The sequence below is a fragment of the Lacticaseibacillus boliensis genome, from assembly GCF_054784775.1.
On record NZ_BAAIHN010000022.1, the window covers coordinates 1 to 49828 of the forward strand.

Genomic DNA, 49828 nt, shown 5'->3' on the forward strand with positions numbered 1-49828 from the left:
CGTGATGGTTTTCGTCGACTCAACCTTAGCATATAGGCGCACCCAATGGGTGAAACACCAAAGCAGCGCAGTCCCGTGTGAATCATGGGATTGCGCTGCTTTTTTGAAATTCTATGAATAATCCAGGATCTATGTGGCCAACTTGATCCGGTTGTTTACCGTGGTCAGCATCGTGCATTTTGGTGGCGGTGAGCTCTATTATCTTGCGCATGCGATCATCGGCCGGATGGTGTTTTACGTCTTGGTGATCGCGCTGTACTACAATGTATTCACATATTCACAATTGGCCCGCGGTATCTATCGCGAGTTGATCGGTGATTGGAGGCAAAAGCCTTGAGTTATTGGTTACATCTAACCGTTTTTCAGATGGGGTTTTGGATTACCTGGACGCTGGTGCCGATCGTCGTGGAGATTTTGCCGGCCTTGTGGTCAGCAGTAGTTCTGATGTGGCGGCACTGGCATGCACCCCAACTAGTGGCACCGGCAAAGTGGCCGATGGTGTCGGTGATCGTGCCAGTGTATAACTCGGAAGACACGTTGTTTGCATGTATCCAATCGCTGGTCGATCAGACTTATCCTAAAGCCGCCATGCAGATCATCTTGGCTAATAATCAAAGCACCGATGATTCTTTTGCGGCATTTGCCCATGCGCAGAATGCTTTTCCAGATCTAATCATGCGCTATGTTAATACCGACAAAGGTAAGGCCAAGGCGTTGAATACGGCGATCTATGAAAGTATTGGGACTTATGTGATTAATATCGATTCCGACGGGACCTTAGGTAAGCACGCTGTGACCAACATGGTGTTGCGCTTTGAAAATGATCCGCAGATCGCGGCGATGACCGGTGCGATCTTGCCACGGCACGATCTGGTCGCCGCCATCAAGCGGCCATGGCATCGCTTGGTGGCGAATAACGAGTATTATGAATACGCTCAAGCCTTCATTTCTGGGCGGACGATCGAATCCAGCCACGACCAATTGTTTACAATGTCTGGGGCGTTTTCTGCGTTTCGTCGGGAGGTTTTAATGGAGACGTTTTTGTACAATACCGACACGATCGGCGAAGATACAGATATGACGTTTCAGATCCGCACCCGGCTAGGTAAGAAGGTCGTGATCTGTACGAATGCGATTTTTTATATCGAACCGATCGCCGGGTTGGGCGAATTGTATACCCAGCGGCAGCGCTGGCAACGCGGTGAGCTTGAAGTCGCCACGCACTACATGCAACACAGTGCTGGGTTACGGCGTTTCTTCAAGGACTTTTTGATCCGTCGGCTGATGATCGATCACACCTTCTTGTTTCCCCGCATGATTTGGATGTTTGCCAGTGTGGTATTGGTGCAGTTTGGCTATCCGCCCGTCGTGATGTTGTTGTCTTACGTGGTGATTTACGGGCTGTATGTGTTTGTCTCGCTGGTCAACTACGCGTCTGTCGTTTTGTTGCTACGCCACGAGCCGGAAGAATGGCACTTTTATCTCAAAAAATGGTGGGTCGCGTTCACGCTGCCGGCCTATAATTTTATCTGTAGCGCGATCCGGTTGATCGGGATCATCAACGGCATGACGACCCACGCGTCGTGGCAGTTACGTGCGTTCAGTCAAGAAGTAAAACAGGTGCAAGCCGTGATCAAGCACGATGTCAAAAGTGTGCAGAACCATCATCGGGAGGAACATGATGACTAGAACTTATACCTATAAAATGAAATCGTATCTCAACGCCAGTCACGCGATCCGCTGGGAAGCCGGGGAAGGCCAAAAGCATAACCATACTTGGGAAATTACCTCGGAGCTTGAGACGACTGACAAGATGGTGGCATTTTACGACTTGGAAAAAGAACTCAGCGGTGTGTTGAAAGGTTTGTCTGGCAAGTTTCTCAACGAGCTGCCGGCGTTTGAAAAGGTTAACCCGACCGTCGAAAATGTCACGACCTACCTGTTCGATGCGCTCGATGGCGTTATGCGGTCCCGCGGGGCACGACTGGTGCGGATCGAAGTCAGCGACTCACCGACGCGTGCTGTGTGCATCGATATCCGTGAGCGGCCGGCGACAGAATAGACAGGACCATATTTGTACAAAGAGGTGTCTAAATGGGTAAGCGATTATTTGACTGGGGGCAGCGCGGCATTAATGGGATCTTCATGGTGCTGTTTGGCGCGACCACGTTGTTTGCCATCATCCATCCCAATTTGATTGTCGGTGACAACTGGAAAACTGGCGCCGGTACGACCATCGTGACGGCTATCGGGTTGATCATTGCCTTGGCTGTGGCGATCGCGCTATATGCTTATCCTCGTTTTCGTCGAGGCTGTTACTGGCTGTTTGTTGACCACGGCCGGGTGAGCGCTTGTGTTTTGTTGGCGGCGGTCGTCGTGTGGCAGTTGGTGTTTGTCACGACGCTACATCCGCCGATTGGCTGGGATGCTGGGGCCTTGCATCAGACGTTGACGGATACGACCAGCAACAACTTGCGCTCGTATTACAGTCAAAATTTCAACAACTTGCCGATTTTGCTCGTCATGCATACGTTGGCGCAATGGTTGCATTCGACCAGCTGGTTGACGTTTGATTACTTAACGCTGGTGATGGTCGACCTCAGTGCCGTAGCCAACCTCGTGGCGATTTGGTTGCTGGCGCCGCGCCAGTTGACGACCGGCTTGTATGTGCACGCGCTGTGGCTGAGTTTGTTTGCGACGATCATCGTGCCTTACACCGACGCATGGGTCTTGCCTTTGGTGAGCTTGATGTTTGTCGGTTATGCGTTGATGCGTCGCGAGTCGTGGTGGTTCAGCCTGTTTGGGGCGGCACTTTTGGCGGCCAGCACGGTGGCAGCGTATTTCATCAAGCCATCGGCGATCGTGCCGTTTTTGGCGATCGTGGTCATCTCGATCTTGTATGCCTTGCGCGGCCGCCGCGGAAGTTGGCGGGTGGCGATCTGTTTATTGGTAATGGCTGGCGTTGGCGGCGGCAGTTACGTGGTTGCCAATCGCGCCATCAAGCAACAGACCTATATCCAAGTCAATCCCGGTCGAGCGATCCCGGCAGTCCATTTTGTGAGCATGGGGATGTCCGGGCAAGGCGGCTATAACGCTAGGGACGCGTTGATGATGGCGGTGTTGCCGACCAAAAAGGCGCGTAGTGCGTATTCGGTTCGCAAGATCAAACAGCGCCTTGGCAACATGGGCGTGTTGGGCTACCTGCAGTTTTTGGTGCACAAGCACTACAACAACACGGCAGATGGCTCCTTTGCTTGGGATAAGGAAGGCTCGTTCATCAACAGCAATCCCAAACCCAAGCCAGGTCCGGGGTTGAAAAATCATCTGCAACAATATGTGTATCTCTACGGCACGAACCTTGGTGATTTTCGCTGGTGGAGTCAGGCGCTGTGGGTGATCGCGCTGGGATTGATCTTTCTGGCTTATAGTGACCAACATCGGGTCATGCAGTTGCTACGCGTGACGATCATCGGGGCGTTTTTGTACTTGTTGGCATTTGAAGGCGGGCGTTCGCGGTATTTGATCCAGTACCTGCCGGCGTTTTTGATTATGGCGACACTCGCTGCGCCGACGTCGTTGCGGCGCCTGCAGCGTTTGTTTGCCTGGGGACGCAAGCCGATCGCAGACGAAGACCCGATCGATTGATATTTACAGATGCAAGTTTTTGAAATTGTTCGGGGTTTTCTGCTATAATGTTTGCAGAAAACGGAGGTAGCTATGTATCAATCGATGGGTTTATCCGCGGCGCTGACGCTCGTGTCGCATCTGGTGTTCATCATGATCAGTTTCCGCTTATTGTCAGCGGTACGTTTTGACCGGTTCTTGCGTCCGAACCATGTGCGCGAAAGCCGATTGTTGATGCTTTTTTTGGCGATTGGTCTAGGCTATCTGGTGTCGAGTTTCTTCTTGGACGTGATCCAGGCCTCCAAGAACCTACCATACCTTTTGCGCTAGGAGCGGTTAAGCCGCATCAGAGCGCCTTTTATAAGGAAATCTTAGTTGTTGTGGGTGCTGGCGTATGGTAAACTCGATTAGTTGAATAAAATTGGCCTGTACGGGCGAAAAAAGCCGGATCAAGGAGAGAAATAATGGCAAAAGACATCGGCATCGATTTGGGAACAGCGAACGTTCTCATCAATGTGAAGGGCAAAGGGATCGTGTTAAACGAACCATCTGTCGTCGCGATCGACACCAAAACAGGCAAGGTGCTCGCTGTGGGTACAGAGGCTTACAAGATGGTGGGACGCACGCCAGGCAATATCAAGTCGATCCGGCCATTGAAAGACGGTGTGATTGCGGACTTTGACATCACCGAGGCGATGTTGGAATACTTCATCAACAAGCTGAGCGTCAAGGGCTTCATGTCCAAGCCAAACATCTTGATCTGCGCGCCGACCAACGTCACCAGCATCGAGCAAAAGGCAATCATTCAAGCGGCCGAAAAATCTGGTGGGCGGCATGTTTACCTCGAATTCGAGCCCAAAGTCGCGGCTGTCGGTGCCGGTTTAGACATCTTCCAACCGCAAGGCAACATGGTTATCGATATTGGTGGTGGTACCAGTGACGTCGCGGTTTTGTCAATGGGCGAGATCGTCACCAGCCGGTCACTGCGCTTGGCTGGCGACAAGATGGATGCCGCCATCGCCGCTTACGTGAAGAATAAACACAAGCTGTTGATCGGGGAACACACCGCTGAACAGATCAAGATCCAGATTGGGGCCGTGTACGAAGCTGACCCAGAAGAGAAGATCGAAGTACGCGGCCGCGATATCGCCACGGGCTTGCCGCGTGAGGTCGAGGTGACTTCAGAAGAAGTCTCTGATGCCTTGCATGAAACGATGATGCAGATCGTGCAAGCGGCCAAAGGGGTGCTCGAACAGACCCCGCCTGAGTTGTCCGCTGATATTATCGATCGTGGCGTGATGTTGACAGGCGGGGGCGCCTTGCTCAAGGGTATTTCCAAGCTGTTTGCCCAAGAGCTGAAGGTACCGGTATTGCTCGCCGACGATCCACTGGATGCCGTTGCGCTTGGTACAGGCGTGTTGTTAGACAACATTGCCCATCATAAGCAGTATTAAACCCATACTGTAGGAGGGAGACCGCATGAGTTCCAGTTATGCACATCGTGTGTTGAAAAAAATCGGCTGGGGCGTCGTGATCGCTTTAGTGGCGCTGATCGTCGGTTCGATGGTCGGCTTTGGCATGGGTGGTGGCAGTCCGTGGAAGGTCTTTTTGCCTTCGACGTGGTTGCACATCACTGATTTTCTAAAATAATGCGTTACGTATTGATGGCGCTGGTGCGCTTTTACAAAGCAGCAATCTCGCCGCTGTTGCCGCCGAGTTGCCGCTATTATCCGACCTGTTCGACCTACGCCTACCAGGCCTTGGTCAAACACGGTGCGTTGCTAGGGAGTTTGATGGCAATCGCGCGGATTTTGCGGTGCAACCCGTTTGTTCATGGTGGCGTCGATCCGGTGCCGGATCATTTTACATTGCGGCGCAATCCGGATCCTGACGCGAATATTGATGAAGCAATGAATTGGGACCAATATCATAAAAAAGGGTAACCGCCCTAACTAGGAGGAAGCATGGCTAAGGAACAAAAGATTCAGGTCGTTCAAGAAGACGTGACGCGTAATGGGCACACGGTGTCGGTTTTGACGGTGAACAAGCAAGAAATCGGCTTTGTTGAAACAGTCGGCGAGCGTTTCAACGCTTATCTGGCAGGGAACACAAGCGCCAACCACTTCAAGTCGATGGACGACGCGGTTAACTTTTTGATTGCCGAATACCATCTTCATCACAGTTAAGACTCCCTTATGATTGCCACGCTAGATTGAATTCCGGCGTGGTTTTTGTTGTAATGAGGGTACATTGTGGATAGATAGGAGAATTGGTCTTGGCACAAGAAGTGACGGAAAATAGAAACGAAAATCGGATCGACTACGGCATTATTTTGTCCGTAATGTTGCTGGCTTTGGTCGGCATGGCCGCAATCTACATGGCGGTCGATAACGACACCAGCGCGAGTTCGACACCGATGCATGCGTTGATCATGCAAGGCGTTTGGTACGCGATCGGTGGCGTCGGAATCTTTTTCGTGATGCAATTTGACTCCGAGCAACTGTGGCGGATCGCACCGATCTTGTATGGCCTCGGCCTGTTTTTGCTGGTGGCGGTGCTGTTCTTATACGACCGGAGCGTTGCGGCAAGTACCGGGGCCCGCAGCTGGTTCTCGTTTGGGCCGATCACCTTCCAGCCTTCCGAAGTGATGAAGCCCGCGTATATTTTGATGCTCGGGCGCGTGGTTACCAACCACAATTCAGAATACAGCCATTCGACGGCCAATGACTGGCGTTTGATCGGGACGATGTTCTTGTGGACGCTGCCAGTGTTGGCATTAATGACGTTACAAAACGACTTCGGGACGACGCTGGTATTCGTGGCTATCTTTGCCGGCGTGGTGCTGGTATCTGGCACGACCTGGAAGATCATCGTGCCAATCGCCGCAGCAGGCGTCGTCCTCGGTGGCGGGGCGTTGTTGTTGGTGGCTAAGTCATGGGGCCGGCAGATCTTGGAGCACTTCGGTTTCCAAGCTTATCAGTTTGCACGGATCGACTCTTGGCTGTCCCCAAGCGGTGCCACGCAAGGCGACTCTTATCAGCTATGGCAATCGATGAAGGCCATCGGTAGCGGTCAACTGACCGGACGCGGCTGGAACAATATCAAGGTGTCGGTGCCGGTGCGGGAATCTGATATGATTTTCTCGACGATTGGCGAGACCTTTGGCTTCATCGGCTGCGCGGTCGTGATCTTGTTGTACATGTTGTTGATCTATCAAATGATCCGTGTGACGTTTGATACCAAAAACGAGTTCTACGCGTACATTTCGACCGGGGTCATCATGATGATCTTGTTCCACGTTTTCGAAAACATTGGCATGAACATCGGTCTCCTGCCGCTGACGGGGATCCCGTTGCCGTTCATTTCCCAAGGGGGATCGTTCCTTTTGGCGAACATGTTGTCAGTGGGGATGGTGTTGTCGATGAGATTCCACCATCAAAGTTACATGTTCAGCCGCGACACAGAAGGCTTCGATTAGCACTCAGCTTAACAGGCATACCGATTCTGGTGTGCCTTTTTTTGTTTGCTTGGCTGATGTTGCCCGGCAGCGTCAGTCTTCTTTAGGAAGTGTTGGGGATAGTGGTATAGGTCGGGTTTGGTGTGTTCCGGCCCTTGAGATGGCTGGAACGGTGCGAGGCGCTCGGAAGCTAACTCGGCTCCGCCGAGTGGATCTTCCTCGACGCCTTTGTTGTAAGCGGCAAGCCGCTAACAACAATGCCGCGCCTGAGCCATACCGGGCCTCCACACACCAAACCCTTACGGTAGCGTCCATCATCACCAGAAGTGGCTATTTCCGCAAGAGTAGAGATGGACTAGCGGCTGACGGAACATCTAATTAAGAACGGATTAGTTGCAATCAACGAATTACCCGTTTGTCCATGCCATCAAATTATCCTGATACGCAGAATCTAGGGTGTGGGCGAAAGTGACGGAAGCAGGTCAATCTGACGTGGTGAGATTGCTGTTAGCGACTTGTCGCTTACAGCAAGGCACAGGTGGAGATCCACTTGGCCGGCACGGCCAAGTTAGCTCCGCCGAGCAGCCTCTCCACGACAGATTGAAGCCTGCTGGAGTCACTTTCGCCCGCTCCCGACAGTTTACTGGTCGTCTACCCAACGCTAAATGCTTACGTTGCCGGACAGCGATAGGATTTTGCTGGTGGTATACTTGAGGCAGATCGAGACGCGGAGGGCAACGGGATGCGAGATGAGTTGGAGACTGAAGCAAAGCCTGGACGCAATTGGTATCGGTGGTTTCGCGTGACGGTGGCGGTCGTGTTGGGAGGCTTTTTGCTAGTCGATAACTTTTCGGTGGCAACCTACACAGGCGTGGTGGTTGGGGTCGCCCAAGAGCGCGATTGGTTGGCCAAGGCGCCGGAAAAGGTAATCAAGGTCAAAACAGCTACCAAAACGCTGACGTTGAAGAATGATACTGAAGAATTCTATGGCAAACGGCACAAGCTGGCCGTTCCAGAACCAAGCAACACGCGTTATCGCTTCAAGGTGGCAGGGCGCGGGTGGCTCATGTTGCCCAACGTCTTGGCAATCACGCGAGTTAACTGATCGGTGTGGTACAATTAAGTTAATCACATTCGAGGAGGAACAGCATGACACAGCATTTTTGGCAAGAAACTAAAGACGGTAAAGTGCGCATCGGTTTGACGCAGGCTGCGCAAGAAACATTCGGGAAGATCAAGTTCGCAGACCTGCCCAAAGTCGGCGCTGAAATCACGGTCGGCAAGGCCTTCCTCGCCGTTGAAGCGGAAAAGGCCGTGTTGGATCTAGACGCGCCGCTGTCAGGTCAAGTGGTTGCGGTCAACGATCGTGCCGCTGACGATCCGTCGCTGTTAGATTCGGCCGATCGCGCCGACAATTGGGTCGCCGAGATCAAGGCCTGAACGATAGCCTTTTTCAGAAAGTCTAATTTTTTCCTCAGAAACTGTTGACAAATCTGAGAGAATTGCGTAACATCGTAGACAATTCAAAGCGATAAACGAACGATGTGAGAGAGATAGCACACAAGACTGTACAGAAAACCCGGGTGGCTGAGAGCGGGGTAGCGCGTGTACTTGAGAATGGCTCACGGATCGGTGCACCGAAGGCTTTGCCTCAGGCTGCAATGGGTGGCGACCATTATCTCGCACTTGGGTTGATTGACCCAATACGAGGGTAGCTTCGGCTACTGAATTAGAATGGTACCGCGGGATGACCGCTTCTAACTAACGTTAGGGGCGGTCATTTTTTTATTGCTTTAACCAACATAGGAGGATTCATTATGAAATTGTGGAAAAAAGTCATCACCGCTGTTGCGATCGCCTTGCCGGTCTTCGCGTTGGCGGCTTGTGGGAACAGTTCTAGCTCCGCTTCCAAGACCGTTAAAGTCGGCATCATGAGCAACGATAAAGAGATCTGGACAGATATCCAGTCTCGTTTGAAGAAACAAAACGTCAACATCAAGCTGGTTGAATTCACCGACTACAACACGCCAAACAAGGCACTCGACGATAACGACATTCAGCTCAACTCCTTCCAAACCGTGCAGTTTATGCAGGCCTGGAACAAGAAACATCATGACACAATCACCAGTGTCGGCAACACTTACCTCGGCCCAATGCGTGCCTATTCCAACAAGATTTCCAGCTTGAAGAAGTTGACCAAAAACGCCAAGGTTTCGGTACCAAACGATGCCGCCAACGAAGGCCGCGCTTTACAGCTTTTGGAAGCTAACGGCTTGATCAAGATCAAGGCTGGGGTCACCAACCCGACGATCCGTGACATCACTGAAAACAAGCTCAACTTGAAGATCACCGAACTCGATGCCGCGCAAACCGCCCGTTCCATGAACGACGTGGACGCGGCGATCGTCAACAACGATATTGCCGCAGCCGCAAAACTCAACCCCAAGGATGCCATCACGGTTGAAAAGATCGGCAAGAACTCCAAGCCGTTCATCAATGTCATCGCCGCGGCAAGCAAGAAAGACAAGAAGAACGCGACCTACAAGAAGATCGTTAAGGCTTATCAAACCAAGCAAACTGAAAAGCTGATGAAGAAGTATTACAAAGGTTCAACCGTTCCGGCTTGGAAGTAACTACCTGAGGAGGTATTGCATATGAAGTTGTGGAAAAAAATCGTTGCGGCCGTTGCGGTCGCCTTACCAGTTTTTGCTTTAGCCGCATGTGGTAACAGTTCAAATAGCGCCGCCAACAAAACCGTTAAGGTCGGCATCATGAGCAACGACCGTGAGATCTGGACCGATATCCAAAAGCGGTTGAAGAAGCAAAACGTCAACATCAAGCTGGTGGAATTCACCGACTACAACACGCCAAACAAGGCTTTGGAAGATGGCGATGTTGACCTCAACGCGTTCCAAAACTACACATTTTTGAACGATTGGAACAAAAAACATGGTACTCATATCGTTTCAATCGGCGATACCTACCTCGGCCCAATCCGCGCTTACTCGACCAAGATCAAGTCACTCAATGATTTGAAGTCTGGCGACAAAGTTTCGGTTCCTAACGATGCTTCCAACGAAGGCCGGGCGCTGAACCTTTTGGCCCAAGAAAAGGTCATTAAACTCAAAGCCGGCGTGGCTTCACCGTCGACGGCTGACATCACTGAAAACAAGCTCAACTTAAAGATCGTGCCGCTGGATTCTGCCCAAACCGCCCGCTCCATGAACGATGTGGCCGCCGCGGTCGTTAACAACGATATCGCTGCTGCGGCCAAGCTCAAGGTCAAGGATTCCATCGCGGTTGAAAAGATCACTGACAAGTCCAGTCCATACATCAACTTCATCTCTGCCAAGTCGGCTAAAGATAAGAAGAACAAGACTTATCAGAAGATCGTCAAAGCTTATCAAACTAAGCAAACGGCCAAGTTGATGAAGAAGGTCTACAAAGGCACCACCGTCCCGGCTTGGAAGTAACCAGAGCGTAGCAAAGCGGGCCTAGCGGTGTGTATGAGTTATCCGAGGCGCGTGCGCCAAAGCCGTGCGTGACTGGGATAGCTTATACGCGACCGTGTTGTCCTGTGTGGCTCGCCGATAAGGCCAAATCGCATCGCCACAAAGCGCAACACCGGCTTTTCTAGAGCCAAATCCTGCTTTGTGGTAAACTATATAGGCGCTGGCGGCACTCACCGGGTGCCGCCTTCGTTTGTGAGATGACTTTTGGGAAGAAACGAGGAAGAACATGGCTAAAGAAGCAGTCATCACATTGACCGACGTCGATGTTCAATTTCATGAGAAAAACCGCAGCGTGCATGCGGTCGATCACGTTGATCTGATGGTGGAACGCGGCGATATTTATGGGGTCGTGGGCTATTCTGGTGCCGGCAAGTCCACGCTGGTGCGCACGATCAACTTGTTGCAACGACCGACCAGCGGCAAGGTCACGGTGCTCGGCGAAGATATGCTGGCGCTGAGTCCTAAGCAGTTGCGGTCTGAACGCAAGCGGATCGGGATGATTTTCCAGCACTTCAATTTGATGAACGCCCTGACTATTGCCGAGAATGTGGCTTTCCCGTTAAAAGGGCTCAAAAGCAAAGCTGAGATCAACGCGAAGGTCACCGAACTGTTGCAGTTGGTCGGGCTTGAAGACCGTGCTTCTGCGTTCCCGACTGAATTGTCTGGCGGACAAAAGCAGCGTGTCGGGATTGCCCGGGCGCTGGCGTCAGATCCTGAGATCTTGATCTCCGATGAAGCCACCAGTGCGCTGGATCCTAAGACCACCAGTTCGATCCTCGACTTGCTCAAGCAACTCAACGAAACGCTGGGATTGACGATCGTGTTGATCACGCATGAGATGGAAGCCGTCAAGCAGATCTGCAACAAGGTCGCCGTGATGGATGAAGGGGCAATCATCGAACGCGGCAGTTTGCTGGAGATTTTTGCCAAACCGCAACAGCAGCTGACCAAAGATTTCATCGACACGACCTTGCAACTGGACGCGGCGATCGCCTCTGTGCGCAAGCAGCCGGCGGTGTTGAATCTGTCTGGTGCCGATCAGCTGGTGCGGTTGACGTACCTTGGCGCGTCCACCGACCAGCCGTTGGTGGCGACGCTGTACAAAGACTTCAACGTCACCGCCAATATCTTGTTTGGTGACATTCAGATCCTGCAAGGGACGCCGTTTGGTAATTTGATCGTCGTGTTGTCAGGGTCGCAAGCAGACATCGACCGGACGTTTACTTATCTGGCCGACAATGACGTGCAAGTTCAACACATTACGACGGAGGCAGAATAATGCAATTGTTACAACACTTATTCCCGAATGTCGTGCCGATCTGGACTGGCGACGGCGGCGTCGTTCAGGCGATTTGGCAGACGTTGTACATGACGATCGTGACCACTATTGTCAGCGTGATCTTAGGCCTGATTCTCGGGGTGTTTTTGGTTTTGTGGGATGAACACGGCTTATTGGAGAATCGCGCGGCGTATTTTGTCTTGGACAAAATCGTCAACATCTTCCGGGCAATCCCGTTCATTATTTTACTGGCGGTCATGTATCCTGTGACGCATGCAATCGTCGGCACCGGGATTGGCCCAACCGCGGCTTTGGTGCCGCTGATCGCAGGCACGGCGCCGTTTTATGCGCGCCAGGTGCAAAACGCCTTGGTCACCGTTGACCCCGGCGTGATTGAGGCCGCAGAAGCGATGGGCATCTCACCTTCAGGCATCGTCTTCCGCGTGTATTTGCGCGAAGGCTTGTCTGAGCTTGTGCGGGTCACCGTGTTGACCATCATCTCCGTCATCGGCTTGACCGCGATGGCTGGGGCTGTTGGTGGCGGTGGTCTAGGGAACCTGGCGATCTCGATGGGTTACCAGCGTTACCAAAACGATGTCACCTGGGTCGCCACGATCTTCATCTTGATCATGGTTTTCGTCTTCCAATTCGTCGGCGATATCATCACTCGCAAGGTGCATCATTGATCGTGATTTGAAAAAGTGCCACCATCTCAGCTCCCGATTGGGCGCGAGGTGGTGGCACTTTTTTTGCATTCAGTCGAGTGTCAGCTGATAAAAACGGCTGTCGCGATCTGGGAATGCGTAAGAGACGCCGAGGTCTTCGCGGCGACAGCGGGTGAAGCCTTGGCGCTCATAGAAGCGGTGTGAGCGGTGCTCGCCTTCCGGGGTGTCTAGTACTAGGTGGGTCAGCCCGCGCGCGTGAGCTGCCTGGATCAATGTCTGATAAAGCTGCCAGCCCAGGCTTTGCGGGCGGCCGCGGAACCGTGGGTAGACGAAGAATTTCTTGAGGACGGCGGTGGTCGGGGTCAGCTTCAACAAGCCGATGCAACCCGCCACGTGGCCGGCGTCGTCTTGGGCGATCCAAAAGTCGCCGCCGGTGGCTTGATAATGGGCTTCGATTTCAAACACGTCGGGCTGGTCGGCCATGGCGATGCCGAGGTGGGCCTCGGAATTTTGGCAGAATAAGATCAGATCGACCAATTCGGCCATGATAACAGGATTAGATTTAAATGTGGAAATTTGCATGAAAGGCCTCCCAATTTTTGCTCATATCTGGTAGTCTATAGGCGTGCGCCAGTTCAGTCTAGTCGAAACATTCGAACCGACGCTTCAACGATCTTGAATGATTGTGCCAATTAGCATCAAAAATTGGCGTTACCTAAGAAGGGGGCCTTCTGAGTGGATCTGAAGTATTTAAAAACTGTCCAAACCATTCATGCCGCTGGTAGTTTTCAAAAAGCTGCCGCGTTGCTCAATTATGCGCCTTCGACGGTGACGTTTCAGGTGCAACAAGTCGAAGCCCAGCTCGGGGTCCGATTGTTCACTAAGGTCGGGCGACAGATGGTGTTGACCGGTGCCGGGACCGCGGCGTTGCCGTTGATCGATCAGCTCTTGGCTGATGCCGCTGCGTTGGATCGCTTCGCAGAGCACGCCGACGGGCCGGTCGGACGGCTGGTGGTCGCGGTGCCGGAGTCGCTGTTGACGTATCAGATGCAAGACGTGTTGAAAAAGTTCAAGCATCAGGCGCCCGGTGTCGAGCTGGTGATCCGCGTCTTGAATTGCTACGACATTTACGCGCAGATGGCTGACCGCCAAGTCGACATCGCCATCCACTACGACGTGCGGTCTTATCCGCCCACAGTCCACACCGGGTCGATCAAGGAATTTCCGCTGTCGCTGGTCGCCGCGCCGGAATTTGCTGACGAAGACTTCATCACGCCGGGCCAAGACAAGGCGGTGTGTGCGCTAATGAATGACCCGCACGCACGGTATCTGGAGCTGTTCAACGCCTATCTGGCGGAAAAACGCATCCGGTTGCGGCCGAATATGGAGCTGTGGAGCATCGAAGCCATCCGTAAGTCGGCAATCAGTGGCTTGGGCGTTGCGTTTTTGCCAACGTTTTGCGTTCAAGACGCCTTGGCAAGCGGGCAACTGGTGGAGTTGCCAACAACGATGAGCGAGCGCAAATTAACGGCATTGTACGCGTATCGCCAGCTCAGCGTCGCCGGGGCGTTGTTCATGCGACTCGTGACTGAAATCGGCAAATAAGTTGTGCATAGGTGTCTAATTATTTGTGACAGCTAGCATCACAAATTTTTTTCTAATTATTTTCAAATTTTACCTTCATTGGTGTAAGCGCAATGAAAGGGATAGCCGTGCGTTTTTCCACAAATTTAATGACAATTTGGGTTGAAACCCGATTTGCGGTACACAATCTAATATTTTACAATGACACTAATCAAATATAGGGGGCGACGTCCGTGACCACATTACAGATCACCGATCTTCACGTCAAAGTTAAAGCAGAACCAGAACATCCAGAAATCCTTCGAGGGGTTAACCTCACCGTCAAAACCGGTGAGATCCACGCCTTGATGGGTCCTAACGGGAACGGGAAGTCTACCCTTGCAGAAACGATCATGGGTAACCCGCGGTATGAAGTCGTTGAAGGTGACATCACTATCGACGGCGAAAGTATTCTCGACAAGGCGGTGGACGAACGCGCACAAGCCGGCTTGTTCTTAGGAATGCAGTATCCTGCAGAAATCGCCGGGGTCACCAACGCCGAATTCATCCGCGCCGCGATCAACGCCCGGCGTCCAGATGACGACCAGATTCCAGTGATGAAGTTCTTGAAGGAACTCGATTCAACCATGGACTTCCTCAAGATGCCAGAAGACATGGCAGATCGCTACTTAAATCAAGGTTTCTCCGGTGGTGAAAAAAAGCGCAACGAGATCTTGCAGATGATGATGATCAAGCCGAAGTTCGGCATCCTCGATGAAATCGACTCAGGGCTTGATATCGATGCCTTGCGTATCGTTGCCAACGGCGTGAACAAAATGCGCAACCCAGATTTTGGGACCTTGATGATCACTCACTACCAGCGTTTGCTGGATTACATCGTCCCAGATTACGTCCACGTCATGAAAGACGGCGAGATCATTGAAACTGGTGGGGCCGACTTAGCTAAAGAATTGGAGAAGACCGGCTACGAACATCTCAAAGCGGGTGATGCCAATGCCTGAAACCAAATTTCCTACCTTACCTAACGCGCCTAAGATCCCGTTGGCTCGCTACATGCGCGTTGCCAAAGACAACACAGCGGTGGCTCCGGCCACGGTTGTCGCGCCTGAGGCGATCAAGGTCGCCCATCCTGAAACGGTGGCACTCGATCATGACACCGACCTCGATGACTGGTTGCAAGCAGATCCTCAGGCGGTCACGACCGTCGAGATTCCGGCCGATTACAACGACACGACGCCGATCCGGATCGATGGGTCTAAGCTCGGCGGCGGGTTGTTGAAAATCACCGTCGGCGCCAACGCCCATGTGGCATTGCAAGAGCGCTGGGTCAGCGCCGGGGCCAACGTCGGCATCGCGGTGCAACTAGACGCCGAAGAAGGCGCCCAAGTCGACTGGTTGTCTTATGACGCGTTTAGCGCCGATGTCGTGTTGTTGCAACGGACGGCAAATCTCGCCAAAGACGCGAAGCTCAACTGGACAGTTGCAGGCTTCACCCACAACTCGGGGGCGTCGATCTTGACCACCAACCTGAACGGCAACGGCTCCGAGGCCACTGTCAACGTTGGGGTCTTAGCCTCTGGCAAGCAACATATCGGCTACGCAACGGCGATTACCAACTATGCCGAAAAGACAGTTGGCCACATCAATCAGCGTGGCGTGATTGTCGACAAGGCTCACCTGGTCTTCAACGGGGTGGGGCATATCGTCCAAGGCGCTCGTGGTAGCGATTCTCAGCAGGAAAACCGGGTGTTGATGCTTTCAGAAGCTGCACGCGGTGACGCTAACCCAATCTTGTTGATCGATGAAAACGACGTGACTGCTGGCCACGCGGCATCTGTGTCGCGGGTCGATGCCAATCAAATGTATTACCTCATGAGCCGCGGCGTGCCGGAACACGTTGCCAAGCGGCTTGTGATCCGCGGCTTCTTGGAAGCCGGATTGTCCGAAATTGAAGATCCTGACTTACGGGATGAACTCTTCGCAACTATCGATGAAACGCTGGTGAATGCAGATGCGTGAACAATTTCCTTTTTTTAAAGCGAACCCTGATTTAGACTATCTCGACTCTGCGGCAACGAGTCAAAAGCCGCAAAGCGTTCTTGATGCCATTACAAACTATTATGTCAACGACAACGCCAACGTGCATCGCGGCCTGTATAAGTTGGCTTATAACACGACAGAGGCCTTTGAAGGCGTCCGTGCACAAGTGGCCAAGTATCTCAATGCCAAGCGCCCTGAAGAAATCACCTTCACGCGCTCGACGTCAGACGGGTTGAACCTGGTCGCCTCAAGTTTCGGCCCGACGGTGGTCAAAGCAGGCGATGAAATTCTGGTATCTGGTGCAGAACATCATTCTAACTTCATTCCTTGGCAACAACTCGCCAAGGCGACCGGGGCCAAGTTTGTGGTCGCACCAGTCAAAGATGATGGGGACACCGACGAAGCCCAGCTGGCCAAGCTGATCTCCAAGAAGACCAAGATCCTCGCGGTCGCCCAAGTTACCAACGTCTCCGGTGGGCATGTCAATGTGCGCAAGCTGGCCGATCTGGTCCATCAAAACGGCGGCTATATCGTTGTCGATGGCGCGCAATCAGTGCCGCACATGCCAGTCGATGTGCAGGCGATCGACGCAGACTTTTTCGCCTTTTCTGGCCACAAAGTCTACGGCCCGACCGGCTCTGGTGCACTGTACGGACGCTATGAGTTCTTCGAATCCATGCAGCCGATCCAGTTTGGCGGCGAGATGATCGATGAAGTCCAAGATCAACAAAGCACATGGGCGGAAGTGCCGTTAAAGTTTGAAGCCGGCACGCCTAACATGGGCGGGGTCTTTGGCCTCGGCGCCGCGTTAGACTTCATGAGCCAACAAGACATGACCCAGGTCATGCACGACGAAAATCAATTGGTTCGTGCGACCCGTAGCGCGTTGAGTGAGATCCCAGGCATCATTTTGTATGGGAGTGATGAGTCGTTGGCGACGGTGTCGTTCAACCTGAAAGGCGTTCATCCACACGATCTGGCCACCTTCCTTGATGAGCAAAACATTGCCGTGCGTGCAGGCCATCATTGTGCACAACCGCTGATGGCGCGATTAGGAATTCCGGCGACGGCCCGGGCAAGCTTCGGTATCTACAACACCCAAGCTGATGTGGATAAGCTCGTCCAAGCCGTTCGTCAGGCTGGGGGGTATTTCCATGGCACTGACTAAACTCGATCAGATGTATCGGCAGGTGATCTTGGATGAGGCCTATCATCCAAGACACCACGGCAAGCTCGAGCATCCCGATCGTGAGATCACGTTGCGCAACCCGTCTTGCGGGGATGTGTTGACGTTGCAACTGAAGCTGGCTGACAACAAGGTGCAAGACGCTGTGTTCTCAGGCTCCGGTTGCACGATTTCGCAGGCGAGTGGGTCGCTGATGACCGAACAGATCATCGGCCACACGCCTGACGAGATCCAAGACATGGTCGCCACGTTCTCTGATCTGGTGATCGATGGGGAAAACCCGAAGGAAGACATTCTAGGCGATGCCGCGATCTTAAAGGGCGTCCACCAATTCCCAGCGCGGGTGAAGTGTGCGATGCTGGCCTGGAAAGCCGCGAGTCAAGTATTAACGGAAGGTGATGCGAATGCCTGAGACAAAAAACACTAAAAACAACGAAAGCGTCGCCGATGCGGTCGACTTTTTGCCGACAGAAAATCCTGGCGACTTTCATGATGAAGAACATCCCGTCTTCGATGCCGGCCATGGGCTGACAGAAGAAGTCGTGCGGGCAATCTCTGCCGAGAAGAAAGAACCCAAGTGGATGCTTGATTTTCGCCTGAAGTCTTACAAGACTTACCAGAAGATGAAAGACCCAGACTTCGGCCCTGACCTGTCAGAGCTGGATCTGGATCGGATGCGCTATTACATCAAGGCGACCGACAAAAGTTACAAAGACTGGGATGACGTGCCAGACGACATCAAGAAGACCTTTGATCGTCTCGGGGTGCCGCAGGCTGAACGCAAGTATCTTGCCGGGGCTTCTGCGCAGTACGAATCCGAAGTGGTGTATCACAATATGCAAGACGAATTCGAGAAGCTGGGGATCATTTTTGAAGACATGGACTCAGCAATCAAAGACTATCCAGAGCTCGTCAAGCAATATTTCGGCACCCTGGTGCATCCCAGCGACAACAAGTTTGCCGCGCTGAACTCCGCGGTTTGGTCTGGTGGTTCGTTCATTTACGTGCCTAAAGGCGTGCAAACAGACGTCCCGATCCAGGCATACTTCCGGATCAACGCAGAAAATTCTGGCCAGTTCGAACGGACGCTGATCATTATCGAACCAGGCGCCCATATCAACTATGTTGAAGGCTGTACTGCCCCGAGTTACTCTAGCGATTCTCTGCATGCCGCTGTGGTCGAAGTGTTCGTCAAAGACGATGCCTATTGCCGCTATACGACCATCCAAAACTGGTCGAAGAACGTCTTCAGTCTGGAAACCAAGCGTGCCCAGGCGATGAAGAACGCGACGATGGAATGGGTCGATGGTAACCTCGGTTCCAAGACGACGATGAAATATCCGTCCGTCTACCTCGACGGCGAAGGCGCCCGCGGCACGATGCTGTCTGTGGCGGTTGCCGGCGAAGGGGTCGACCAGGATAACGGCGCGCGAATGATTCATAACGCGCCCAACACAAGCTCCAACATCATCTCCAAGTCGATCGCGCGCAACGGCGGCCGGGTGGATTACCGCGGCACCGTGCGCTTCACCAAGAAGGCGACCAACGCCTTTTGCCATGTGGAGTGTGACACGATCTTGATGGATGAAAAATCGAAGTCGGACACGATCCCGTATAACGAGATCCACAACGCGACGGCATCGATGGAACACGAAGCCAAGGTTTCTAAGGTTTCTGAAGAGCAATTGTATTACCTGATGAGTCGCGGGGTGTCTGAAGCTAAAGCCACCGAAATGATCATCATGGGCTTTGTTGAACCGTTCACCAAGGAATTACCGATGGAATATGCGGTCGAACTCAACCGCTTGATCGGGATGGAAATGGATGGCGGCATCGGCTAAGCTATTGCTAAAAGGGATGGGCAAGCGCTCATCCCTTTTCTTGTGGCCTGCTTTGACATTTGGGCTGATTTCCATTAGGCTAATGCCATCAGTTGGGAGGCAATTTTATTGCAAGCACTCGTTGTTCCAAACCAAAATGCAAAAACCCTCGCTGCCTTGCAGTGGCAAGACGTGCCGACCCCGGCTCCCGGTGCCGATGAGGTATTGATCGAGGTCAAAGCGGTGGGGTTAAACCCTGTCGATGCCAAAGTCGTCGCCCGCAGCAATGCCGCCTGGCAGTATCCGCATGTTTTGGGCTTAGACGTCGCCGGGGTCGTGGTGGCAGTTGGCGCCAACGTTTCGGCGTTTGCCGCAGGCGATCATGTTTGCGGACACGGCGACCTGGCGCAGCCAGGATGTTTTGCCGAGCTGGTGGTGGGCAAGGCTGACGCCTTGGCGCTGATCCCGTTAGGCGTGGATTTTGCCACCGCGGCTGCTAGCCTGTGTGCCGGTCTGACCGCTTATCAGAGCCTGCATCGCAAGGCGAATCTGGCGGCTGCCAGGACCATCTTGATCCATGCCGGTGCCGGTGGTGTTGGAAGCATGGCGATCCAGCTGGCAAAGCTGGCCGGCCTCAAGGTGGTGACTACCGTCTCGGCCGCCAAGCGGGATTTTGTGGCAAAACTAGGTCCGGAACGTATCATCGATTACCACCAAGAAGACGTCACGGCGGTGGTTGACGCGCTCACCGGCGGTTTGGGGGTCGATATCGTGTTGAACACGATCGGCCATCCAGAAGCCGATCTGCCTCGTCTGGCCTTCAATGGTCAACTGCTGTGCGTCCTTGACACGCCCGAGATGGTACCCGCTGAGTTGGCGTTAACGGTGGCTAAGATCAACCTCGGCGGCGCCCACCGTTGCCACGATTCTCGGCAGGTGCAGGCGCTCGGGGAAATGACCCAGGAGTTGTTGGCGCTGGTCGCGTCTCGGCAGGTGGATCCGTTGGTTACTAAGACCTTACCGTTTGCCGAGATTCCAAGCGGGTTGGCAGCATTGCAGGCGGCACAGGTGATGGGAAAGTGGGTCGCCGTGGTATAATTGCCCAATGGAGGGATGCGACATGAGCGATGATTTGAACCAATTCATCAAGGCGAAGGCCTTGGGGATTCCGACGATTAAACCCGATGAGAAGCGGGCCTTTTTAGGTAATTTTCGTGAACGTGTCGCCATGGCAGTGACTGTGCGTCAACTTCACGATCCACGGATCTTTGCGATGCTCGATACGGTGTTATCCAAGTACCCGCAGTATCGGATCTACCTCAACGGCCGGATGAGCCAAGAGCTGATCACGCAATACATGCAGCAGGCAATCGCACATCATTATCAATTCACGGTGATGGCGCAGACCGGCATGCGTGTTGACCGGCGAATCACTGCGGATGATTTTGGTTGGGTGCTCGCGCATCCCACCGAAAAAATCGAGCGCCCGATTTTGCTTTAATGGAGGACAGTATGGACGAATTCACCAAGATCTATCAAGCCATTCAAACGCTACACGCAGGGTTAGTTTCCGGTAAGCGATTTGCGTCGTTGCCACAGGCCTTTGCGAGTTTGATGATCAACCGGCCGGTGGCGCCGGCAAAGCCTGTGATCGTGCCAAGTGACGATGCGGCTGCGCTCGAGCAGATCAAGCTGATCGTGACGCGGGTCAAGCAGGCAGACGCGCCAACAGTCACCGATGACGAGCTCAGTTTCTTGGTCGATCATCTGGCGAGTCTCAATCCGCTGGTGCGTGACAAAGGGGTCTTTTTCTGTTTGAGCGATCTGTTGCAGGCGAGCGTTTTGACCAATCAACAGCTGAGCTGGTTGTTCAAGCGACTCCAGGCGCCAGATGTATTGTATGCCCATATTCTGGAGCCAACCAACGATGCCGTGTTCCTGCGAAGCTTTGCGGTGATGATCCTTAGCACCATCGTGTATGTGGATCGAAGCCATTACCATGTGCTGACGGCCAAAGATTACGCTGATCTGGTCGTACCGTTGGCGACCTATATCGCCTTGGAACAAGACGGCCGTGGCTATGTTGACGGCAAAGGCTGGGCCCATGCCTATACCCACATCGGTAACTTGTTGGATGAGTTGTCACAGATCAACACGCTGAAGCGCGCAGAAAAAGTTTTCTTGCTGATTGCGGTGCTGAACGGCTGGCAACAGATGAATGTGGCGCTAGTTTTTGGTGAAGATCAGCGCATTGCCTTGTATTTAACCAATCTCGCCAGCAAACATCAGTTTTACGCGCAATCGTTGGTGATGTGCTTCACGCAGTGGCAAAAGGCGCTCCAAGAATTGCGGCCTGTGGAGTCAGAGGCGTTTTGGAATCGTTGGTATAACCGCAGTCGCTTGCTAGAGGCATGCATCATGCGGGCCGACATGCCCCAAACCGTGGTGGATTATTTGCAAAAGATCATCGATATGTATTGAGCCAAAGTGGTTGGGTTCACCAAAAAGGTGGACGTAACCACTTTTTTATTGCCACGATTTTGCAACGATATAACAACAAAGTCTATACTTTAACTGATATATTGGGGATTAAATGACAAAACAGCAAGACATCCCACTAGCGTGCTCACGACATTTTCATGTTAATTAGAGAACTTTCACAAAACAAAATAATAAAAAAGACTATATTTATGCAATTTGGTGTGACATGACAATGGTGCTAGCCAAACACAATGTTTTTTTGTATAATAATCTTAGCGAAATGATATTTCAAATTCGCGATGCTGATTGTGAAAAGAGACAATATGGGAGTGAACACGATGCAAAAGGAACAACCGGCGTTGCGCATCCTGGGGGAACGCGTCCGCCATTACCGTAAGCTGAGAGGCATGTCTCAGGCAGAACTCGCCAAAGGCATCTGCACCCAAGCGACGATCAGCTTGATTGAAAAGCGCAACAAGGTGCCAAGCATGAATATTTTGGTACGCTTGGTTGAGCGTCTCGGGGTGTCGATGAACGATGTGGTGGTCGAACACCGCGACAAGACGCAACAAATTCTAGGGGAAGTGGAGAAACATGTTCGCCATAACGATTACGCAATGGCGGCCACGATCCTCAACACGCTTAACCCCGAAAAACTCCGCACCGAAGACGACAAGAAGCGCTACTATTACTTTCATGGGATGATTGAGCTATTCGCCCAACAAGCGCCTGACGAGGCAATCTATTATTTTGGTCGGGTGTTGAACCCGCTGACCAATCGTGATCGTGACTTGCTGGCGATCATGGCAACGTTGGGATTAGGGTTGGCGTATGCTGAAAAAGGTGCCCAAGAGCGGGCACGCGTGTATATCGATCAAGCCTTAAATTTGCTGAAGGATATGCCGCTCAAAGAAGCCAAGTACTTGGATATCGAGCTGACGATCTATTGGCACACCGCCCGGATCTATTACGAGTTAGGTGAGTATCAGCAGGTGTTGAAACATGTCACCGCCGGAATCGACGTGGCTGTCGACCATGATTCCCTGTTTTTGCTCGACGAACTGTATACACTGCGGGCGCGGGCGCTTCAAGCACTTGGCGACAAGCAGGCCGATGCCACCTATATGATTGCTAAAGCGTTGGCAAAAGTGAACCGGTCTTCCGGCTTGGAGGCATTCATCGAATCCGCCACGGCTTCGGCATAACTCAGATTTTGTTAGTTTCTGCGAGAAGATGCGCACGATGCGCGTCTTTTTTTTGGAATCCTTAGCATTTGCAACTTTTTGCGGTAAGATAACTACAAAGTGTATTATAATGAATGAATTAAATTTTGAGGTAGAGGGTGCCAAGATGGTAACGATTAGAGATGTGGCGAAACTGGCAGGCGTGTCGATGACAACCGTATCACGGGCTTTTAATGACAAAGCTGTAATCAAAGACGAGACTCGACAGCAGATCCTGCGCATCGCCAAAGAGATCGGCTATGTGCCGAATTACAATGCGCGGGGGTTAGTTACCAACCGCAAGTTTGTCATTGGCATATTCTTTTCGAGCTTGAAAGACGGGACCTCTCAAAGTTTCTTGTCGACCATTATCAGTGCCGCTTACGAAATGTTGCCTAGCAACTTCTTGCTGTCAGTCAACGATATCCGTAAGGTTTCCGATGTCGAAGGCTTAGTACGCAACCGGATGGATGGCGTTTTGGTGGTGAGCCAGTCGGATCTTGACAATGAATTTATTTATAAAATCAAGGACTTGGCGCTACCGATGGTCGTGATCAACCGGCCGCTGAATGATCCAGATATCTGGAACATTTCTGGTGATGGCTTCACCGGGGTCAAACAGGCGATGGATTATGTGGCGTCGATGGGGCATCACCGCGTGGGGATGATCGAGGGGATGCCGGGATTTGCCAGCGCCGTCAACCGGCGACAGGGATTCGACGAAGGCGCCGCTGCGAATAAGCTGACGATTGTGCCGGAGGCGATCCAAGCCGGTGATTATTCTTCGGCTAGCGGCCAAACCGCGATGGCAAAAATCTTGGCGCTGCCACGGTCTCAATGGCCGACATTGGTGTTTTGCGCCAACGACGACACCGCGATCGGGGCCTTGCATGCCTGCTATGCCGCAGGCGTGTCGGTTCCAGAAGATATTTCGGTGATCGGGTTTGATGACAGTTACTATGCACAGATGAGTGTGCCGGCGTTGACGACCGTCAAAAAGCCGATCGTTGAAATGACCAAACAGGGCTTAGACGATCTCTTGAAGCTTGTGGAAGGTGAAACCCCAGCCGGTGAGGTTCATCAAAAGATCGAACCAAGTTTGGTGATCAGAGATTCAGTTCGTGCATTGGCATAAACAGGTTAGCTTGCGACGAGACAGTTAGTCTTGGCGCAAGCTTTTTTCATCCCTGAAATAGGCGAGGAAGCCGCCCAAGCGGCAGTTTTGCGCTACTAGGTTTGAGGATCGACAAGTTCGTGGTCGTGGATCGTGATGGTGACGACTGTAACCGGAACCATCAGTTTGAGAAAAAATGTTCATGGTTTCGTGATGCTGATCGTCATCGGCTAATGCTGACATTGTACTAGAGGCCATATCGAAGAACGATTAAACTTTATTGCTTATCAATAAGAGACTCGAGTACAGCGAACGTGCTGTTACCGTTTTCGGGGTGTGTAGACAGAATGGTATCGTCAACATCTTTAAATTCAAGTTTGAAATTCGGGTTGTGAACTAAAACGCATAAATGAAACCAAAATCGCCAGATAAGCGAATATATAAGCGAAGGTACCGTTAACATTTTATGTGAAAAAATCCGCATTCACTCTTGAACCAACCTGTGTTTTGTGCTAATGTAACCTTGTTGGATATGTTAACGCTAACATCTGGATAGCAACTTACAACCTGAGTTGTGATCAGTGAGGGATGGGAGATGAAATGTAAGAATACGTCAATGTTCAAAGGCGTATCCGCCAAATTAGCAGGTTAGGTTTTAGCGTTATGCAATTATTTAGTACCATCGTTTTGTTTTATAAATCGTACATACAAAAGGGAGTGTCACAATGGCTGATAACGAGCAGCACCATCGCGAACCATCTTTCCCTCAGAAGATGGTTGATTCTAACTACAGCAAACAAATTCCCGTTAGCCAGAAGATCGCTTATGGCTTCGGTGATTTCGGGAATGGCTTTATGTTTGATCTGGGGCAAGCTTACCTGACAAAGTTCTGGACTGACGCGGCTGGTATCGGTGCCGGCGTCGTCGCTGGGATTTTCGCCTTCACCAAGATTTTTGATGCGTTCATGGATCCAATTGCTGGGTCGATCATTGATAACCGTAAGAACATCGGGCCTGCCGGCAAGTTCCGCCCGGTCATGATGTTCTCCGCTGTGATCTTAGGGATCATGACGGTCCTGACCTTCACGATGCCATCGAGCTTCTCGATGACAGGCAAGATCGTCTTCGCTTACGCGATGTACATGATTTGGGGCTTGGTTTATTCCTTCACTAACGATCCTTATGGGTCACTTGCTTCTGTCATGTCGCGTAATCCGCAAGATAGAAGTTTCATGGCAACCAGCCGTCAGATCGGTTCTGTCGGCGCGCAATTCATCGCCGGCGTTGCCTTCATTCCTTTGATGGAACTCCTCGGTGGCGGCATGGGCTCGACCAACGAAAAGCACGGCTACTTCTGGGCCGCAGCAATCTTCGCTGTTGTCGGTGTCTTGATGTTCGTTGTCTGCTTCTTAGGGACTAAGGAAAATGTTCCGGTTCATCGTGCAGCAACAAAGGAAAAGAACGGCTTCAAAGATTACTTCAAAGTTGTCTTCACCAACGGTCCTCTGTTCACCATCATTTTGATGACGATCTTCACGATTTCTGCGATGAACACCAACAACACCATGATGGTTTACTTCGCCCAATACAACTTGGGGAACATCAACTATCAGCCACTGGTTAACAGTATCATGATGGGTGTTTCGATCATCGCGATCTTCTCCATCCCGTTCTTAACCAAGTGGTTTGGCAAGAAGCGGGTCACGGTTGTTTCCCTGATCGTTTCCGGGGTTGCCAACCTGTTAAACTTCATCTTACCAACCAGTCCTGCAACCTTTATCATCTTCGTTACCATCGGTTATGCGGCACTTTGCATTCCTAATGGGATTACCTGGGCCTTTGTTTCCGACGTTATCGATTATGGGGAATGGCACACTGGCATGCGTAAAGAAGCGATCACCTATGCGGCGTTCAACTTCTCTCGTAAGTTAGCTCAGTCTCTGGCTGCGATTGTTTCCGCTGGTATCTTAGCCATCACTGGTTATGTTGCTAACGGTCATCAAAGTGGTAGCACCTTGTTAGGGATCAAAGGTGCGATGACGCTTTATCCTGGTGCTTGCATGATCATCGCTGCGATCGTTATCGCACTGTTATACAAGCTTGATGACAACAAGTTCAAGAAAGTTGCCACCGATCTTGATCATGGCAAGTGGGAACACGGTACGATTGGCGATCAAGACGACAAGTAGGATTTACACAAGTCGACTTGTTGAAACCAGTGAACTTGGTTATTTGAAACAGCGCTTGCAAGATTTTGCCGTTTGACTATTGAGCAAGCGTGATAAATGTGATAATGTTGACGCATCAACCGATGTTAACGTTAACAGTGCACACAATCTTGTGTCTGTCAATGGTTGCATCTCTTGATTGCACCTGTGCTAAGGAGGCACTTTACAATGGCTTTACTTGATGATGATTTTCTGTTGAGCAATGATATGGCCAAGAAGTTGTTCAATGATCACGCAAAGAAAATGCCGATCATTGACTTCCACTGCCATTTGAACCCGGAAGAAATCTACGAGAACAAGAACTATCCTAACATCACCCGGATCTGGTTGAACGAAGGTACTTACGGTGACCATTACAAGTGGCGCTTGGAACGTGCTAACGGCGTGCCAGAAGAATTGATCACCGGCGACGGCGATGAATACCAGAAGTTCTTGGCATGGGCAGGCACCATCGAAAAGGCTGCTGGTAACCCGTTGTACGAATGGACGCATCTTGAACTTCGTCGTTTCTTCGGCATCAACGAAACCTTCAACCGTAAGACGGCGCCAGCCATCTGGAAGAAAGCCAACGCTGAGTTGCAAACAGACGCCTTCAAGCCTCGCAACTTGATCAAGAACTCTCATGTTCAAGCTGTCTGCACGACCGATGATCCAGCCAGCGACTTGCATTACCACAAGTTGTTGAAGGCTGAAGAGAAGGAAAACGGCTTCCGGACCTTACCTGCTATGCGTCCTGACAACCTGATCCAACTTAACCGGCCAAACACTGGCGCTTACTTGGAAGAACTTTCCAAGCAATCCGGGGTGAAGGTTACTGACTTCCGTAGCTTGATCAAGGCTTTGCACCAACGCTTCGAATTCTTTAACGAAATGGGCGGTCGCCTGTCAGACCACAGTCTGCTGAGCTACCACTTCGTCGAAGGTACCGAAGACGAAGTCAACGCCGTTTTGGCTAAGGCTGCACGTGACGAGCACGTTACTGAACATGAAAACGACTTGTTCTTGACTGCTTTGTTGGAAGAATTGATGCGCTTGAACTACGAGTTCGACTGGACCATGCAGTTCCATATCAACTCTGTGCGTGATATCAACCGGCCAATGTTCAAGAAGCTCGGCCAAGATACTGGGTATGATGCGATGGGTACTCAACCTGACATCGTGCTTCAGATCCAAAAGCTCTACACCAAGTTGCAAGACGAAAACAAGATCCCTAAGACCATCTTCTACTCATTGAACCCGAATGACTGGATGGAACTCGCAACGATGATGCCTTGCTTCATCGCCGGTGGGGTTCAACGGATCCAATTAGGTGCTGGCTGGTGGTTCAACGATACTGCCGAAGGGATGACAAACCAACTGCGGACATTTGCCCAACAGAGCTTGTTGCCTAACTTCGTCGGTATGCTGACCGATTCTCGTTCGTTCCTGTCATACCCACGTCATGAATACTTCCGTCGTGTCCTTTGCTCCTTCTTCGGCGACTTGGCTGAACAAGGCCGTGTCCCTGATGATGAAGACTATCTTGGCAAGATTGTTGAAGACATCAGCTATAACAATGCTTATAACTTCTTCGGCTTCTTCAATGACAAGACCCCAGCAGAATTATTCAACTAAAGCACAAGTCTTGAGCTAACCAAGGGCGTCACCTCGCGCGTCATCGATGCGTGAAGTGGACGCCCATTGGTTCTCATAATTACATTTACTTATTTAATGGAGGAAAATATGTCATTACCAACTTTGAATGATTCGTTCCGCAAGCTTCCTAAATACCCGACCAAGGTTATCCAGTTTGGCGAAGGTAACTTCTTACGTGCCTTTGTTGACTGGCAGATCCAACAGATGAACAAGAAAGACTTGTTCAAGGGCGGCGTTGCCATCGTGCAGCCAATCGAAAACGGCCGGACCAAAGAACTCGAAAAGCAAGACCGTTTGTACACCAGCCTGTTGGAAGGTAAGCTCGACGGCAAGAAGGTCCAAGATGCTGAAATCATCGAAGACATCAACCAAACCGTACGTCCTTATGAAGACTGGCAAAGCTACTTGGATCTTGCAAAGATCCCAACGGCTCAATTCATCTTCTCTAACACGACCGAAGCCGGGATCGCTTTTGACGAAAACGACAAGCTTGAAAATCTGCCAAACGGCACCTACCCAGCAAAGCTGACCGCCTTGTTGTGCGAACGCTTCAAGTTGGGCCTGCCTGGCTTCCAGATCATCCCTTGCGAACTGATCAACCACAACGGCAACACGTTGAAGGAATACGTTCTCAAGTATGCTAAGCTCTGGAACCTTGGTGCAGACTTCGAAGCCTGGATCGAATCCGACAACGACTTTTATGCCACCTTGGTTGACCGTATCGTGCCTGGTTATCCACGCGACCGTGCCGCTGAACTCGAACAAGAATGGGGCTACCATGACAACAACATGGTTAAGGCTGAACCTTTCTTCATCTTCGTTGTTGAAGGTAACAAGAAGCTTTCTGACTTGTTCCCAGCTAAGCAAGCCGGCTTGAACTTGGTTGTCACCGACGACATGCAGCCATACCGTAACCGTAAAGTTTCCCTGCTTAACGGCCCTCACACCACGATGAGCCCGATCGCTCGTTTGGCTGGCATCGAAACCGTCGGCGAAGTGATGGCGGACAAAGACTTCTACAAGTTCGTTAACGATGAAATGTATCAAGAAATCATCCCAACGGTTGCCTTGCCAGAACAAGAACTCAAAGATTATGCTGAAGGTGTTAAGGAACGGTTCGAAAACCCATTCGTTAAGCATGAATTATCAAGCATTGCTCTGAACTCGATTTCTAAGTTCCGCGCACGTTTGCTCCCAACCTTCAAGCGCTATGTCGCGAAGGAAGGCAAGTTACCAGAACGCATCACCTTGGCTTTGGCTGCTTACCTGAAGATCTATGCTGGTAAAGCTGACTTTGAGCCTAGTGATACCCCTGAGATCATGGCTGAATTCAAGAAGCTTGTCGGTGAATCCGACTATGTTGGTGCCGCTTTGGCAGACTCGACCCTTTGGGGTGAAGACCTGACCAAGGTTGCCGGTTTGAAGGAAGCTGTTCTCAAAGATCTGGATACCTTCGATAAGGATGGGGCACGCGCAGCGGTCCAAGCTATCAACGCGGAGGCGTAATATGAACGCTTTTATCATTTTGAACCATGCCGATAAAGTCGGCGTGGCCTTGCAAGACATCGACAAGGGGACGACCCTGTCGACTGAAAAAGGGCAAGTGACCTTGCTGGAAGATATCCATCGCGGTCATAAGTTTGCCTTGCAAGACATTGCCCAAGACGAGGATGTCATCAAATATGGCTTCCCAATTGGTCATGCCACCCAGCCTATCGCCAAAGGTGCTTGGGTGCACACCCACAACATCAAGACGAACCTGTCTGGTGAACTCGAATACACTTACAAGCCAAACGATATCACCCGCAAGGTGGCCAAAGACGAGCGGACCTTCATGGGTTACAAGCGCGCCAATGGTAAGGTTGGTATCCGTAATGACTTGTATATCATCCCGACTGTCGGCTGTATCAACCCACTGCTGGACATTGTGGTTCAGCAGTTCAAGGCTTTGCATCCGGACAATGGCAATTTCGACAACATCTTGGTCTTGAAGCACCCTTATGGCTGCTCTCAACTCGGTGATGACTTCGAAACGACCCGTAAGATCCTCTGCGACGCGGCTTTGCAGCCTAACGCCGGTGGGGTCTTGGTCTACGGCCTTGGCTGTGAAAACAACCAGATGGACGGCATGGTCGAGGAAATCGAAAAACTCGGCGGCCCGATCGACCATGATCGCATGAAGTTCATGATCGCTCAGGAAGTCGACGATGATATTGGTACCGCGACAGAGTTGTTGGAAGACCTCAACGATGCCGCTGCCAACGATGTTCGGACACCACAACCGCTGTCTGAACTCAAGATCGGCTTGAAGTGTGGCGGTTCTGATGGTTTATCCGGTGTTACCGCCAATCCTTTGTTGGGTCGTGTGGCTGACTGGGTAACCGCACAAGGCGGCACCGCAGTGTTGTCTGAAGTGCCAGAAATGTTTGGTGCCGAGACGATTCTGATGTCCCGTGCGCAAGACGAACCGACCTTCCACAAGATTGTTGATTTGATCAACAACTTCAAGGGCTACTTCGAGTCCTTCCATCAGCCAATTTACGAAAACCCATCTCCTGGTAACAAAGAAGGCGGGATCACCACGCTTGAAGACAAGTCTCTGGGTTGCACCCAAAAGTCAGGTACCAGTCTGGTGCGCGACGTCTTGCAATACGGCGACAAGATCCAAAAGAAGGGTCTCAACTTGTTGCAATCCCCAGGTAATGACTTGGTCTCCAGCTCTGCAGAAGCTTCTGCAGACTGCCAGATGGTCTTGTTCACGACTGGTCGCGGCACTCCGTTTGCCACATACGTGCCAACGGTCAAGGTGGCCTCAAACTCATACATCGCCAACAAGAAGCCTCGTTGGATCGATTTCGATGCCGGTCAGTTAGTCGATCATGATATCGACAACCTGGCAGACCAATTCGCTGATTACTTGATCAAGGTCGCTTCTGGCGAAACCAAGACCAACAACGAAAAGTATGACGTTCACGGGATCGCTATCTTCAAAAACGGCGTTACCGAATAGTCACAAAAGCCTCAGTCCAAAATTACTTGGACTGAGGCTTTTTGGGTACCGCCATAGAAGCGCATGAGAGCGCCTAGAAGCAAAAAAACCGCCTTACCAGTAAACTGGTAGGGCGGTTGGTCGTCACGGCCGTAGACGACGAATGAATTACTTCTTAACTTCGGTAAAGGTAACGCGCTTGCGCAACTTTGGAGAATACTTCTTCAAAGAAAGACGGTCTGGCGTGTTACGCTTGTTTTTAGAAGTCAGGTAGATCCGTTCGCCGGTTTCAGCACATGCAAGTAAAATGTTATCACGCATGTTCTTCACCTCGCTTATAAGATTTAAACTAACTTATTAATCATACCGAATTCTCGCCGATTGTCAAGCTGAACTTTGCCGCGACGCCAGGCACGCCGTATGCTACGATGGTCTGGGAGGTGAAGGCGATGCACCTGATCGGCAAGCGGATCGTGATCCGCGACTTTACGTTAAACGACGCTTCTGACTACCTCGCTTATGCCAGTGATCCGCGGGTCACAGAATCCGCCGGCATGCGGCCAGCGGCAAGCCAGGCGAAGACCAAGCAGATCCTGCAGCAGTTCATCATGAGTGCCAGTGATTTTGCAATTGAATACCAAGGCCACGTGATCGGCAATATCGGAGCATATCCGCGTACAGGGGATCCTGATAGTCCAGACGCCTGGACAAGAGAAATCGGTTACGCATTGGCCCGGCCGTTTTGGGGACAGGGATTTATGACAGAGGCATTGACATTATTCTGTGACTTTTTATTTGAAAATGGGATGACCGCGATCTGGGCTGCGGCGTTTCCGGACAATCAGCGGTCGTTGCAGCTGTTGCGGCGCCAGGGCTTTGAATATCGATTCACAATTGCTTTGCCGGCGGGCCTGAGCGGCAACGGTCCGCGTCAGGAAGTGTACTATCGGCGGTTGCGACATTCATGAAAAGTCACTTTTTTATCGTTTGCTGAGCGCAAAATTATTTTTTCATTTCATTTTGAAAAGAACTGTCGTGGCGTGTGATAGATAATGCTATAATGAAACTAACATCAAAGGTGGAGGTTTCAACATGAGTTCCCAAACAGAGTATGATCAGGTGTATGCCAAACGCATGGCTGCGATCGAAAAAGATCCGCAATTCACGATTCTTTCTAGCATGAATCAGCCGCAACCCAACGCTGAGTCTAAGGCGACCCAATACATTGTTTATACCGATTTCAAACCTGACCAACAACAGAAGAGCTTCACGGTTTCTGTTTACACCCCGTTTGAAAACGTTGATAAATATGGGCATTCCAAGGCAGAATATCAGTCACAGTTGCTGTTTGATGTCGATCATTGGGCGAACAAGATGCATATCACGGTGCTCGAAACCTTGGGTAGCGAAAGCCGCCTTGCCTTTTATGATTTTCAGAACATGGGCTTAGCCCAGTTAGCCCTCAAGGCCTTCGTTAACCTGGCTCGCAAAACCGGGATCACGTTGATCGATGGCAATATCAGTTCCTTTGATAAAGAGAATTATGCGAAACTGCAACACATTTTCGAAAAATATCAATTCGAATTTCATGTGACCGATGCTACACAAGGTATCGGGAAAATCAAACTTAACCTTAACGCGTAATGCGATGCGGATGACCGAGATGGTCGTCCGCTTTTTTGTTGGCGTTGGTTTGACGGCGTTCAGCGTGTAGGCCCGGCAACTGACCGGGGTAAAAATCCGCGGAAAGGCCCTTGTGTAACACAGAACAATATTCGTGTTATTGCCTGAAAAACGCAATAATACGGGATTGATAATAAAGATTCACTATTGAAATGAAACAGATTGGAGCGTATCTTAGTTACAGATGAGTGAAAACGGAGGAAATTTCATGACAGAAGAGAAGCGTTACGGCGCAGATTTGGTTGTTGATAGCTTGGTCAATCACGGGGTCGATTACGTCTTCGGGATCCCGGGTGCCAAGATCGATCGGGTTTTTGAGACACTAGAACATCCCACCAATCCCAAGACCCCACAACTGGTCGTCGTCCGCCACGAACAAAACGCAGCGTTCATGGCAGCCGGTATCGGTCGCATCACCGGCAAGCCCGGTGTGGTCTTGACGACTTCTGGCCCAGGCGCGTCGAACCTGGCGACCGGGCTGGTCACTGCTAATGCAGAAGGCGACCCGGTGCTGGCAATCTCTGGCCAGGTGAAGCGTGCAGACTTGTTGCGTTCAGCACACCAAAGCATGCGCAACGCGGACCTTTTTGCGCCAATCACCAAGTTCTCTGCTGAAGTGCAAGATCCTGATAATGTTTCTGAGATCATTGCCAATGCCTATCAGGCTGCTGAATCTGGCAAGCAAGGCGCCAGCTTCGTGTCCGTGCCGCAAGACGTCACTGATGCCGAAGTCACGTCCGAACCGATCCGGACGATGAAGGCGCCAAAACTCGGCCCGGCTAGCCCAGAAGACATGACCTACTTGGCACGCCAGATCAAAGACGCTGAATTGCCAGTGTTGTTGTTGGGGATGCGGGCCAGCTCGCCTGAAATCACCCAAAGCATTCGCGACCTGCTGGCCGTCACAGAATTGCCAGTCGTTGAAACCTTCCAAGGCGCCGGGATCATTTCCCACGCTCAAGAAGATAATTTCTTCGGACGGGTGGGCTTATTCCGCAACCAACCAGGGGACCAACTGTTGCACGATGCTGATCTTGTCATCACGATCGGCTACGATCCCGTCGAATACGAACCGCGTAACTGGAACGAAGATGGCAAAGCTCGGATCGTGGTGATCGATTCTGCACCTGCTGAGATCGACCATAACTTCCAGCCAGAAACCGAGCTGGTTGGGGATATCCACCAGACCCTCGATATTTTGACGCCATTAGTCCGTGGCTATCAGGTCGCGCCAAGCACCAAGCCAAAGCTCGACGCCTTGCAAGCCAAGCTGCACGAACGCGATGTTCCACCGGCAATCGAAACCCAACAATACAGCCATCCGCTGTCGATCATTTCAGAGCTGCAAAAGCGCGTTGATGACCACATGACCGTGGCGGTCGATGTCGGTAGCTTCTATATTTGGATGGCGCGTCATTTCCGGTCATACGAACCTCGCCGTCTGCTCTTTTCCAACGGGATGCAGACGCTTGGGGTCGCCTTGCCTTGGGCGATCGCAGCGACCTTGGTCCGTCCAGGGGAGAAGGCTGTATCCGTTTCTGGTGATGGTGGCTTCTTATTTTCAAGCCAAGAACTTGAAACAGCTGTGCGCCTGCACGCCAACATCGTGCACATCATCTGGAACGATGGCCACTACGACATGGTTAAATTCCAAGAAGAGATGAAATACGGTCAGTCCGCCGGTGTCGACTTTGGCCCTGTCGATTTTGTGAAATATGCGGAAAGCTTCGGCGCCAAAGGCTTGCGTGTCGAAAAGCCGACAGATCTGGGCAAGGTTTTGGACGAAGCATTTGCCACCGAGGGCCCCGTTGTCGTCGACATTCCAGTCGATTATTCCGACAACTTGAAGCTCAGCCAGACCATGTTGGAAGACCAGTTCTAACAGGTAGATACAGCCGGAGAGCATGTGTTTTTCTTAACAAGATACCGATATCTTGCGGGTTTTAACCGATTTTTATGTACTATAAACAGCCTGTATACATCAACAGTGCAACAGTTTTTAAAAATTGTTGCACTTTTGCTTGGGTTGGGCGTATAATGAAGCCATTCAATTCTTAGGAGGGACAATCATGAGTTCATTGTTATTCCAACATGGTACTTTAGCCAATCTCGTGCCAGGTTTATTCGCAGGGACACTCACTATTGGGGAGTTAATGCGTCATGGTGATACTGGTATTGGCACCTTAGCTGGACTCGACGGCGAGCTTGTGATCCTCGACGGCGTCGTCTACCAAGTGGCTTCCAGTGGTAAGATCCGGGTCGTTGATCCTGATGAAAAGGTGCCGTTTGCTAATGTGCATTACGCACATTTTGAAGACGCCCAACAAATTACGAACGTCAGTGACGCTGACATCCGCCCAACGATTGTCAACGCGTTGCGGACCAAGAACACCTTCGCTGGCGTCAAGATGCACGGCCACTTCAGTTATGTGCAGACGCGGGTCGTTTGTGCCCAAACCGCACCATATCCAACGTTGCGCCAGACTGCTGAAGCTCAGGCGATGTTTGATACCACTGATGTTACTGGGACAGTTGTGGGTTATTATTCCCCACAACTGTATGCCGGGGTTTCCGCACCAGGATTCCACCTGCATTTCTTGAGTGACGACCACAAATTTGGCGGCCATCTGTTGAAGATGGATGTCGAATCGGCGGATCTCGCGTTGCAAACCTTCTCGGATTTGCGATTGCATCTGCCTGTAGAAGATCAAGATTTCCAACGGGAAGACCTCGAAGGCAACAAAATCGTCGAGGATATCCGGATGGCTGAGAAATAAGTGAGAACCAAATGAGAGCCGCTGGCGTAAGCCGGCGGCTTTTTGGTATACTGCTTGCAGTGTGCCATAACGGCACGAAAACGTGATATTAGAGGTCGCACGGGCCATCAGTCGAGTGTCGGGACTAGCTGTCGCTAGGAGGAACGCATTCAAAAGGGGATCGTGCCGAAAGTCTTTTGCAGCGACAGTACAAAAGGCTTGGGTCAAGTTGGAATACGACTTGAACTGTCGCCAATCGGCGGGGTGCTAATCAGTCTGTGTCTTTCAGCGCGCATTGGCCTTAGCAATGCGCGTTTTTGTGCTTTCTGGCACGGTAGGACCTGAAGTGAAAGGAAGCGCAATAGTGGCAAAACAGGAACATACTCAGGTGAGTCGGTCATTAAAGACCCGGCACCTGTCGATGATCGCTCTTGGTGGTTCGATCGGGACTGGCTTATTCGTTGCCAGCGGCAGTGCCATCGCGACTGCCGGACCTGGTGGGGCGATCCTCGCTTATATCGGCATCGGGATCATGGTCTTCTTCTTGATGACCAGTCTGGGTGAAATGGCAACTTATATCCCGGTTTCCGGGAGCTTTTCAGAATACGCGAGTCGCTTTGTCGACCCAGCGGTGGGCTTTGCCTTAGGGTGGAACTATTGGTTCAACTGGGCGATCACGGTGGCGGTTGATGTTGCCACGACCGCTATCGTCATGCATTTTTGGTTGCCGGCGGTACCGGGTTGGATCTTTTCGCTCGGATTTTTGGCGTTGATTTTCTTGATCAACATCATCTCGGTGCGATCGTTTGGCGAAACCGAGTATTGGCTGTCGCTGATCAAAGTCATCACCGTCATCGTTTTCTTGGCTGTCGGGATCATGACGATCGTCGGGATCCTCGGAGGCAAGCCGATCGGGCTGCATAATTACACCTTCAAGGCCGCGCCGTTTGTCGGCGGCTGGCCGGCGACGCTGTCAGTGTTTGTGGTTGCTGGGTTCTCGTTTCAAGGGACAGAGCTGATCGGGATTACCGCCGGCGAGTCCGAGACGCCTGAAACCAGTATTCCCAAGGCGATTAAGCAGGTGTTTTGGCGGATCTTGCTGTTTTATATCCTCGCTATCGCCGTCATTGCGGCCATTATTCCGTACACCAGCCCGAATCTTTTAGGCGCCAGCGCCCAAGACGTGGCCATCTCACCGTTCACACTGGTATTCAAACGTATCGGCTTGGCAGGTGCGGCGAGTGTCATGAACGCCGTGATCTTGACGTCGGTGATCTCCAGCGCCAACTCGGGGATGTACGCGTCGACGCGGATGCTGTGGGCGATGGGCAACTCTGGTTTTGCCCCGCGGATCTTTGGCAAAACGAACCGCCGCGGCGTGCCGCTACCGGCATTGCTGGCAACCACCGCAGTTGGGGCGTTGACGTTTTTGTCCAGCATCATGGGGCCAAGCGTCTACCAACTGCTGGTCGCCGCAAGCGGCCTCACAGGCTTTCTCGCGTGGCTTGGCATCGCTGTATCCCATTACCGCTTCAGGCGTGCTTTCGTCGCTCAGGGGCACTCTCTGGACGAATTAGTGTACCATGCGAAGTGGTTCCCGATCGGACCCCTGTTGGCGATCGTCATGAGCCTGGTCATGATCTTAGGTCAAGATATCTCCAGTGTGACCCATTTTGCCTGGGGCCGACTATTAGTTTCGTATATGTCGATCCCGTTATTCATCGTATTGTTGGTCTGGTATAAGGTCAAACACAAGACACATCTGATCCCGTTGGCTGAAGTCGATCTGACGCCGCATCGAGATCACCGTAATTAACCAGTGATTGTCGAAGTTTAAACACCAGTGATGCTTGATCTTACAGATCGGGCGTGACTGGTGTTTTTGATGTGGCGCCACGCTCAAAATTGACAACGCTTTCCCCAGCGGATACAATATTCATCAGAGTGAAGCTTGGAGGCGATAGCATGCGAATGACACCGACAGTGAAGGTCTTCTTATACTTGGTGACAATGGAAGATGCTCAGGCGGTATGTGATGAGTTGCTATGGCAAGAACGGTATCGGATCGAACCGACGCGATTGTTGACGAAGCTTCAACAGCGTCAGTATCTGGTGCCTGTCCTTGCCGGCTTTGAGTTGACCGATAAAGGGCGCGAGGCACTAGAAGATATCAGCGATTGGCTGTGGATCCACCAGTATTATCTACCAGGGGTGATCGATTTTACGCAGGCGAAGCGGCAGATGAGTCGCGGTGGCCAAACCGGCTATCAGCTGGTGACGGCGTTATTGGATCGTGCGCAACAAAACGCAGCAGATGATCCAGATACTTTGACGCTGTTGTTACGGCAGCGGCTGAAGCTCGAATTTGGTACACGTCACGATCAAGAGGCCCTACATACCTTGATGGCGCTGATCTATCGGGAGCTGGATCTGACGACAGAGATTTCAGAGGTTTCTTTGGAAAACTTTAACTATCACACATCTTGGGTCAAAATCACACCATTTGAAAAACAGCTTCTGACGCAATTGTTGGCGCGAATGAACCAAACGGTCAATGATTTTGAGATGACTTTTTCTCAGTGGCTACAGGAAGCATCACCGGCTCGGCGCTTCTTTACCAACTTTGAGGTAATGACGATTGTCATGTATGAGCTTGGTAACGACCGCAAGCATCTCGATCAGGTCTACCGCAACGCGGCGCAACGTCAGCGCCAGTTACTGGCCCAACAGCAAACATCAGCTAATTCCGCGCAAGGAATCGGTTAAGAGCAAATCCTTCGACAAACGTCGAAGGATTTTTTTTGACATTAAATGTGAATAGTCACATAATGTTCTAAGACGTAAGTGGCAATCAGATGCGAAGATGAGATTTGGATGAGGCTTGATTAGCTAAAAAAAGCCCCGGAAAGAATGCCTGTCTGACGCGGATTTCCACCGTCATCAGAAAAAACTTAAAAAACTTTTCCGTAAGCTGTTGACTTTTCCTGAAATTATAGTAAATTAATAGACATGATTTCTAATCAAACATTAATTTGATTTTAATCATGGAGAGGAGGTGAATCAATGCAAATGAAACAGTCAAGTAAGCCACAGCAAAGTGTAGCAGATAAGCAAAGCGGCGCTGAGTTGTTGATTTCAGCATTAGTCGATCAAGGCGTAAATGTTGTCTTCGGATATCCAGGTGGCGCAATCTTACCGGAATATGATGTGATGTATCAAAAACATTTCAACAATATTCTGGTTCGTCACGAACAGGGTGCCGCACACGCGGCCGAAGGCTTCGCCAAATCGACAGGCAAGACTGGTGTCGTATTCGTCACCAGTGGTCCCGGGGCAACCAATGCCATCACCGGGATTGCTGATGGGATGCGCGATTCCGTTCCGATGGTGGTCTTCACAGGCCAGGTCGGAACTAAGATGATCGGCACTGACGCGTTTCAAGAGGTGAACATTTTAAGCCTCACGAAGTCAGTGACAAAAGCGGGTTTTCAAACTCGCCGCATTGAAGAAGTGCCACAGATCGTTGCCAAGGCGTTTGCCCTAGCAGAATCTGGACGCAAAGGACCGGTGGTTGTCGACTTGCCGAAGGACATCATGTCAGGCAAAGTGTTCCCAGCAGATGTTGTCGAACCTGAACCGCTTGATGTCCGTAATCAACAGCTCGATCGCAAAGCCAAGGATGGCATCGATGCAATCTTGAAGGCCTTAGCCAAGGCTGAGAAGCCTTTGATGATCGCCGGTGGTGGGGTTGTCAGTGCCAAAGCTGGTGACGAGTTCAACGAATTCGCCCACAAACATCACATTCCGGTGATTGCCACGTTGTTAGGTCTAGGCGTGATGCCAAACACCGATCCTCTATTCATGGGGATGGCGGGGATGCATGGCTCTTATGCCGCCAACATGGCGTTGCACAACTGCGATCTTTTGATCAACATCGGTTGTCGCTTCGAAGATCGGTTCGCACCGAATACGCGTCGCTTCGCTCCTAATGCGGAAGTTGCCCATATCGATATCGACCCGGCAGAAATCGGGAAGATCATCAAGACAACGTATGGCGTCGTTGCCGACGCCAAACAAGCATTACAAGCGATGGTGCCTTTTGACTCAACCGCCGCCCGTCACGGCGAGTGGGTCGAAGAATGTCGCGATCGCAGGAAAGCCCATCCGTATCACTATATCCACCAAGACGGTGTGATCAAGCCTCAACAGCTGATCGAAGAAGTGGGTGCGTTGACTGAAGGCAAGGCGTATGTTGTCACCGATGTTGGCCAACACCAGATGTGGGCGGCACAGTTTTACCCGTACACATTCCCCGGTCAGCTCGTGACCAGCGGCGGCCTTGGCACAATGGGCTTTGGCATTCCCGCTGCGATCGGCACCCAGTTCGCGCATCCGGATCAAACCATTATCCTGTTCACAGGTGATGGTAGCCTGCAGATGACAAGCGAAGAGCTCGACGTTTTGGCGGCTTATGGCTTGAACATCAAGGTGATCTTGCTGAACAACGGGACGCTGGGCATGGTTCGACAATGGCAAGACTTGTTCTATGATGAACGGCGGTCACAAACCGTTTTCCATGAACAACCCGATTTCCAGAAGCTGGCGCAAGCATACGGAATTGAGCCATACAAGCTCGATCCTCATGGAGATTGGAAGTCAATGCTACAAACGGCCCTTGCCTCGAAACACTCGGCCTTGATCGAGGTCCCGATTCCTAAACTCGAAGCGGTCCACCCAATGATCGCGCCTGGTCAATCCAATGACCACATGATGGGGATCTGAGTGTGATTTCATTGCTAGCACCATGGAAACAACAGAAGATTCATCGCATTTGTTAACCGACTCTCAAGAACATAATTACTGGAGGTAATTACATATGGCAGTAGCAAACATGTTATACGAAAAGGACGTCACCACCAATTATCTGCAAGGCAAAAAATTTGCCTTTATCGGCTACGGCTCTCAGGGCCACGCCCAAGCTAACAACTTGCGCGATTCCGGCTTCGATGTCATCATCGGTGCCCGTCCTGGTAAGTCATGGGACGCCGCTAAGCGCGACGGCTTCGATGTTTTCACCGTTGCTGAAGCTGCAAAGCAAGCTGACGTTATCCAAATGCTGACCACTGATGAAGCAATGTCAGAAGTTTACGCAGAATCCGTTAAGGACAACTTGGAACCAGGCAACATCTTGGGCTTCTCCCATGGCTTCAACGTTTACTACAAGGAAATCGTCCCACCTGCAGACGTTGACGTAATCATCATGGCACCTAAAGGTCCAGGTAACCTTTGCCGTCGTACTTACAAAGAAGGCTTCGGTGTTCCTGCATTGTACGGTGTTTGGCAAGATGCTTCTGGCCATGCCGAAGACGAAGCTAAGGAATTTGCTAAGGGTAACGGCGCTGCCCGTGCCGGCCTTTTGAAGACGACCTTCAAGGAAGAAACTGATGAAGATCTCTTCGGTGAACAAAACGTCCTGATGGGCGGCTTGACTTCCCTGATCGAAACTGGCTACGAAGTGCTGACCGAAGCCGGCTACAGCCCACAGCTTGCTTACTTCGAAGTTCAACATGAAATGAAGTTGATTGCTGACCTGATCTACGAAGGCGGCTTCAACAAGATGTATGCTGACTGCTCCAACACTTCTGAATACGGTGCTTACATCGTTGGCCCTAAGGTCATCGGCCCAGAATCCAAGAAGGCTATGGAAAATGCCCTTAAGGATATCCAAGACGGCACCTTTGCTAAGCGCTTCATGGCTGACTACCGTGCTGGCTTCCCAGAACTCAAGAAGTTGCGCGAACGCTCTGCTAACTCGCTGCTTTCTCGCGTCGGTGCAGAATTACGTTCAGCAATGCCATTCGTTACCGAAGCTGACAAGTACTCCACACCTCAAGACTAATCTTTTGATTAGTGCCTGATTTGTAAAAGAGCTGCAGTCACTCTCGTGATTGCGGCTCTTTTACACGGCGGGCAGAGGCCTTTGGGCTTCTGCCTTCGCCCAAAGCCTGCGACCATTCGCGGGTTTTGGGCGGAGCGATCCGCAAAAAAATTATTTTGGAATCATGAAAGGATGGTGGCGAATATGGCTGTCGAGAAACAAGAATTAACGCAGGCAGATGTTGAAAAAGCAAGCGGGGTGTTGGCGCCAATTATTCGCCACACGCCGCTCCAATACGACTCGTATTTATCTCAAAAATATCAGGCCAAGGTTTACCTCAAACGCGAAGATCTCCAAGAAGTTCGTTCCTTCAAGATCCGCGGCGCCTATTTTGCGGTCAGCCAAACGACTGAAGAAGAACGTGCCCGCGGCGTTGTGTGCGCCAGTGCTGGCAACCACGCACAAGGGATCGCTTGGACCAGTCGGAAGATGGGCATTCACGCGACCATCTTTATGCCGGTGCCTACGCCAAAACAAAAGCACGACCAAGTCGAATTCTTCGGTGGCGATAACATCACCATCAAGATGGTCGGGGACACGTTCGACCAATGTGCTGCAGCTGCCATGAAGTTCTGTGAAGAAGAGAATCAGACCTTCATCGCACCGTTCGAAGATTTTAACACGATGGCCGGCCAAGGCACGATCGCAACCGAAATCTTCCAAGACGCCAAAGAACAAAACTTCGATGTTGATTATCTATGTGTTGCCATCGGTGGTGGCGGCCTGGTCTCTGGGGTATCGACCTATACCAAAGGGGTCAGCCCGCAGACGACAGTTGTCGGCGTGGAACCAGCGAGCGCCGCTTCGATGGCCGCAGCGTTCAAGGCCGGCCATCCGGTCACCTTGGATTCGATGGACACGTTCGTCGATGGTTGTGCGGTGGGCAGAGTAGGGGATTTGACCTACAAAACTGCGCGCAAGCACGTTGACGTGTTGACCCAAGTGCCAGAAGGTGCGGTCAGCCAAACGCTTCTTGACATGTACACCAAAGAAGCAATTGTCGCTGAACCTGCTGGGGCATTGAGCGTCAGTGCGTTGGATAATTTGAAAGACGAGATCGTTGGCAAAACCGTTGTCTGCATCGTTTCGGGTGGGAACAACGATATCAACCGGATGCAAGAGATCGAAGAGCGCGCACTGGTTTATGCCGGCTTGCAACACTACTTCATCTTCAACTTCCCGCAACGGCCAGGGGCACTGCGCGAGTTCGTCAGCAAGGTGCTTGGACCTGACGATGATATCACCAAGTTTGAATATACTAAGCGCGCCAGTCACGGTGAAGGCCCGGTATTAGTCGGGATCTTGTTGGGTGACAAGAGTACATATTCTGAGCTTGTATCGCGCATGGAGAAATTCGATCCGCGCTACATCAACTTGATCGATAACCCGATGCTGTACAACATGTTAGTTTAATTTTTTGTTTGATTGATAAGGCGAACCGTACCGGGACCCGAACTCGTGGGCTTTGGTTACGGGTCGCCTTATCTGGTTGACGACCAACTAAGGAGGAAATCCGATGACACAACCAATTTTGGCATTCCGTGATGTCACGCTAGAACGAAGCACGAAAACGATCCTCAAACACATTGACTGGACGATCGAACCGAATCAAAACTGGGCGATCTTGGGACTTAACGGCGCTGGGAAAACGACCATGCTCAAGATGATCCACGGTGATCTGTGGCCTTCGAGCGGTCAGCTGGAGGTGTTAGGTGGGGTGTTCGGGCACACCTCGATCCCGGAGTTGACGCGCAAGATCGGCTGGGTGTCGACGGCGTTGCAAGATTGGCTACATCCTGGCGATCGCGTCGAAAACATTGTGTTGTCGGGCAAGTTTGCCAGCATTGGCTTGTATGAACGCTACACGCGCGCGGAACTCAATGAAGCCAAGCGGATCTTGAGCGACATGGGTGGCGCCAAGCTGATTGGCAAAACCTATGGGGTGTTGTCACAAGGTGAGCGCCAGCTGGTCATGATCGCCCGGGCGATGATGGCGCATCCGCAGCTGTTGATCCTCGATGAGCCGTGCAATGGCCTAGACTTGTTTGCTCGAGAAGCGTTGTTGCAGCGAGTCGCTAAGATCGCAGAGATGCCCGATAGTCCGGCATTGCTGTTTGTCTCCCATTATACGGAGGAGTTGATGCCATGTTTCCAACACGTGATGCTACTTAAAGACGGAGAGATCTTTGCCCAAGGGAATCGCCAAGAATTGTTGCAGGCAGATAAACTCAGTGAGTTTTATGCCAAACCGATTCAAACCGCAATGATTGGGACTGATCGGATCGCCGTTTATCCCTCATGATCAAGTTGATGTAAAAAAGTGCCGATGTGGCACAACCTGAATTGGGCTGTGCCGCACCGGCACTTGTTGATGCAAAGGTTATTCAGTTGGCTGACGATCGTGGGACCAGTTTTTGCTGATAACGACGGCACAAGGTCTGATACAAATGATGGAAATCGACTTCAGTCGCGTCTAGACACCAGATGAAGACCGCTTCTGGGTGGGCTTGATTGAACGCAGATGTCCCTGCGCTCAGCAAGCGCTCAGATTCGGTGATCAGTAAATCGCAGTGGTCGATGGCACTTTCTGGTGGCAAGCGCTTAACGAAACTGAGATTATCCAAAAAATTAACCAGCCCGCGGTGTAAGATATTGTCGATATTCAGTTGAACGGCGACATTGAGGGTGTTGCTCGGCGCCGCGGTTTGCAGGTGTGGGGCAACCAAAAAGGCAACCTCGTTGCAGTATGCGGCACTTTCTCGGTGGAAAACGGCGTAATCGCCGGTGGCAGGTAAGTCAGCGATGATAGCAGTCAGTTGCGCTTTGAAGTCCAAGAGTTGCGGCACAATCAGCTCGGGTTCACTAAAATCACTGGGTTTGATGTAATTACTCTGCAATAGGCTGAAGCAGATGGTTGCGCGGAACAAATTTTGGTAAAAAAGCGTTTCGTGAGCCAGTTGGCAGATGCCAGGCGCATCGCAGGTGGCGAGCGACGCTAAGATGTGGGCGACTACCCGACCGGCGACCGGCACGTGTTTGCTAAGAGATGTGAGCTCAGCATTGGTGGTGAAGCGAAACGTCCCAATCTGATACCAAGTGACGTATTGATTTTCTGCGACAAGTTGGTCGGCACTAAGCTGGGGGAAGTCACTGGCCGTGAAATAGGTACGTGCTGGTAGTTTGGCGGTTGTCGCCGGGTCGAGGCGGTGGCCTTGGGCAATACGCAAGTGGCTGATGGCAGTCAGATAGATGAGTTGTTGTTGCGTCAACAGATCGTGGGCAGGGGGCATCGTGGTGACTTGCTGGCGGATAGCAGCCAAGGCGATCGTCGTGAATGGCCAATCAGCACCGTGTGTCGCCTGCCAATAGAAGGTTTGCAAACACAGACGAACTTGGACTTCGCCGCCGGTCAACGTCGCAGACGCGGTGGTCAATTTCAGCCCGTACTGGGCAAGAAATCGCCGCAGCGGCACCGTTTTGCGGGTCAGGGTCGATTGGCTGATGAAGTGGTCGGTACAGAACCTGTCAATATTTGGCTGGTGCCCTTGAACGACATAATCGAAGAACTCGAAGGCAACAGCATTGCGCAATAAATAGAAGCGATAGGCATCCAGGCTGATCGGTATGTGTCCGTTCATCACGGCTTTGCGCAAGACTGTTGGTGTTTGTTCCGTCAGGCGTTCAAAATCGTCGAGTAGCTCTTGAAACAAGTTGTAGGTGCGCTGATATGAAAGCTGCATCTGGTTACTGAGATCTGCAATCGTGATCCCATGTGGCGCGGTTGTGTCAAGTTTGTGGCGTAATGCCAGCTTGAGCTGTGCGGTTTTGTCCAAGAATAATGATTCGAATTGCATGCCCATCCTCCCCATTAGCGCTATGATTGATTATATCAAATTATTTAAAAAATACTACGGAATTATCGAACTGTATCCAAACGAACTATTCTAACGCTGGCGGGACTATCCGTGATTATCCAAGTATAAACACCGACAAATCGTGGACAATAAGGTGTAACCGCTGACGAAACGAACGGTCGCGCTCACCGGTAATTCATAGCTGCCAAGATTCATGATCCGGAAACCAGGACGCCACAATTTCTGCTTGTGGTACACAAATTGCAGGGGAATGGAGACGCTTCGGGGGATGAAAAAATAAGCGTTATCCCAACGATTTTGATGCGGTTTGTGTCAGGAAAGGAAGTGTGTGGGCTGTATGGCAAAGCCCTAACATCATTTTTCATAAATCTTAATTTGAAAAATACTCTTGATTGCGGTTATAATTTATCTTGAATAATTGTCTGATTATAATTGGGGGAATCGTGTATGCGAGGTCGGGAAGATATATTTCTTTCGATGTCCGAAACAGAAAAAATGAGTTTGTTCCGTCGAATCATCAACGCTCGTGTTGCGCAGACACCCGTTGAAGATCGGCTTGAATTAGAACGCGACGGCAAGCCGCTGGTCAAAGATGTGAACTTGAAGCAGATTGCTTCTCTGACGGGGCGGAATTACGGTAGCGTTTATAACACGTATAACGGCCTTGTCGAAGCCCTCGAAACCATGACCCATCACAAGAGTGCCCCGACGCGACGGTTGTTTAACGAGCCTTCCAGCAAGGTGCGACTGTTTTTCGTGCAACAAGGGCAGCCTTACAAGTTTTTAGAGGCGATTTTATATCACCGCTATGAGAACTTTGAGGCTTTCTTGGCACATGAAGATACCAGCAAGGCGACCATGTTGCGGCACTTGAAGCCGGTGCGTGATTTTGCCCGCAAGTTTGGGGTTCGTTTTTCTTATGAGACGCTGAGTTTGCAAGGTGATGAAAAACGGATCCGGGTCTTTTTGACCATCATCTTTTGGATGGCCACTGATGGTGCCGGCTGGCCGTTTGCAGAAGTTTCACGGGAACAAAAAGGTCGCGAGATCGATGCCATCATCAAGATGTTTGACATGGGTCGGCCGAATCTGGTGACGCGCGAAATCGCGATGTATTATGCTGCGGTGGCAGAACAACGGTCTAAAGATGGCCATGCCTTGTCGCTGGCGAAGACGCATTTTGCGCTGAAGTACCCAGTACCAAACATCTTCGAAGAGTTGAACGAACAGCTGAAGCCGGCGCCTGATTTTGGGCCGCTGAGTATCGGTGAGCAGATGGGTGAATCCGCTGCGTTGTTCTTCTTGTTCAACTTCTTGCCGTTTTATGTGACGACTGGGACCGACATGCAGTCCACTGTGGTGCGCCGATTTGAACGCTACAACCCGGAAATCTATACGTTGGTGACCGAGTTCTTGGCGAAGTTGCCAGTCGATTTCATCGTCGACGGCTTGCTGCCACAGGCGACCATGAACATGTTGTTAGCCAACCTGCTGGCGGTGACTGTGTCGATCCTCGAGTTTGGGGAGGACCTGACAGAACTAGTGGCTTATGAAGTCAACGAGAAGCTCCACCAGATGCCGGAAAATCCGAGCCTGCATAAAAAGACTCGGCAGACGATTGAACACATCGTCTTTAGCCACGAGCTGAGTGATTTCTCTGACAACTTGGATGTGTTGACGGATTCGTTTTACCGCAACGTTTTGCAGCTGGTTGTGCAGTTTGTGCCACCGGTCAAAGTGAAGGTGGCGGTGGTGATCGAGCAGACTCTGCTCGGTTATATCGACCTGCTGGCTTTTTTGATGAGCCAGCCGTGGATCGAGCTGATCTCGCCTAATGAAGACGATCTTGATCAGGTGGATCTGGTGATCGAAAGTTCGACGGTGCCTGACGCGACCGAGAAGAAAGGGCCACACACGCTGACCTATAAGTGGGCGTCGACGAGTTCTAACGATTGGTACGGTGAGTTGTACGCAACGATCCGGCAGATCTGGGATGATAAGATGAGTGTTGGAGGCGATGGCGATTACTGAGCATGAGCATCTGTGCGTGGCGACGGTACCAATTTTCAATCATCTGCCACATGCCCAACTTGAGCAGATTGAAAGTCTGGTTCATCATCACCATTTTGCAGCCGATTCGACGTTATATATGGAAAACAGCCAAGCCGATGCCTTGTATATCCTCCATGAAGGCGAAGTCAAGATCGCCAAGACTTCTGCTGACGGCCGTGAACAGTTGTTGCGCCTGTTGAAGCCAGGAGATTTTGACGGCGACAGTGCGCTGTTTATGGACCAACAGCACACGGCAGAAGCCAAAGCCCTTTCGCCGGTGACGGCGTGTGTGCTATACAAGCAGGATTTTCAGCATCTGCTGAAGCAGTATCCTGACATCGCTAAGGCGTTGATCGCCGCGTTGGCTAAACGGATCCAAGAACTAGAAACGCAGACGACGCTGGCAACCACGGCAGATGTCGTCACGCGGATCGCCCATTACCTCGGCGAACAGGCCGCCCAACAAGGCCCGACGTTTGTATTGCCAATGAAGAAAAAAGACCTGGCCGACTTTCTCGGAACGACGCCGGAGACCCTGAGCCGCAAGCTGACCGTGTTAGAGACGGCTGGGGTGATCAAGCAGTCACGCGGGCGGCAGATCAGCGTGCGCGATCCCAAAGCGCTGGCTGCCTATCAATAAGGTTGCGTCTTTCAAGTGGATGCGGTATCTTAAGAGTAGCAAACACGTGAGTAAGCGCCTATAGAGGCTTCAGAGACATGGCGGTCGGTGCAAGCCATGACAGTCCTCGTATTCCAGCGCGATAGTGGGCGGCGAAGAGCCGCACGGTGATGGCCGTTATCCAGCAGAGGGTGACATATTGTCAAACTTTGGGTGGTACCGCGGAAAAAGAGCCTTTCGTCCCAAACGGATGGAGGCTCTTTTTGTGTTTAGACAACTAATGGAGGCAAGCACATGTTAGATATTAAAGTATTGCGGCAAAAGCCGGATTGGGCCAAGCAAAAACTGGCAGCGCGCGGCATTGACGGGGAACAGATTGATCAGGTCGTCGCCCTTGACGCCAAGCGTCGTGAGATCATTCAACAAACCGAGGCGTTAAAGGCCAAGCGTAACACGGTGTCTGATGAAATCGCCAAGGCCAAGCGGGCCAAACAAGATGCCAGCGAGCAGATCATGGCAATGCGCGAAGTCGGCAAGCAGGTCGGGACCCTCGATCATGAACTCAAAGCCGTTGCAGGGCAGATCGAACACATTTTGGTGCGGTTGCCGAATTTCCCGGCAGATGATGTGCCGATGTCGCTGAACGAAGACGACGCCCGGGAAGAGTACAAGTGGGGAACAATCCCTCAGTTTGATTTTGAGCCCAAAGCGCATTTTGAAATTGGCGAGGCGCTTGGCATCCTTGATTTTGAACGTGCGGCTAAAGTGTCCGGTGCGCGCTTTGTTTACTATAAAGGGGCAGGTGCTCGCCTTGAACGTGCCGTCTATAACTTTTTCTTAGATGAACACGCCAAGGAAGGCTACACCGAGATGATTACCCCATATCTGGTCAACGACGACTCGATGTTTGGCACGGGGCAGTTTCCTAAGTTTACCGAAGATGTTTATTCGATCACTAACGATGAACAGAACATGACCCTGATCCCGACGGCTGAAGTGCCGCTGGTCAATTACTATCGCGATGAGATCATCGACACCGAGAAACTACCGATCTCTTTCACCGCGCTTTCGCCTGCCTTTCGTTCGGAAGCAGGGTCTGCCGGGCGTGACACGCGCGGGTTGATCCGGATGCACCAGTTCAACAAGGTAGAGATGGTGAAGTTCTGCAAGCCTGAAGATTCTTGGCATGAATTAGCCAACCTTATTCATGACGCGGAAGATCTTCTGCAAAAGTTGGGGTTGCCCTATCACGTCATCACGCTGGCCAGCGGGGATGCCAGCTTTACCAGTGCTAAGACCAACGATCTGGAAGTTTGGTTGCCAGCCCAAGATCGGTATCGTGAAATTTCCAGTTGCTCTAACTGCACCGATTTCCAAGCACGACGGGCAAGCATCAAGTATCGCGACGAAAACGGCAAGCCACAGTTTGTGCACACGCTGAACGGTTCTGGCTTGGCAGTCGGGCGTGCGGTCGCCGCCATTTTGGAAAACTACCAAAACGCAGACGGTAGCGTCACGATCCCAGAGGTCCTGGTTCCTTATATGGGTGGCCAGACGGTGATCACCAAAGCATAATGTTGAGAGCGTCCTTTCGGGGACGCTTTTTTTTTACAAAAATTGCTTGACGCGTCGGTGTGTGGTTGGTATGATATCAAAGTTGTCTTTTGCGATGACACCGGCGTTTTCAAAAAGGTCAGGAAAAAAGTTGTTGACACTTTCTGAAAAAGTTGGTAGGATATAAAAGTTGTCGCGAGCGCACTTGAAGCGCTAACGATAAAAGAAGTTGAAAATTACTTCTTGACAACGGTGAGCGAGATATGATAAGCTTGTAAAGCTGATTGTGTCTTGATCAACAAGGTAGTCCTTTGAAAACTGAACAAAGTTTCGTAAATGTGATAGGGCTTTTCTTAAATGAAAAGAATTAAACATGAGCGAAGTCAATTCGCTAGTAAATCTCGGATCTAAGGTTTCGGCCTTAGTGAAGAACAACAAACGAGCTATTCAAATAACTCATTATATGAGAGTTTGATCCTGGCTCAGGATGAACGCTGGCGGCGTGCCTAATACA

Annotated in this window: 46 protein-coding genes, 1 pseudogene and 1 riboswitch; of the genes and pseudogenes, 44 read left to right on the forward strand and 3 right to left on the reverse strand. The window is 51.3% G+C overall.

Annotated features, from left to right (window positions below; all coding sequences use genetic code 11):
- Nucleotides 1–127: 127 nt before the first annotated feature.
- The 16 genes and pseudogenes from ACYVRB_RS09525 to ACYVRB_RS09600 form a co-directional block, all read left to right on the forward strand.
- Nucleotides 128–337, forward strand: a pseudogene (locus ACYVRB_RS09525) (exosortase family protein XrtG); the annotation flags it as partial.
- Nucleotides 334–1689 (forward strand): TIGR03111 family XrtG-associated glycosyltransferase, encoded by a 1356-nt coding sequence (locus ACYVRB_RS09530; protein WP_461215069.1) that lies wholly within the window; start codon nt 334–336, stop codon nt 1687–1689. The pseudogene ACYVRB_RS09525 and the gene ACYVRB_RS09530, both read left to right, overlap by 4 nt.
- Nucleotides 1679–2062: a 6-carboxytetrahydropterin synthase gene (locus ACYVRB_RS09535; RefSeq protein WP_461215070.1), complete on the forward strand. Its 384-nt coding sequence runs from the start codon at nt 1679–1681 to the stop codon at nt 2060–2062. The genes ACYVRB_RS09530 and ACYVRB_RS09535 overlap by 11 nt, the downstream gene beginning before the upstream one ends.
- A gap of 32 nt (nt 2063–2094) precedes the next feature.
- On the forward strand, nt 2095–3645 hold the full coding sequence (locus ACYVRB_RS09540; RefSeq protein WP_461215071.1) for a TIGR03766 family XrtG-associated glycosyltransferase: 1551 nt from the start codon (nt 2095–2097) through the stop codon (nt 3643–3645).
- 72 nt (nt 3646–3717) lie between these two features.
- On the forward strand, nt 3718–3954 hold the full coding sequence (locus ACYVRB_RS09545; protein WP_461215072.1) for a DUF1146 family protein: 237 nt from the start codon (nt 3718–3720) through the stop codon (nt 3952–3954).
- 134 nt (nt 3955–4088) lie between these two features.
- Nucleotides 4089–5078 (forward strand): rod shape-determining protein MreB, encoded by a 990-nt coding sequence (mreB, locus tag ACYVRB_RS09550; RefSeq protein WP_461215073.1) that lies wholly within the window; start codon nt 4089–4091, stop codon nt 5076–5078.
- 25 nt (nt 5079–5103) lie between these two features.
- Nucleotides 5104–5274: a DNA-directed RNA polymerase subunit beta gene (locus tag ACYVRB_RS09555; RefSeq protein ID WP_461215074.1), complete on the forward strand. Its 171-nt coding sequence runs from the start codon at nt 5104–5106 to the stop codon at nt 5272–5274.
- Entirely contained in the window at nt 5274–5567 is a 294-nt protein-coding gene (yidD, locus tag ACYVRB_RS09560) for a membrane protein insertion efficiency factor YidD (protein WP_461215075.1), read from the forward strand. The genes ACYVRB_RS09555 and yidD overlap by 1 nt, the downstream gene beginning before the upstream one ends.
- 21 nt (nt 5568–5588) lie before the next feature.
- Complete coding sequence (locus ACYVRB_RS09565; protein WP_461215076.1) at nt 5589–5810, forward strand: DUF2969 domain-containing protein; 222 nt, start codon at nt 5589–5591, stop codon at nt 5808–5810.
- A 155-nt stretch (nt 5811–5965) separates the two neighbouring features.
- On the forward strand, nt 5966–7102 hold the full coding sequence (locus ACYVRB_RS09570) for an FtsW/RodA/SpoVE family cell cycle protein (protein WP_461215112.1): 1137 nt from the start codon (nt 5966–5968) through the stop codon (nt 7100–7102).
- 721 nt (nt 7103–7823) lie between these two features.
- Entirely contained in the window at nt 7824–8186 is a 363-nt protein-coding gene (locus tag ACYVRB_RS09575) for a hypothetical protein (RefSeq protein WP_461215077.1), read from the forward strand.
- Between the two features lie 44 nt (nt 8187–8230).
- The gene (locus ACYVRB_RS09580) at nt 8231–8521 is read left to right on the forward strand and encodes a glycine cleavage system H family protein (protein ID WP_461215078.1); all 291 of its coding nucleotides are present in this window, start codon (nt 8231–8233) and stop codon (nt 8519–8521) included.
- A 377-nt stretch (nt 8522–8898) separates the two neighbouring features.
- Entirely contained in the window at nt 8899–9714 is an 816-nt protein-coding gene (locus tag ACYVRB_RS09585; protein WP_461215079.1) for a MetQ/NlpA family ABC transporter substrate-binding protein, read from the forward strand.
- Nucleotides 9715–9735: 21 nt separating this feature from the next.
- The gene (locus ACYVRB_RS09590; RefSeq protein ID WP_461215080.1) at nt 9736–10554 is read left to right on the forward strand and encodes a MetQ/NlpA family ABC transporter substrate-binding protein; all 819 of its coding nucleotides are present in this window, start codon (nt 9736–9738) and stop codon (nt 10552–10554) included.
- Nucleotides 10555–10819: 265 nt separating this feature from the next.
- Nucleotides 10820–11872: a methionine ABC transporter ATP-binding protein gene (locus ACYVRB_RS09595; protein ID WP_461215081.1), complete on the forward strand. Its 1053-nt coding sequence runs from the start codon at nt 10820–10822 to the stop codon at nt 11870–11872.
- A complete protein-coding gene (locus ACYVRB_RS09600; protein WP_461215082.1) occupies nt 11872–12558 on the forward strand; it encodes a methionine ABC transporter permease in 687 nt (228 codons plus the stop codon). Before ACYVRB_RS09595 ends, ACYVRB_RS09600 begins: the two co-directional genes overlap by 1 nt.
- A gap of 69 nt (nt 12559–12627) precedes the next feature.
- Here ACYVRB_RS09600 and ACYVRB_RS09605 read toward each other — a convergent pair whose 3' ends face one another.
- Nucleotides 12628–13119: a GNAT family N-acetyltransferase gene (locus ACYVRB_RS09605; RefSeq protein ID WP_461215083.1), complete on the reverse strand. Its 492-nt coding sequence runs from the start codon at nt 13117–13119 to the stop codon at nt 12628–12630.
- A gap of 153 nt (nt 13120–13272) precedes the next feature.
- Here ACYVRB_RS09605 and ACYVRB_RS09610 point away from each other — a divergent pair, with 153 nt between their 5' ends.
- The 15 genes from ACYVRB_RS09610 to ACYVRB_RS09680 all read left to right on the forward strand — a co-directional run bounded on the left by ACYVRB_RS09610 (nt 13273) and on the right by ACYVRB_RS09680 (nt 30858).
- Complete coding sequence (locus tag ACYVRB_RS09610) at nt 13273–14142, forward strand: LysR family transcriptional regulator (protein ID WP_461215084.1); 870 nt, start codon at nt 13273–13275, stop codon at nt 14140–14142.
- A gap of 212 nt (nt 14143–14354) precedes the next feature.
- Complete coding sequence (gene sufC / locus ACYVRB_RS09615; RefSeq protein WP_461215085.1) at nt 14355–15122, forward strand: Fe-S cluster assembly ATPase SufC; 768 nt, start codon at nt 14355–14357, stop codon at nt 15120–15122.
- A complete protein-coding gene (locus ACYVRB_RS09620) occupies nt 15115–16140 on the forward strand; it encodes a SufD family Fe-S cluster assembly protein (protein ID WP_461215086.1) in 1026 nt (341 codons plus the stop codon). The genes sufC and ACYVRB_RS09620 overlap by 8 nt, the downstream gene beginning before the upstream one ends.
- Nucleotides 16133–17329 (forward strand): aminotransferase class V-fold PLP-dependent enzyme, encoded by a 1197-nt coding sequence (locus ACYVRB_RS09625; protein ID WP_461215087.1) that lies wholly within the window; start codon nt 16133–16135, stop codon nt 17327–17329. Before ACYVRB_RS09620 ends, ACYVRB_RS09625 begins: the two co-directional genes overlap by 8 nt.
- Entirely contained in the window at nt 17316–17759 is a 444-nt protein-coding gene (sufU, locus tag ACYVRB_RS09630) for a Fe-S cluster assembly sulfur transfer protein SufU (protein WP_461215088.1), read from the forward strand. The genes ACYVRB_RS09625 and sufU overlap by 14 nt, the downstream gene beginning before the upstream one ends.
- Nucleotides 17752–19188, forward strand: coding sequence for a Fe-S cluster assembly protein SufB (sufB, locus tag ACYVRB_RS09635; protein ID WP_461215089.1), 1437 nt, complete (start codon nt 17752–17754; stop codon nt 19186–19188). Before sufU ends, sufB begins: the two co-directional genes overlap by 8 nt.
- A 108-nt stretch (nt 19189–19296) precedes the next feature.
- Nucleotides 19297–20265, forward strand: a complete 969-nt coding sequence (locus ACYVRB_RS09640; protein ID WP_461215090.1) for an alcohol dehydrogenase catalytic domain-containing protein — start codon at nt 19297–19299, stop codon at nt 20263–20265.
- 22 nt (nt 20266–20287) lie between these two features.
- On the forward strand, nt 20288–20668 hold the full coding sequence (locus ACYVRB_RS09645; RefSeq protein ID WP_461215091.1) for a DUF1694 domain-containing protein: 381 nt from the start codon (nt 20288–20290) through the stop codon (nt 20666–20668).
- A gap of 11 nt (nt 20669–20679) precedes the next feature.
- Nucleotides 20680–21648 (forward strand): DUF2785 domain-containing protein, encoded by a 969-nt coding sequence (locus ACYVRB_RS09650; RefSeq protein WP_461215092.1) that lies wholly within the window; start codon nt 20680–20682, stop codon nt 21646–21648.
- A gap of 338 nt (nt 21649–21986) precedes the next feature.
- Nucleotides 21987–22853 (forward strand): helix-turn-helix domain-containing protein, encoded by an 867-nt coding sequence (locus ACYVRB_RS09655; protein WP_461215093.1) that lies wholly within the window; start codon nt 21987–21989, stop codon nt 22851–22853.
- Between the two features lie 145 nt (nt 22854–22998).
- Nucleotides 22999–24006: a LacI family DNA-binding transcriptional regulator gene (locus ACYVRB_RS09660; protein WP_461215094.1), complete on the forward strand. Its 1008-nt coding sequence runs from the start codon at nt 22999–23001 to the stop codon at nt 24004–24006.
- A gap of 704 nt (nt 24007–24710) precedes the next feature.
- Nucleotides 24711–26174 (forward strand): glycoside-pentoside-hexuronide (GPH):cation symporter, encoded by a 1464-nt coding sequence (locus tag ACYVRB_RS09665; protein WP_461215095.1) that lies wholly within the window; start codon nt 24711–24713, stop codon nt 26172–26174.
- 207 nt (nt 26175–26381) lie between these two features.
- Nucleotides 26382–27827, forward strand: a complete 1446-nt coding sequence (gene uxaC, locus ACYVRB_RS09670; RefSeq protein WP_461215096.1) for a glucuronate isomerase — start codon at nt 26382–26384, stop codon at nt 27825–27827.
- A 108-nt stretch (nt 27828–27935) separates the two neighbouring features.
- Complete coding sequence (locus ACYVRB_RS09675) at nt 27936–29354, forward strand: tagaturonate reductase (RefSeq protein WP_461215097.1); 1419 nt, start codon at nt 27936–27938, stop codon at nt 29352–29354.
- A 1-nt stretch (nt 29355) separates the two neighbouring features.
- Nucleotides 29356–30858, forward strand: coding sequence for a UxaA family hydrolase (locus ACYVRB_RS09680; protein ID WP_461215098.1), 1503 nt, complete (start codon nt 29356–29358; stop codon nt 30856–30858).
- A 147-nt stretch (nt 30859–31005) separates the two neighbouring features.
- On the opposite strand, the gene rpmG is transcribed toward ACYVRB_RS09680, so the two are convergent.
- Nucleotides 31006–31158: a 50S ribosomal protein L33 gene (rpmG, locus tag ACYVRB_RS09685; RefSeq protein WP_054718962.1), complete on the reverse strand. Its 153-nt coding sequence runs from the start codon at nt 31156–31158 to the stop codon at nt 31006–31008.
- 128 nt (nt 31159–31286) lie between these two features.
- Here rpmG and ACYVRB_RS09690 point away from each other — a divergent pair, with 128 nt between their 5' ends.
- The 10 genes from ACYVRB_RS09690 (at nt 31287) to ACYVRB_RS09735 (ending at nt 43516) form a co-directional block, all read left to right on the forward strand.
- Nucleotides 31287–31805 (forward strand): GNAT family N-acetyltransferase, encoded by a 519-nt coding sequence (locus ACYVRB_RS09690; RefSeq protein WP_461215099.1) that lies wholly within the window; start codon nt 31287–31289, stop codon nt 31803–31805.
- Between the two features lie 124 nt (nt 31806–31929).
- Nucleotides 31930–32481, forward strand: a complete 552-nt coding sequence (locus ACYVRB_RS09695; RefSeq protein WP_461215100.1) for a hypothetical protein — start codon at nt 31930–31932, stop codon at nt 32479–32481.
- 247 nt (nt 32482–32728) lie between these two features.
- On the forward strand, nt 32729–34402 hold the full coding sequence (gene alsS, locus ACYVRB_RS09700; RefSeq protein ID WP_461215101.1) for an acetolactate synthase AlsS: 1674 nt from the start codon (nt 32729–32731) through the stop codon (nt 34400–34402).
- A gap of 187 nt (nt 34403–34589) precedes the next feature.
- Nucleotides 34590–35297, forward strand: a complete 708-nt coding sequence (gene budA / locus ACYVRB_RS09705; protein WP_461215102.1) for an acetolactate decarboxylase — start codon at nt 34590–34592, stop codon at nt 35295–35297.
- Nucleotides 35298–35378: 81 nt separating this feature from the next.
- Nucleotides 35379–35554: riboswitch (Lysine riboswitch) on the forward strand.
- A 143-nt stretch (nt 35555–35697) separates the two neighbouring features.
- Nucleotides 35698–37092: an amino acid permease gene (locus ACYVRB_RS09710; protein ID WP_461215113.1), complete on the forward strand. Its 1395-nt coding sequence runs from the start codon at nt 35698–35700 to the stop codon at nt 37090–37092.
- 149 nt (nt 37093–37241) lie between these two features.
- On the forward strand, nt 37242–38042 hold the full coding sequence (locus ACYVRB_RS09715; RefSeq protein WP_461215103.1) for a hypothetical protein: 801 nt from the start codon (nt 37242–37244) through the stop codon (nt 38040–38042).
- Between the two features lie 297 nt (nt 38043–38339).
- Complete coding sequence (gene ilvB, locus ACYVRB_RS09720) at nt 38340–40058, forward strand: biosynthetic-type acetolactate synthase large subunit (RefSeq protein WP_461215104.1); 1719 nt, start codon at nt 38340–38342, stop codon at nt 40056–40058.
- A gap of 94 nt (nt 40059–40152) precedes the next feature.
- Complete coding sequence (gene ilvC, locus ACYVRB_RS09725) at nt 40153–41175, forward strand: ketol-acid reductoisomerase (protein WP_461215105.1); 1023 nt, start codon at nt 40153–40155, stop codon at nt 41173–41175.
- A gap of 183 nt (nt 41176–41358) precedes the next feature.
- Nucleotides 41359–42627, forward strand: coding sequence for a threonine ammonia-lyase IlvA (gene ilvA, locus ACYVRB_RS09730; RefSeq protein WP_461215106.1), 1269 nt, complete (start codon nt 41359–41361; stop codon nt 42625–42627).
- 103 nt (nt 42628–42730) lie between these two features.
- The gene (locus ACYVRB_RS09735) at nt 42731–43516 is read left to right on the forward strand and encodes an ABC transporter ATP-binding protein (RefSeq protein ID WP_461215107.1); all 786 of its coding nucleotides are present in this window, start codon (nt 42731–42733) and stop codon (nt 43514–43516) included.
- Nucleotides 43517–43598: 82 nt separating this feature from the next.
- On the opposite strand, the gene ACYVRB_RS09740 is transcribed toward ACYVRB_RS09735, so the two are convergent.
- Nucleotides 43599–45068, reverse strand: coding sequence for a helix-turn-helix domain-containing protein (locus tag ACYVRB_RS09740; RefSeq protein WP_461215108.1), 1470 nt, complete (start codon nt 45066–45068; stop codon nt 43599–43601).
- 498 nt (nt 45069–45566) lie between these two features.
- On the opposite strand from ACYVRB_RS09740, the gene ACYVRB_RS09745 reads away from it, so the two are divergent.
- The 3 genes from ACYVRB_RS09745 (at nt 45567) to serS (ending at nt 49335) form a co-directional block, all read left to right on the forward strand.
- Nucleotides 45567–47120: a helix-turn-helix domain-containing protein gene (locus ACYVRB_RS09745; protein WP_461215109.1), complete on the forward strand. Its 1554-nt coding sequence runs from the start codon at nt 45567–45569 to the stop codon at nt 47118–47120.
- On the forward strand, nt 47107–47781 hold the full coding sequence (locus ACYVRB_RS09750) for a Crp/Fnr family transcriptional regulator (protein ID WP_461215110.1): 675 nt from the start codon (nt 47107–47109) through the stop codon (nt 47779–47781). Before ACYVRB_RS09745 ends, ACYVRB_RS09750 begins: the two co-directional genes overlap by 14 nt.
- A gap of 273 nt (nt 47782–48054) precedes the next feature.
- Nucleotides 48055–49335: a serine--tRNA ligase gene (serS, locus tag ACYVRB_RS09755; protein ID WP_461215111.1), complete on the forward strand. Its 1281-nt coding sequence runs from the start codon at nt 48055–48057 to the stop codon at nt 49333–49335.
- The last annotated feature ends 493 nt before the right edge of the window (nt 49336–49828 follow it).

Coding starts and splice junctions, on each gene's coding strand:
- ACYVRB_RS09570 (WP_461215112.1), top strand. CDS start 5,966: ATGTTGCTGGCTTTGGTCGGCATGGCCGCAATCTACATGGCGGTCGAT.
- budA (WP_461215102.1), top strand. CDS start 34,590: ATGAGTTCATTGTTATTCCAACATGGTACTTTAGCCAATCTCGTGCCA.
- sufB (WP_461215089.1), top strand. CDS start 17,752: ATGCCTGAGACAAAAAACACTAAAAACAACGAAAGCGTCGCCGATGCG.
- ACYVRB_RS09695 (WP_461215100.1), top strand. CDS start 31,930: ATGAGTTCCCAAACAGAGTATGATCAGGTGTATGCCAAACGCATGGCT.
- ACYVRB_RS09575 (WP_461215077.1), top strand. CDS start 7,824: ATGCGAGATGAGTTGGAGACTGAAGCAAAGCCTGGACGCAATTGGTAT.
- ACYVRB_RS09735 (WP_461215107.1), top strand. CDS start 42,731: ATGACACAACCAATTTTGGCATTCCGTGATGTCACGCTAGAACGAAGC.
- ACYVRB_RS09750 (WP_461215110.1), top strand. CDS start 47,107: ATGGCGATTACTGAGCATGAGCATCTGTGCGTGGCGACGGTACCAATT.
- ACYVRB_RS09535 (WP_461215070.1), top strand. CDS start 1,679: ATGATGACTAGAACTTATACCTATAAAATGAAATCGTATCTCAACGCC.
- sufU (WP_461215088.1), top strand. CDS start 17,316: ATGGCACTGACTAAACTCGATCAGATGTATCGGCAGGTGATCTTGGAT.
- ACYVRB_RS09625 (WP_461215087.1), top strand. CDS start 16,133: ATGCGTGAACAATTTCCTTTTTTTAAAGCGAACCCTGATTTAGACTAT.
- mreB (WP_461215073.1), top strand. CDS start 4,089: ATGGCAAAAGACATCGGCATCGATTTGGGAACAGCGAACGTTCTCATC.
- ilvC (WP_461215105.1), top strand. CDS start 40,153: ATGGCAGTAGCAAACATGTTATACGAAAAGGACGTCACCACCAATTAT.
- ACYVRB_RS09665 (WP_461215095.1), top strand. CDS start 24,711: ATGGCTGATAACGAGCAGCACCATCGCGAACCATCTTTCCCTCAGAAG.
- ACYVRB_RS09590 (WP_461215080.1), top strand. CDS start 9,736: ATGAAGTTGTGGAAAAAAATCGTTGCGGCCGTTGCGGTCGCCTTACCA.
- ACYVRB_RS09690 (WP_461215099.1), top strand. CDS start 31,287: ATGCACCTGATCGGCAAGCGGATCGTGATCCGCGACTTTACGTTAAAC.
- ACYVRB_RS09715 (WP_461215103.1), top strand. CDS start 37,242: ATGCGAATGACACCGACAGTGAAGGTCTTCTTATACTTGGTGACAATG.
- ACYVRB_RS09605 (WP_461215083.1), bottom strand. CDS start 13,119: ATGCAAATTTCCACATTTAAATCTAATCCTGTTATCATGGCCGAATTG.
- ACYVRB_RS09680 (WP_461215098.1), top strand. CDS start 29,356: ATGAACGCTTTTATCATTTTGAACCATGCCGATAAAGTCGGCGTGGCC.
- ACYVRB_RS09595 (WP_461215081.1), top strand. CDS start 10,820: ATGGCTAAAGAAGCAGTCATCACATTGACCGACGTCGATGTTCAATTT.
- ACYVRB_RS09655 (WP_461215093.1), top strand. CDS start 21,987: ATGCAAAAGGAACAACCGGCGTTGCGCATCCTGGGGGAACGCGTCCGC.
- ACYVRB_RS09675 (WP_461215097.1), top strand. CDS start 27,936: ATGTCATTACCAACTTTGAATGATTCGTTCCGCAAGCTTCCTAAATAC.
- uxaC (WP_461215096.1), top strand. CDS start 26,382: ATGGCTTTACTTGATGATGATTTTCTGTTGAGCAATGATATGGCCAAG.
- serS (WP_461215111.1), top strand. CDS start 48,055: ATGTTAGATATTAAAGTATTGCGGCAAAAGCCGGATTGGGCCAAGCAA.
- ACYVRB_RS09710 (WP_461215113.1), top strand. CDS start 35,698: ATGATCGCTCTTGGTGGTTCGATCGGGACTGGCTTATTCGTTGCCAGC.
- ACYVRB_RS09580 (WP_461215078.1), top strand. CDS start 8,231: ATGACACAGCATTTTTGGCAAGAAACTAAAGACGGTAAAGTGCGCATC.
- ACYVRB_RS09740 (WP_461215108.1), bottom strand. CDS start 45,068: ATGCAATTCGAATCATTATTCTTGGACAAAACCGCACAGCTCAAGCTG.
- ACYVRB_RS09620 (WP_461215086.1), top strand. CDS start 15,115: ATGCCTGAAACCAAATTTCCTACCTTACCTAACGCGCCTAAGATCCCG.
- rpmG (WP_054718962.1), bottom strand. CDS start 31,158: ATGCGTGATAACATTTTACTTGCATGTGCTGAAACCGGCGAACGGATC.
- ilvB (WP_461215104.1), top strand. CDS start 38,340: ATGCAAATGAAACAGTCAAGTAAGCCACAGCAAAGTGTAGCAGATAAG.
- ilvA (WP_461215106.1), top strand. CDS start 41,359: ATGGCTGTCGAGAAACAAGAATTAACGCAGGCAGATGTTGAAAAAGCA.
- yidD (WP_461215075.1), top strand. CDS start 5,274: ATGCGTTACGTATTGATGGCGCTGGTGCGCTTTTACAAAGCAGCAATC.
- alsS (WP_461215101.1), top strand. CDS start 32,729: ATGACAGAAGAGAAGCGTTACGGCGCAGATTTGGTTGTTGATAGCTTG.
- ACYVRB_RS09600 (WP_461215082.1), top strand. CDS start 11,872: ATGCAATTGTTACAACACTTATTCCCGAATGTCGTGCCGATCTGGACT.
- ACYVRB_RS09650 (WP_461215092.1), top strand. CDS start 20,680: ATGGACGAATTCACCAAGATCTATCAAGCCATTCAAACGCTACACGCA.
- ACYVRB_RS09585 (WP_461215079.1), top strand. CDS start 8,899: ATGAAATTGTGGAAAAAAGTCATCACCGCTGTTGCGATCGCCTTGCCG.
- ACYVRB_RS09660 (WP_461215094.1), top strand. CDS start 22,999: ATGGTAACGATTAGAGATGTGGCGAAACTGGCAGGCGTGTCGATGACA.
- ACYVRB_RS09645 (WP_461215091.1), top strand. CDS start 20,288: ATGAGCGATGATTTGAACCAATTCATCAAGGCGAAGGCCTTGGGGATT.
- ACYVRB_RS09565 (WP_461215076.1), top strand. CDS start 5,589: ATGGCTAAGGAACAAAAGATTCAGGTCGTTCAAGAAGACGTGACGCGT.
- ACYVRB_RS09540 (WP_461215071.1), top strand. CDS start 2,095: ATGGGTAAGCGATTATTTGACTGGGGGCAGCGCGGCATTAATGGGATC.
- ACYVRB_RS09545 (WP_461215072.1), top strand. CDS start 3,718: ATGTATCAATCGATGGGTTTATCCGCGGCGCTGACGCTCGTGTCGCAT.
- ACYVRB_RS09745 (WP_461215109.1), top strand. CDS start 45,567: ATGTCCGAAACAGAAAAAATGAGTTTGTTCCGTCGAATCATCAACGCT.
- ACYVRB_RS09555 (WP_461215074.1), top strand. CDS start 5,104: ATGAGTTCCAGTTATGCACATCGTGTGTTGAAAAAAATCGGCTGGGGC.